Origin of the sequence: Pseudomonas sp. AAC (genome assembly GCF_000725445.1) — a bacterium.
Taxonomy (GTDB): domain Bacteria; phylum Pseudomonadota; class Gammaproteobacteria; order Pseudomonadales; family Pseudomonadaceae; genus Pseudomonas; species Pseudomonas citronellolis.
In genome coordinates, this window is the sequence record NZ_KL647099.1 from 219817 (window position 1) to 277360 (window position 57544).

46 protein-coding genes, 1 pseudogene and 1 riboswitch (1 of these 48 cut by a window edge) are annotated in these 57544 nt (G+C 68.8%); of the genes and pseudogenes, 29 read left to right on the plus strand and 18 right to left on the minus strand.

Annotation, left to right across the window (positions count from 1 at the left end; translation table 11 throughout):
* The first annotated feature begins 93 nt into the window (after positions 1–93).
* Positions 94–717, plus strand: a complete 624-nt coding sequence (locus FG99_RS22315; protein ID WP_043272381.1) for a glutathione S-transferase family protein — start codon at positions 94–96, stop codon at positions 715–717.
* Positions 718–745: 28 nt separating this feature from the next.
* On the plus strand, positions 746–1696 hold the full coding sequence (locus FG99_RS22320) for a Nudix family hydrolase (protein ID WP_043272382.1): 951 nt from the start codon (positions 746–748) through the stop codon (positions 1694–1696).
* Positions 1697–2613: 917 nt separating this feature from the next.
* Here FG99_RS22320 and FG99_RS22325 read toward each other — a convergent pair.
* From FG99_RS22325 to FG99_RS22340, 4 genes are read right to left on the minus strand one after another with little or no spacing between them, the layout of a single operon-like run.
* Entirely contained in the window at positions 2614–3186 is a 573-nt protein-coding gene (locus tag FG99_RS22325; protein WP_043272383.1) for a cob(I)yrinic acid a,c-diamide adenosyltransferase, read from the minus strand.
* A 3-nt stretch (positions 3187–3189) separates the two neighbouring features.
* Positions 3190–5235: a sensor histidine kinase gene (locus FG99_RS22330; RefSeq protein ID WP_024128173.1), complete on the minus strand. Its 2046-nt coding sequence runs from the start codon at positions 5233–5235 to the stop codon at positions 3190–3192.
* Positions 5236–5292: 57 nt separating this feature from the next.
* Positions 5293–6207, minus strand: a complete 915-nt coding sequence (locus FG99_RS22335) for a putative 2-dehydropantoate 2-reductase (RefSeq protein ID WP_043272384.1) — start codon at positions 6205–6207, stop codon at positions 5293–5295.
* A 36-nt stretch (positions 6208–6243) separates the two neighbouring features.
* The gene (locus FG99_RS22340) at positions 6244–7209 is read right to left on the minus strand and encodes a response regulator (RefSeq protein WP_043272385.1); all 966 of its coding nucleotides are present in this window, start codon (positions 7207–7209) and stop codon (positions 6244–6246) included.
* Between the two features lie 150 nt (positions 7210–7359).
* On the opposite strand from FG99_RS22340, the gene FG99_RS22345 reads away from it, so the two are divergent.
* Positions 7360–7839, plus strand: a complete 480-nt coding sequence (locus FG99_RS22345; protein ID WP_043272386.1) for a YajQ family cyclic di-GMP-binding protein — start codon at positions 7360–7362, stop codon at positions 7837–7839.
* A gap of 119 nt (positions 7840–7958) precedes the next feature.
* Entirely contained in the window at positions 7959–8807 is an 849-nt protein-coding gene (locus FG99_RS22350; protein WP_009617952.1) for a mechanosensitive ion channel family protein, read from the plus strand.
* Positions 8808–9067: 260 nt separating this feature from the next.
* Here the strand turns inward: FG99_RS22350 and ampG are convergent, their stop codons facing one another.
* Positions 9068–10882: an MFS transporter AmpG gene (gene ampG, locus FG99_RS22355; protein WP_043272387.1), complete on the minus strand. Its 1815-nt coding sequence runs from the start codon at positions 10880–10882 to the stop codon at positions 9068–9070.
* 39 nt (positions 10883–10921) lie between these two features.
* Positions 10922–11302 carry an MGMT family protein gene (locus tag FG99_RS22360; protein ID WP_009617955.1) on the minus strand — a complete coding sequence of 127 codons (381 nt, stop codon included), beginning with the start codon at positions 11300–11302 and terminating at the stop codon, positions 10922–10924.
* A 192-nt stretch (positions 11303–11494) separates the two neighbouring features.
* On the opposite strand from FG99_RS22360, the gene FG99_RS22365 reads away from it, so the two are divergent.
* Positions 11495–12499, plus strand: coding sequence for a DUF481 domain-containing protein (locus FG99_RS22365; protein WP_043272388.1), 1005 nt, complete (start codon positions 11495–11497; stop codon positions 12497–12499).
* Between the two features lie 140 nt (positions 12500–12639).
* On the opposite strand, the gene FG99_RS22370 is transcribed toward FG99_RS22365, so the two are convergent.
* Positions 12640–13398 carry an SDR family oxidoreductase gene (locus FG99_RS22370; protein ID WP_009617962.1) on the minus strand — a complete coding sequence of 253 codons (759 nt, stop codon included), beginning with the start codon at positions 13396–13398 and terminating at the stop codon, positions 12640–12642.
* A 106-nt stretch (positions 13399–13504) separates the two neighbouring features.
* Between FG99_RS22370 and FG99_RS22375 the strand changes: the two genes are divergently transcribed.
* From FG99_RS22375 to FG99_RS22430, 12 genes are all read left to right on the plus strand, one after another.
* A complete protein-coding gene (locus FG99_RS22375; RefSeq protein ID WP_043272389.1) occupies positions 13505–14242 on the plus strand; it encodes a HugZ family pyridoxamine 5'-phosphate oxidase in 738 nt (245 codons plus the stop codon).
* A 64-nt stretch (positions 14243–14306) separates the two neighbouring features.
* The gene (locus FG99_RS22380; RefSeq protein WP_043272390.1) at positions 14307–14774 is read left to right on the plus strand and encodes an FxsA family protein; all 468 of its coding nucleotides are present in this window, start codon (positions 14307–14309) and stop codon (positions 14772–14774) included.
* A gap of 192 nt (positions 14775–14966) precedes the next feature.
* The gene (locus tag FG99_RS22385; protein ID WP_009617968.1) at positions 14967–15260 is read left to right on the plus strand and encodes a co-chaperone GroES; all 294 of its coding nucleotides are present in this window, start codon (positions 14967–14969) and stop codon (positions 15258–15260) included.
* Positions 15261–15306: 46 nt separating this feature from the next.
* Positions 15307–16947 carry a chaperonin GroEL gene (gene groL, locus FG99_RS22390; RefSeq protein WP_009617969.1) on the plus strand — a complete coding sequence of 547 codons (1641 nt, stop codon included), beginning with the start codon at positions 15307–15309 and terminating at the stop codon, positions 16945–16947.
* Positions 16948–17022: 75 nt separating this feature from the next.
* Positions 17023–17085: riboswitch (Fluoride riboswitch) on the plus strand.
* 63 nt (positions 17086–17148) lie between these two features.
* Positions 17149–17532, plus strand: coding sequence for a fluoride efflux transporter CrcB (gene crcB, locus FG99_RS22395; protein ID WP_009617970.1), 384 nt, complete (start codon positions 17149–17151; stop codon positions 17530–17532).
* A 172-nt stretch (positions 17533–17704) separates the two neighbouring features.
* On the plus strand, positions 17705–18388 hold the full coding sequence (locus FG99_RS22400; protein WP_009617976.1) for a response regulator transcription factor: 684 nt from the start codon (positions 17705–17707) through the stop codon (positions 18386–18388).
* Positions 18378–19655: a sensor histidine kinase gene (locus tag FG99_RS22405; protein ID WP_043272391.1), complete on the plus strand. Its 1278-nt coding sequence runs from the start codon at positions 18378–18380 to the stop codon at positions 19653–19655. Before FG99_RS22400 ends, FG99_RS22405 begins: the two co-directional genes overlap by 11 nt.
* A 79-nt stretch (positions 19656–19734) precedes the next feature.
* Positions 19735–20406 carry a class I SAM-dependent methyltransferase gene (locus FG99_RS22410; RefSeq protein WP_009617980.1) on the plus strand — a complete coding sequence of 224 codons (672 nt, stop codon included), beginning with the start codon at positions 19735–19737 and terminating at the stop codon, positions 20404–20406.
* Positions 20407–20408: 2 nt separating this feature from the next.
* Positions 20409–21113 (plus strand): lipopolysaccharide kinase InaA family protein, encoded by a 705-nt coding sequence (locus FG99_RS22415; RefSeq protein ID WP_009617981.1) that lies wholly within the window; start codon positions 20409–20411, stop codon positions 21111–21113.
* Entirely contained in the window at positions 21110–21340 is a 231-nt protein-coding gene (locus FG99_RS22420) for a hypothetical protein (protein ID WP_009617982.1), read from the plus strand. The genes FG99_RS22415 and FG99_RS22420 overlap by 4 nt, the downstream gene beginning before the upstream one ends.
* A 344-nt stretch (positions 21341–21684) precedes the next feature.
* A complete protein-coding gene (gene pncB, locus FG99_RS22425; protein ID WP_043272392.1) occupies positions 21685–22893 on the plus strand; it encodes a nicotinate phosphoribosyltransferase in 1209 nt (402 codons plus the stop codon).
* A gap of 81 nt (positions 22894–22974) precedes the next feature.
* Positions 22975–24450, plus strand: coding sequence for a helicase HerA-like domain-containing protein (locus tag FG99_RS22430; protein ID WP_043272393.1), 1476 nt, complete (start codon positions 22975–22977; stop codon positions 24448–24450).
* 345 nt (positions 24451–24795) lie between these two features.
* On the opposite strand, the gene FG99_RS22435 is transcribed toward FG99_RS22430, so the two are convergent.
* From FG99_RS22435 to FG99_RS22455, 6 genes and pseudogenes are all read right to left on the minus strand, one after another.
* Positions 24796–26685, minus strand: a complete 1890-nt coding sequence (locus FG99_RS22435) for a methyl-accepting chemotaxis protein (protein WP_043272394.1) — start codon at positions 26683–26685, stop codon at positions 24796–24798.
* 564 nt (positions 26686–27249) lie between these two features.
* Entirely contained in the window at positions 27250–28014 is a 765-nt protein-coding gene (locus FG99_RS33340; protein WP_371263883.1) for a methyl-accepting chemotaxis protein, read from the minus strand.
* Between the two features lie 90 nt (positions 28015–28104).
* Positions 28105–29145: pseudogene (locus FG99_RS33345) on the minus strand (cache domain-containing protein); the annotation flags it as partial.
* 121 nt (positions 29146–29266) lie between these two features.
* Positions 29267–29743, minus strand: coding sequence for a prepilin peptidase (locus tag FG99_RS22445; protein ID WP_043272396.1), 477 nt, complete (start codon positions 29741–29743; stop codon positions 29267–29269).
* Between the two features lie 73 nt (positions 29744–29816).
* Positions 29817–31286 carry an inorganic phosphate transporter gene (locus FG99_RS22450; RefSeq protein WP_009617996.1) on the minus strand — a complete coding sequence of 490 codons (1470 nt, stop codon included), beginning with the start codon at positions 31284–31286 and terminating at the stop codon, positions 29817–29819.
* Positions 31287–31449: 163 nt separating this feature from the next.
* Positions 31450–31674 (minus strand): hypothetical protein, encoded by a 225-nt coding sequence (locus FG99_RS22455; protein WP_009617998.1) that lies wholly within the window; start codon positions 31672–31674, stop codon positions 31450–31452.
* Between the two features lie 174 nt (positions 31675–31848).
* Between FG99_RS22455 and FG99_RS22460 the strand changes: the two genes are divergently transcribed.
* On the plus strand, positions 31849–32151 hold the full coding sequence (locus FG99_RS22460) for a PsiF family protein (protein ID WP_009618000.1): 303 nt from the start codon (positions 31849–31851) through the stop codon (positions 32149–32151).
* Positions 32152–32520: 369 nt separating this feature from the next.
* Here FG99_RS22460 and FG99_RS32950 read toward each other — a convergent pair whose 3' ends face one another.
* From FG99_RS32950 to FG99_RS22470, 3 genes are all read right to left on the minus strand, one after another.
* The gene (locus FG99_RS32950; RefSeq protein ID WP_009618002.1) at positions 32521–32655 is read right to left on the minus strand and encodes a hypothetical protein; all 135 of its coding nucleotides are present in this window, start codon (positions 32653–32655) and stop codon (positions 32521–32523) included.
* Between the two features lie 117 nt (positions 32656–32772).
* On the minus strand, positions 32773–33672 hold the full coding sequence (locus FG99_RS22465; protein WP_043272397.1) for a pseudouridine synthase: 900 nt from the start codon (positions 33670–33672) through the stop codon (positions 32773–32775).
* A 70-nt stretch (positions 33673–33742) separates the two neighbouring features.
* A complete protein-coding gene (locus FG99_RS22470) occupies positions 33743–33973 on the minus strand; it encodes a DUF2789 domain-containing protein (RefSeq protein ID WP_009618004.1) in 231 nt (76 codons plus the stop codon).
* Between the two features lie 149 nt (positions 33974–34122).
* Between FG99_RS22470 and FG99_RS22475 the strand changes: the two genes are divergently transcribed.
* Both FG99_RS22475 and FG99_RS22480 read left to right on the plus strand, forming a co-directional pair.
* A complete protein-coding gene (locus FG99_RS22475; RefSeq protein WP_043272398.1) occupies positions 34123–35325 on the plus strand; it encodes an MFS transporter in 1203 nt (400 codons plus the stop codon).
* A gap of 31 nt (positions 35326–35356) precedes the next feature.
* Positions 35357–36220: a LysR family transcriptional regulator gene (locus FG99_RS22480; protein WP_043272399.1), complete on the plus strand. Its 864-nt coding sequence runs from the start codon at positions 35357–35359 to the stop codon at positions 36218–36220.
* On the opposite strand, the gene FG99_RS22485 is transcribed toward FG99_RS22480, so the two are convergent.
* Together FG99_RS22485 and FG99_RS22490 are read right to left on the minus strand one after the other, a co-directional pair.
* Positions 36217–37356 carry an HPP family protein gene (locus FG99_RS22485; protein ID WP_009618007.1) on the minus strand — a complete coding sequence of 380 codons (1140 nt, stop codon included), beginning with the start codon at positions 37354–37356 and terminating at the stop codon, positions 36217–36219. The two genes, FG99_RS22480 and FG99_RS22485, sit on opposite strands and share 4 nt — an antisense overlap.
* Before the next feature lie 245 nt (positions 37357–37601).
* Entirely contained in the window at positions 37602–38204 is a 603-nt protein-coding gene (locus tag FG99_RS22490; RefSeq protein WP_043272400.1) for a glutathione S-transferase family protein, read from the minus strand.
* A gap of 139 nt (positions 38205–38343) precedes the next feature.
* Here FG99_RS22490 and FG99_RS22495 point away from each other — a divergent pair, with 139 nt between their 5' ends.
* The 9 genes from FG99_RS22495 to FG99_RS30870 form a co-directional block, all read left to right on the plus strand.
* A complete protein-coding gene (locus FG99_RS22495) occupies positions 38344–39246 on the plus strand; it encodes a LysR substrate-binding domain-containing protein (protein WP_043272401.1) in 903 nt (300 codons plus the stop codon).
* A 669-nt stretch (positions 39247–39915) separates the two neighbouring features.
* On the plus strand, positions 39916–43404 hold the full coding sequence (gene recC / locus FG99_RS22500; RefSeq protein ID WP_043272402.1) for an exodeoxyribonuclease V subunit gamma: 3489 nt from the start codon (positions 39916–39918) through the stop codon (positions 43402–43404).
* A complete protein-coding gene (gene recB / locus FG99_RS22505; protein ID WP_043272403.1) occupies positions 43401–47081 on the plus strand; it encodes an exodeoxyribonuclease V subunit beta in 3681 nt (1226 codons plus the stop codon). Before recC ends, recB begins: the two co-directional genes overlap by 4 nt.
* Positions 47078–49120: an exodeoxyribonuclease V subunit alpha gene (gene recD, locus FG99_RS22510; protein ID WP_043272404.1), complete on the plus strand. Its 2043-nt coding sequence runs from the start codon at positions 47078–47080 to the stop codon at positions 49118–49120. Before recB ends, recD begins: the two co-directional genes overlap by 4 nt.
* Before the next feature lie 76 nt (positions 49121–49196).
* Positions 49197–51995 carry an ATP-binding protein gene (locus FG99_RS22515; protein WP_043272405.1) on the plus strand — a complete coding sequence of 933 codons (2799 nt, stop codon included), beginning with the start codon at positions 49197–49199 and terminating at the stop codon, positions 51993–51995.
* Positions 51992–53191: a response regulator cyclic di-GMP phosphodiesterase PvrR gene (locus FG99_RS22520; RefSeq protein ID WP_043272406.1), complete on the plus strand. Its 1200-nt coding sequence runs from the start codon at positions 51992–51994 to the stop codon at positions 53189–53191. The genes FG99_RS22515 and FG99_RS22520 overlap by 4 nt, the downstream gene beginning before the upstream one ends.
* 107 nt (positions 53192–53298) lie before the next feature.
* Positions 53299–56502 (plus strand): hybrid sensor histidine kinase/response regulator, encoded by a 3204-nt coding sequence (locus FG99_RS22525; RefSeq protein WP_043272407.1) that lies wholly within the window; start codon positions 53299–53301, stop codon positions 56500–56502.
* A gap of 63 nt (positions 56503–56565) precedes the next feature.
* The gene (locus FG99_RS22530) at positions 56566–57216 is read left to right on the plus strand and encodes a response regulator (RefSeq protein ID WP_043272408.1); all 651 of its coding nucleotides are present in this window, start codon (positions 56566–56568) and stop codon (positions 57214–57216) included.
* A 238-nt stretch (positions 57217–57454) separates the two neighbouring features.
* A protein-coding gene (locus FG99_RS30870) for a fimbrial protein (protein WP_051879123.1) crosses the window boundary here: on the plus strand, positions 57455–57544 show its 5' portion. It continues 459 nt past the right edge of the window; only the first 90 of its 549 coding nucleotides appear in the window; its start codon is at positions 57455–57457; its stop codon lies off the right edge, out of view.

Consider the following 57544-nt stretch of genomic DNA (forward strand, 5'->3'; position numbering starts at 1 on the left):
GCTTCTAGCTTCTAGCTTCTAGCTTCTAGCTTCTAGCTTCTAGCTTCTAGCTTCTAGCTTCTAGCTTCTAGCTTCGTAGCGGAGAAACGAGCGATGAAACTGGTCATTGGCAGCAAGAACCTGTCGTCCTGGTCGTTGCGCGGCTGGCTGGCCATGCAACTGACCGGCGCGGAACTCGAAGAGGTGCTGATCCCGCTGGGCGGTGTCGACACTGCGCGGCGCATCCGCGAGCACTCGCCCACCGGCAAGGTGCCGGTGCTCAAGTGCGAGGACGGGGTGATCTGGGATTCCCTGGCGATCGCCGAATACCTGGCCGAACGCTTCCCCGAGGCGCACCTGTGGCCGCGCGGCGAGGCGGCCCGGGCGCTGGCGCGGTCGATCTGCGCGGAGATGCACAGCGGCTTCCTCGCCCTGCGCTCGCACATGCCCATGGACCTGCAGCGGCACAAGCCGCTGGCCAAGGTGCCGCCCGAAGTGGAAACCGACATCGCCCGCGTCGTCGAGCTGTGGACCCTGTGCCGCCAGGGCTTCGGCCAGGACGGGCCGTTCCTGTTCGGCCACGCCAGCATCGCCGACGCCTTCTACGCGCCGGTGGCCACGCGCCTGCGCAGCTACGCCGTGGAGCTGCCGCCGCTGGCCAAGGCCTACGTGGACACTATCTACCAGTGGGCGGCCTTCCAGCCCTGGCTGCAGGCCGCGCTGGCCGAGCGCCCCTGAGCGCCGGCAACCGACGAGGAGTAATGCTGTGAAACGAGTACATGTCGCCGCCGCCGTGATCCGTGGCGTCGATGGCCGCGTGCTGATCGCCCGGCGCCCGGACGACAAGCACCAGGGCGGCCTGTGGGAGTTCCCCGGCGGCAAGGTGGAGGAGGGCGAGCCGGTGCAGGTCGCGCTGGCCCGCGAGCTGGAAGAGGAGCTGGGCATTCGCGTCGAGCGCGCCCGGCCGCTGATCCGCGTGGCCCACGACTACCCGGACAAGCAGGTGCTGCTGGACGTCTGGGAGGTCTCGACGTTCTCCGGCGAACCCCATGGCGCCGAGGGCCAGCCGCTGGCCTGGGTGGCCCCGCGGGAGCTGCCCGACTACGAGTTCCCCGCCGCCAACCGGCCCATCGTGCAGGCCGCGCGGCTGCCCGAACGCTACCTGATCACCCCCGACGGGCTGGAGCCGCAGGAAGTCCTGCAGGGTATCCGCGCCGCCGTGGCCGGGGGCGTGCGCCTGATCCAGCTGCGCGCGCCGAACATGTACAGCCCGGAGTACCGCGACATGGCGGTGGATGCCGTCGGGCTGTGTGCCGGCAAGGCGCAACTGATGCTCAAGGGCCCATTGGAATGGCTGGGCGACTTCCCCGCCGCCGGCTGGCACCTGACCGCCGAGCAACTGCGCAAGTACGCCCCCAACGGCCGCCCGTTCCCCCAGGAGCGCCTGCTGGCGGCGTCCTGCCACGGCGCCGAAGAACTGGCGCTGGCCAGCGCGATGGGCGTGGACTTCGTCACCCTGTCGCCGGTGCAGCCGACCGAGAGCCATCCGGGCGAACCGGCAATGGGTTGGGACGTGGCGCAGCAACTGGTGGAAGGCTTCAACCAGCCGGTATTCCTGCTCGGCGGCCTGGGCCCGCAGGACCTGGAACGCGCCTGGCAGATAGGCGCCCAGGGCGTGGCGGGCATCCGCGCGCTCTGGCCGAAGGCCGGGGCATAGGCCGTCGTAGGTGCCGCTTTCTTTCCGGCTGCACCGGGGTGCTCTTCGTAGGATGGGTTGAGCGAAGCGATACCCATCCTACGGGGCTTCAGGGAAACACGTTCGTAGGAGCGGACCTTGTCCGCGATAGCCGGACGTATCGGCGCGATTCGCGGATGAGATCCGCTCCTACGCTGCTCCACCCACGCCATTCCCATTGTAGGAGCGCGCCCTGCGCGCGATTCGCGGGCAGGGCCCGCTCCTACAGTTTCGCCGTGAGGCATGGCGTTTCCCCGTAGCGGACCTTGTCCGCGATAGCCGGACGTATCGGCACGATTCTCGGATAAGATCCGCTCCTACAACCGCTCCCGTGCCATTCCCATTGTAGGAGCGCGCCCTGCGCGCGATTCGCGGGCAGGGCCCGCTCCTACAGTTTCGCCGTGAGGCATGGCGTTTCCCCGTAGGAGCGGACCTTGTCCGCGATAGCCGGGCGTATCGGCGCGATTCGCGGATGAGATCCTACAACCGCCCCCACGCCATTCCCATTGTAGGAGCGGGCCCTGCGCGCGAATCGCGGGCAGGGCCCGCTCCTACAGTTTTGGCGTGAGGCATGGCGTTTCCCCGTAGGAGCGGACCTTGTCCGCGATAGCCGGACGTATCGGCGCGGATCGCGGATGAGATCCGCTCCTACGCTGCTCCACCCATGCCATTCCCATTGTAGGAGCGCGCCCTGCGCGCGAATCGCGGGCAGGGCCCGCTCCTACAGTTTTGCCGTGAGGCATGGCGTTTCCCCGTAGGAGCGGACCTTGTCCGCGATAGCCAGGCGTATCGGCGCGATTCGCGGATGAGATTCGCTCCTACGCTGCCCCACCCATGCCATTCCCATCGTAGGAGCGCGCCCTGCGCGCGAATCGCGGGCAGGGCCCGCTCCTACCCATCTACGCGGGCTTTTCCGCCGCCTTCCACAGCACTTCGGCGACGCCCTGGCGCTTGGCGGCTATGCGGGCTGCCACGAACAGCAGGTCCGACAGCCGGTTCAGGTAGCGCAGCCCGGCGCCTTCCAGTGGCTCTTCGGCGTTGAGCTGCTGGCAGCGGCGCTCGGCCTTGCGCGCCAGGGCGCGGCATACGTGGATCTGCGCCACCAGCCGGGAGCCGCCGGGGAGGATGAAGTCCTTCAGCGGCTCCAGCTCTTCGTTCCAGGTATCGATGGCCTGCTCCAGGCGCGCCACCTCGTGGTCGTCCAGGGCGCGGTATTCCGGCATCGCCAGTTCGCCGCCGAGGTCGAACAGGCGGTGCTGCACCGGCGCCAGCACCGTCAGCAACTGGTCCAGCGCGGCGCTGCGGGCTTCCTGCAGGTCGGCCAGCAGCAGCCCCAGCTGGCTGTTCAGCTCGTCCACGCAGCCGATGGCTTCGATCCGCGGGTGGTGTTTCGGCACCCGGCTGCCGTCGGCCAGGCCGGTCTCGCCGGCGTCGCCCGTGCGGGTGTAGATCTTCGACAGGCGATAGCCCATGCCTCAGAGCTCCTTGTTCTGCGGGGGCGGCAGCGCCACCGGCGCCACGGGCTCGTCGCCCAGCGGCAGGCGCAGGGTGAAGCAGGTGCCCTGGCCGAGTTCCGATTGCACTTCCATCTGCCCCTTGTGGTTGTTGGTGATGATGAAATACGACACCGACAGGCCCAGGCCGGTGCCCTGGCCCACTTCCTTGGTGGTGAAGAAGGGCTCGAAGATGCGCTTGCGCACCGTTTCCGGCATGCCGCAGCCGTTGTCTTCCACCTGCACTTCCGCCCACGGCGGGTTGAGCCGCGTGCGCAGGACGATGCGGCCATGTTCGCCTTCCTCCTCGTCGTCGCGCAGGTGGATGGCCTGGGCGGCGTTCTTCAGCAGGTTGAGCAGCACCTGCTCGAACTCGTTGGCGATCACCGGCACCGGGCCCAGGCGCGGGTCGAACTCGTGGACGATCTCCAGCGACTTGAAGTCGAAGCCGCCGGCCAGGTCGAAGTCGTTGCCGGCGATCTCCACCGCCTGCTCGATCAGCGAGGGCAGTTCGCAGGGCGCCATCTGCCGGTGGCTGCGGCGGCTGAAGGCGAGCATGTGGGTGACGATCTTGGCGGCGCGCGAGCCGGCGTACTGGATGCCGTCCATCAGCTTGGGAATCTCCCGCGCCTCCAGGTAGTGGTTGAGGTCGTCCAGGGCGACGCCCACCTCGGCCGCCACTTCCAGGTTCTTCGGCAGTTCCGGCGACAGCCGCCGGCGGATGTTCTGCACGTTGTGCAGGATGGCCCCCAGCGGGTTGTTGATCTCATGCGCCATGCCGGCGGCCAGGCCGCCCACCGAGAGCATCTTCTCCGACTGCACCATCAGTTCTTCCATGCCCAGGCGCTCGGTGATGTCGTCGATGCGGATCACCGCGCCGCGGCCGGTGCCGCCCATCAGCGGGTAGAAGGTCAGGGCATAGTGCCGGGGCGAGTCGATCAATGCCCAGGTGACGCGCTCCACGCGCTCCACCTTGTGCTGCTCGGCGGCGCGGGTCAGTTGCAGGAGGAAGGGCTTGAGCGAGGGGAAGGCGAGAAACACCGGCTGGTTCACCGCGTCGTCCAGGCTGGTGCCGGAAAGTCGGCTGGCCTCCTGGTTCCATTGGGTGACGTAGAGCTGCTCGTCCACCGCGATCAGCGCCGAGGGCATGGAGTCGATGATGCTGTTGAGGTAGTGCTGGAAGCCGGTGAGCTTCTTCTCGATCTTGCTGCGCACCTGCACTTCCAGCTCCAGCTTGCGGTTGGAGCGGCGGGTTTCCTCGGCCAGGTCCTGGGCCTGGGCCATGGCGTCCTGGGCGTCGTCGCGGGCGCGCTTGAGCTGCTGCTCGCGAGCCTCGATGCGCGTGAGCATGGTGTTGAAGGCGTCGGACAGGCGGCCGATCTCGTCGGCATTGCCGCGTTCGGCGCGCAGCGAGTAGTTCTCCTCGCGGGTGACCTGGCGCGACAGCTCTTCCAGGCTGCGGATCGGCCGGGTGATCAGGCGGCGGATCTGCCGGGCGATGAGCATCCACAGCAGCACGCTCACGGCCAGGATCGCCAGGCTGGCGGTCAGCGTGCCGGTGTAGAAGGCGCCGGGCAGCTCGCTGCTGGCCACCAGCAGCAGGTAGCCGTTGCGCCCGCCGGGCTGCGGCAGTTCGAACAGGGCGTTGAGGCGGTATTCGTGGGCGCGCCAGCGTTCCAGGTCCTCCAGGTGCCTGGGCAGCGAGCCTTCCCGGGGCGACTGGGCGATGCGCGTGCCGTTGGCGTCGTAGAGCGCGGCGGCGCGCAGCGGCTGGTAGTCGTCGAGCTGGTGCAGCAGGGTGTCGGCCTGCTCCGGGGAACTCAGCGCCGGGTAGCTGAGCGCCGGGTTGGCGATCAGCCGGCCGATGGTCTGCAGGGCCTGGGGCGCCACGCTGTCCTGGGAGATCCAGTAGGCCGCGCTGATGAACGCCAGGTTGGCCGCCAGCAAAACAGTGGCCAGCAGCACCAGCAGGGCGGCGAGAATCTTCTGGCCGACCGGCAGGTTTTCCAGGCGCTGGCGCAGGTTGATGAAGGACAGCATAGGGGCTCGGCGATCGAAAGCGTGGCGGGCAGGTTAGCCCGCCGCTCAGGCCTCGGGCAATCCGCGTTGGCGCAGCGCGTCGCGCAGGCGCCGGTGCAGGGCGTTCAGCCCGGGCAGCGCCAGGTGGCGGCGCTGGCCCTCGGCGCAGGCATGGCCGAGCAGGTAGGCGATTTCGGTGCGCCGACCGTTGGCCACGTCCTGGTACATGGAGGAATAGTTGGCCGCGGTGGCGGCGATCACCCGTTCCACTTCGCCCTGCAGCTCCCGCGCCGCCGTGTCGTAGCCGCAGGCGTGGAGCAGTTGGCCGAGTTCGTCGCACAGGCCGGCGACTTCCTCGGCATGGCTGGCCAGTTCGCCGTTGCGGCAGTGGTGCAGTACGCTCAGCGGGTTGATCGCGCAGTTCAGCGCCAGCTTGCGCCACAGCCGTTCGAGGATGTCGCCGCTCCACTGCACGGGGATTTCGGCGCGGGCCAGGTCGTCCAGCCAGGCCGGCGCCGGGCCGCCGCGCTCGTCGCCGAGCCAGGTCTGCCCGCGGCCGGCGAAGACCACGCGGAAATCGCCGTCGCGGAACGCCCCTTCGGTGCTGGAGGCGTACAGGCAGCGCGCCCGCGGCAGGTGCGCGGCCACCGCCTGCTGGCTGCCCAGGCCGTTCTGCAGGAGGATGATCTCGGCGCCGGGCGCCAGGTGCGCGGCCACGCTGGCGGCGGCTTCCTCGGCGTCGTAGGCCTTGCTGGCCAGGAGCAGGCGCTGGATGGGCGCGTTCAGGTGCCCGGCGGTCTCCGCGGGGATCGGGTAGAGGCTCTCGCGGCCGTCCTCGCAGAGGGTGAGGCCGCCGCGGGCGCGGTACGCCGTCAGGCGCTGGCGGTCACGCAGCAGCAGCTGCACGGGCAGGCCGGCGCGGGCCAGGCGGGCGGCCCAGAGGCTGCCGAGGCTGCCTGCGCCGAGGATGGTCCAGTTCATGGTGGGCTTCGCGTGTCGATGGGCGTACAGCGAAGTCTAGCGCACCCCGGGCAGCCGGCTGGCGTTGATTCGCCCGCTGGCATAGGCGTCGGGCAGCAACTGGCGGGCCTGTTCCATCACCTCTTCGGCCTGCAGCGGCAGGGACTTGGCGTCCAGCCCCACCAGGCCGATGCCGGCCTTCAGGCTGACGAAGCCGCGGCTGGTCTTGAAGGCCTTGAGGTTGAGCCCTTCGTGCAGGCGGCGGAAGCTGCTCGGCGAGCATTCCTGGAGGTCGTCGATCAGGGTGATGAGGCCGAAGTGCTGTTCGTCGATGCGCGTCAGCACGTCCAGCGGCCGCACCAGTTGCTGCAGGCGCCGGCCGATGCCGTGCAGCAGCTCCTGGTGGAAGCCGGGGAAATGCTGGCCGTCCTGCTCCAGCAGGACGGGAATGCCGATCAGCAGGTAGCACACCGCGCCGCCGCGGGATTCCACCTGGCGGATGCTGTCGGCGAGCTTCTGCCGCAGGTAGCGCAGGTTGCCCAGGCCGGTGGCGGCGTCCACCAGGTTGCGCTCTTCCAGGCGGTTGATGTTCTCGGTGAGCAGGCGGTTCTCCACCAGCAGGCGCTGCAGGGTGTTGCACAGGCGGTCGGCGGCCAGCACCCGCGGCACCAGTTGCTCGCTCATCGCCGTCTTGCTGACGAAGTCGTCCACGCCGCGGTCGAAGGCCTCGGCCAGGGCGTTGTCGCCCTCCTTGCCGGTGAGCAGCATGATGTAGGTGTAGTGGTCGCCGCTTTCGTCCAGCTGGCGTACCCGCGCGGTGAGCTCCAGGCCGTCCATCTCCGGCATCAGCCAGTCGGCCAGGAGCACGCTCACCGGTTCCCGTTCCAGCAGTTGCAGGGCCTCGCTGGCGCTGCTGGCGAAGCGCACGTTCTGGTAGCCGGCCTGGCTCAGCGCCCGGCCGATCATGGCGCTGGAGAATTTCGCGTCGTCGACCACCAGGATGCTCAGATGGTTGGTTGGCATGGGGCAGGGGACTCGGAGGAGGCGGGGATTCGCCGGTTCTGGGCCGGGCGCGTGCTTGTGGCTCAGTTATAATGAGCGCGCATTTTTACCGTCAAGCCAGGCGCGTGCCCGAGTGTGAACCGGATCGCGCCGTCCATCTGGAGAGATGACATGCCTTCGTTCGACATGGTGTCCGAACTGGACAAGCACGAACTGACCAACGCCCTGGACAACGCCGGCAAGGAGCTCGAGCGCCGCTTCGACCTCAAGGGCAAGTGCAGCTTCGAGCCCAAGGACAAGTCGGTTACCCTGACCGCCGAGGCCGATTTCATGCTGGAGCAGATGCTCGACATCCTGCGCAGCAACCTGATCAAGCGCAAGATCGACATCCAGTGCATGGAGCTCAAGGATGCCTACCCCTCGGGCAAGGTGGTCAAGCAGGAAGTGAACTTCCGCGAGGGCATCGACAAGGACCTGGCGAAGAAGATCGTCGGCCTGATCAAGGACCGCAAGATGAAGGTCCAGGCCGCCATCCAGGGCGAGCAGGTGCGCGTCACCGGCAAGAAGCGCGACGACCTGCAGGAAGTGATCGCCATGCTGCGCGGCGAGTCCCTGGGCATGCCGGTGCAGTTCAACAACTTCCGCGATTGAGCGGAACCTCGTTGTCCGGGCGGCGTCGCAAATAGAGCGCCGCTCGGCGAATACCGATCGCCATGGTTCGCCATGGCGTTCGTATTTCTAATAATCGAAAACCAAGGGGGCCCCATTCCATGGACATGAATTACGACCAGCTAGTACGGAGCGCAGAGGCCTGGATGCCGGTGGTGCTGACTTACCTGGGCAACGCCGTGCTGGCGCTGATCACCCTGCTGATCGGCTGGTGGCTGATCAACCTGCTGACCCGCCGGGTGGGCGGGCTGATGGCCAGCCAGCGGGTGGACAAGACTCTCCAGGGCTTCATCGGCAGCCTGGTGAACGTGGCGCTGAAGATCCTCCTGGTGGTCAGCGTGGCCTCGATGATCGGCATCCAGACCACCAGCTTCGTCGCCGCCATCGGCGCCGCCGGTCTGGCCATCGGCCTGGCCCTGCAGGGCAGCCTGTCGAACTTCGCCGGCGGCGTGCTGATCCTGCTGTTCCGTCCGTTCAAGGTCGGCGATGCCATCGAGGCGCAGGGCGTTTCCGGCACCGTGGACAGCATCCAGATCTTCCACACCGTGCTGCGCACCGGCGACAACCGCACGGTCATCATGCCCAACGGCGCGCTGTCCAACGGCATCATCACCAACGTCTCGAGCCAGGCCACGCGCCAGGTGATCTTCGACATCAAGCTGGCCTTCGACGCCGACCTGGACGCGGCCCGCGGCATCCTCCTGGAACTGGCCCAGGACCCGCGCGTGCTCAAGAACCCGGCGCCGGTGGTGGTGGTCTCGGCCCTGGGCGAGAACTCGGTGACCCTGTCGCTGCGCCTGTGGACCGCCAACGCCGACTTCGGCGCGGTGACCTTCATGCTCAACGAGCAGGTGCGCCTGTGCCTGCGCGACCGCGGCATCGACCTGGCCCTGCCGAGCCGGGTGGTGCGGGTGGTCAGGGGCTCCGAGGAAGAAGCCTTCGCCGAGTGAGGGCGAGCCCATGGAAAAGGCCGGCGATATCAGGCTGTGTGAAAACCTCCGGATCGGTCCAGCTGGTTAAAAAACAACCTGGATTTCGCGTTTCTACGCGGATTCTGGGTTGGCTGAATAGCCAAGCCTTTTCAGATTTCACGTAGGAACGCACTCTTCGAAGAGCCGCTCGGGTTTTCACACAGCCTGGATATGCCGGCCTTTTCGTTTCTGCGCCGGCCTTGCCGGCGCAATCGCGGGCAGGGCCCGCCCAAGGCAGCTCAGCCGCTGCGCTCGGCGCTGTGCCGCGTGGCTACCGGCTCTTCCGGCTCGCTCGGCACGCCGTCGGGCATGCCCTTGTCGCGGCGCAGCCACAGCCAGCCGATCAGCAGCAGGGTGGGGATGCCGAGCACGGCGGTGACGAAGAAGAAGTGCTCGTAGCCCATGTGCTCGACCATCTTGCCCGAGTAGCCGCCGATGAAGCGCGGCAGCAGCAGCATGGTGGAGCTGAGCATGGCGTATTGGGTGGCGGAGAACTTCAGGTTGGTCAGGCTCGACAGGTAGGCGACGAAGGCCGAGGCGGCCAGGCCGCCGCTGAAGTTGTCGAGCATGATGGTCAGCACGAACATGCTGACGTGGGGCTCGAATTCGAGCAGCAGGGTGAAGACGTCTTCGCTGATCACGCTCGGGTCGGTGATCGGCCCCATGTGCGCCAGCATGGCGAACAGCAGGTTGGTGCCGGCCGAGGCGGCGCCGGCGAGGAGCAGGATCGGCAGGATGCTGAAGCGGGCGATGAGCAGGCCGCCGGCCGCCGCGCCGACCAGGGTCATGATCACCCCGAACAGCTTGCTGACGGTGGCGATCACTTCCTTGGAGAAGCCCATGTCGATGTAGAACACCCCGGCCATCACCCCCATCACGGTGTCGGAGAGCCGGTAGGTGGAGATCAGCCCGAGCAGCAGCAGCGCCTGCCAGCGGTAGCGGCGGATGAACTCGGTGATGGGCGTGAGCACCGGAGCCATCAGCAACCGGCCGGGGGCCGACAGGCAACTCAGGGCGATCAGCAGGTAGAGGCTGGCCAGCCACCATTTGCCGGCGCCCGCGGAGTTGGTCATGGCGGTGCCGGTCACCAGCAGGATGATCAGCACTATCACCGACACCGCCTGGTGGACGAAGTCGAACTGCGGCACGCCCTTGCCGTGGGCGGCGATCAGCAGCGGCCGGCGCACCCGCGAGAGCAGCTCGCGCACCGGGCGGATCTGCTTGCGCCCGCGCGGGCTCAGGCAGAGGACGATGAACAGGGCGTAGAGCGCCGCCCGCGGCCAGGCCTGGTTGGTCAGCGCGGTGAGCATGGCCGGCACCGAGATCAGCAGCACCAGCAGCTGCAGCACCGAGAGCAGCTGGTGGTTGAAGGCGTAGGCGGAGTTGCCCACCGCCTGCGGCTGGACGTTCACCTCGGGCTCGCGGATCAGCAGGCTGGTGACCAGCCCGGGGAGGATCAGCAGGGCGAACAGCGCATAGGTCAGGCCCCAGGCCGCCTGGCTGTAGTGCAGGCTGCTGGAGCCCAGCCATTCGGCGAGGAACAGCGCGCCCGCGCTGGCCAGCAGCACGGCGCCGCGGTAGCCGGTCATGTAGCAGGCGGCCAGGGCGGCCTGGCGGGTGTTCTCGGCGATCTCCAGGCGGTAGGCGTCGATGGCGATGTCCTGGGTGGCCGAGGCGAAGGCCACCACCAGGGCCAGGCCGATCAGCCACGGCAGGTGGCTCTGCGGGTTGCACAGGGCCATGCCGAGCAGGCCGATGGCGATCAGCGCCTGGGAGAACACCAGCCACGAGCGGCGCCGGCCGAGCCGGCCGACGACGGGCAGGCGCCACTGGTCGAGCATCGGCGACCACACCCACTTGAACGCGTAGACCAGCCCCAGCCAGCTGGCGAAGCCGATGGTTTCCCGCGCCACGCCGGCTTCCCGCAGCCACACCGAGAGGGTGGTGAAGACCAGCATCGTCGGCAGCCCGGCGGCGAAGCCGAGCAGCAACAGCGCGAGACTGGCGGGAGACTTGTAGGCAACCAGTGCCTCTCGCCAGGAGTGCTTCTTCATGAAAGGTTTCCAGCACGCAAAAAATTATCGCGAACTCTACTAGCAGAGCCCGGCGTGAAGCCAGCCATGCCGACGTATGTCCACCCGATCGTTGTGGATTCGGACTCCCTCGGCGCGCAATCGTGCCCGTTGTTCGTCGCCGCCCGGGCTGCCCAGCGGCAGGCTGATGCGCCCGCCGGCGGCGATCACCCGGTGCCAGGGCAGGCGCGAGCCCTCCGGCAACTGGCTGAGCACGCGGCCCACCAGGCGCGCAGCGCGGCCCAGGCCGGCCATGCGGGCCAGCTCGCCGTAGCTCACCACGTAACCTTCGGGCACCTGGGACAGCGCCAGGTAGATGGCTTCGCGACGCACCTGCAGGCTTTCCAGGCCGAGGTCGGCGACATTTTCAGGGGCGGGGGCGGGCGGTTTTCTCGAAGGCATGGGGCGGCTTTCCGATGGCTGCGGGCCAGGTCGACAGCATATCGCCGGGCACCGTCGGGGCAATGATGCAGGAGGTACCCTTCATCCATCCAGTTGAACTCCCTGCATGGGGCCCGGTCAGTCGTTGCTCTGGTGTCGGGTATGCGGATAATGCCCGGCTTTTTTTCCAGCCATCCGAATTGAATGCCGCTCATGCTGTCGAGAACCCTGCTGTGCCTTGCCGTCGCCGCCGCTCCCCTGACCTCCCTGGCCGATACCGTCTGGTTGAAGAACGGTGACCGGCTGACCGGCAAGATCAAGCTCTACGATGGGGGCCGCCTGGTGCTGGCCACCGACTATGCCGGCGAGGTCACCCTGACCGGCGACAAGATCGCCACCCTGCAGACCGAGCAGAACCTGCTGGTCAAGCACGACGAGGACGCCACCGGCGAGCACTCCAAGGGCCTGAAGGCCGCCGAGCCGGGCAAGGTCACCCTGGTCAACGGCGCCGAGGAGACGGTGCCGCTGGCCAGCATCGAGCAGATAGTGCCGCCGCGCCCGCTGCTGCAGGACTGGGTGTGGAAGGGCCAGGTGGACTTCTCCGTCGACCACACCATGGCCGAGAACGACGTCGAGGACTACGACGTCGACTTCAAGACCAACGCCCGCCACGGCATGTGGCGGCACAACCTGCAGGGCGAGTACAACCGCGAGAAGAAGGACGACTCGGTCAGCGTCAACAACTATTCCGCCGAATACGCCCTGGACCGCTTCCTGGACGAGCACTGGTTCTGGCAGGGCAAGGTGGAATACAAGCGCGACTGGGTCGAGGACCTGGAGAAGAAGCGCACCGTCGGTACCGGCCCCGGCTACCAGTTCTGGGACAACGAACTGGGCGCCTTCTCCCTGGCCACCCTGGTCAACCGCAACGACTACGACTTCGTCGATGGCGAGAAGGACCACTTCTATTCGGCGAGCGTGAAATGGGACTACAACCGCTACCTGTTCGCCAAGCAGTTCGAGATCTTCACCAACGGCGAGGTGGGCAAGCCGCTGTCGTCGAAGGTGGACTACGAAGTGGAGAGCGAGGCGGGCGTCCGCTACAAGCTGACCTCCTGGGCGGCGCTGAGCCTGAAGGGCGAATGGGACCGCCTGAGCGCCGAGGATGGCGGGGTGAACCAGCGGCGCTACACGCTGGGGATCGGGGTGGGGTGGTAAGTAAATTAGCTAGAAGCTAGAAGCTAGAAGCTAGAAGCTAGAAGCTAGAAGCTAGAAGCTAGAAGCTGGAGGCGGGAGGGCGCTTCCAGCTTCCAGCTTCCAGCTTCCAGCTTCGGGCTTCGGGCTTCGGGCTTCGGGCTTTACAATCTCAACCCGCCATCCAGTTCCAGCACGCGGCCGGTGTAGTAGTCGTTCTCGAGGATGTAGGCCACCGAGTGGGCGATCTCGTCCGGGCGGCCCAGGCGCTTGAGCGGGATGCCGCTGGTCATCTTCTCCAGGGCCTCGGGCTTCATGCTGGCGACCATGTCGGTCTCGATGAAGCCCGGCGCCACGCCGGCCACGCGGATGCCGTAGCGCGCCAGTTCCTTGGCCCAGACCACGGTGTCGGCGGCGACGCCGGCCTTGGCCGCGGAATAGTTGGCCTGGCCCATGTTGCCGGCGCGGGAGATGCTGGAGATGTTGACGATCGCGCCCTGGTTGTCCAGCTCGATCATCTTCGCCGCCACTTCGCGGGTGCAGAGGAACACGCCGGTCAGGTTGACGTCGATCACCGCCTGCCACTGGGCCAGGCTCATCTTGCTCAGCTGGCCGTCCTTGACCTTGATGGTCAGGCCGTCGCGCAGGATGCCGGCGTTGTTCACCAGGCCGTTGATGGCGCCGAAGTCGCTGGCCACCTGGGCCACCATGTGGCTAACCTGTTCCTCGTTGGCCACGTTGCACAGGTAGGCGCGGGCGTCGCCGCCGGCGGCCTTGCAGGCGGCGACGGCCTCGTCCAGTTTCTCCTGGTTCAGGTCGACCAGCGCCAGTTTCGCTCCCTTGGCGGCGAGGAACTCGCCCATGGCGCGGCCCAGGCCCTGGCCGCCGCCGGTGATGATGATGACCTTGTCTTGCAATTGCATGGTTGGAATCCCCACGGCAATGTCGAGTGATTGGCCTCGCCGGCAACGGTGAACGAATTTTCTGTGCCCGTCCGTTTGCGACGGATTCTTAGCGAGGAGTCATAAGGTGAGCGTGAAAGCTGCCAAGAATGCCCGAGAATTGCTGCTCAAGGAATACCGGGCAGTGCTTTCCACCCAGTCGAAGAAGTGGCCGGGCTACCCCTTCGGCTCGGTGGTTCCATACTGCCTGGACGGCGCCGGCCGGCCGCTGATCCTGATCAGCCGGATCGCCCAGCACACCCACAACCTGCAGGCCGACGCCAAGTGCTCGCTGCTGGTCGGCGAGCGCGGCGCCGATGACATCCAGGCCGCCGGCCGCCTGACCCTGCTGGCCGAGGCCCGGCAACTGGAGGACGTCGAGGAGATCGAGGCCGCGGCGGAGCGCTACTACCGTTTCTTCCCCGGCTCGCGCGACTACCATACGGCCCACGACTTCGACTTCTGGGTGCTGCAGCCGGTGCAGTGGCGCTTCATCGGCGGCTTCGGCGACATCCACTGGCTGGGCGCCGACAGCGTGCCGCTGGCCAACCCCTTCGTCGGCGAGGTGGAGCGGGGCATGGTCGGGCACATGAACCAGGACCACGCCAACGCCATCGTGCATTACCTGGAGCTGGCCGGCCTGCCGGTGGGCGAGGCCCCGGAGCTGGCGGGAATCGATACGGAAGGTTTCCACCTGCGCGTCGGCTCCATACTCCACTGGCTGCCGTTCCCGGCGCCCTGCGCCAACCCCGGCGAGGTTCGCCAGGCGCTGGTGCAACTGGCGCGGGCGCAGGCCTGGCCGGGCAACGAGGTGATCCAGGCTTGAAATAGGCGGGTGTCGGCGCCAACTACTGAATATCCGGGCCGACGCCCCGCCAAGGACCCCTGAAATGCGAGTTACCCTGTTCTTCCTGCTGCTCTTCCCGCTGATCGAACTGGCCGTGCTGATCAAGGTCGGCAGCGTCATCGGCGTGGGCTGGACCCTCCTGCTGCTGGTCGCCGGCGCCTTCCTCGGCGCGGCGCTGCTGCGCGTGGCCGGCCTGGCCACCCTGTGGCGCGCCCGCGAGCGCCTGGCCCGCGGCGAGATGCCCGAGCAGGAAATGCTCGAGGGCCTGCTGATCGCCGTCGGCGGCGCCCTGCTGATGCTGCCGGGCTTCATCAGCGACATCTTCGGCCTGCTCTGCCTGCTGCCGTTCACCCGCAGCCTGCTGCTGGGCGGCCTGCGCCGACGCATGCGCGAGCAGGAAGAGCGGCGCCGCGCCTTCGCTGGCGACCCGTCGGCGCAATCCCGCGGCCCGCATGGGCCGAACGTGATCGAGGGCGAGTTCGAACGCCGCGACAACGATCGCCTGCGCTGAAAATTTTTTCTTCACGGCCTTGAAATGCCCCACGACGACCTCATGTAGCAGGCACCGCAAGGTCCCTGTCATTCGGACAGGCTGTCTTACGCGGCTCGCCCGTCGGGCCGCAAACCGGCGAAGCCGGCTTCAACAAAACCTGCCGGACACTGATCCGGCCGTTGTAAACCACTGTTTGGGAGAGTTACGACTATGAAGCTTCGTCCTCTGCATGATCGCGTCGTCATCCGTCGCAGCGAGGAAGAAACCAAGACCGCAGGCGGCATCGTGCTGCCGGGTTCCGCCGCCGAGAAGCCGAACCGTGGCGAAGTCGTCGCCGTCGGTGCCGGCCGCGTGCTGGACAACGGCGAAGTTCGCGCTCTGGCAGTGAAAGTGGGTGACAAGGTGGTGTTCGGCCCCTACTCGGGCAGCAACGCCATCAAGGTCGACGGCGAAGAACTGCTGGTGATGGGCGAGTCCGAGATCCTCGCCGTCCTGGAAGACTGATCAGTCCGCCCCAACCCCACTGAATTCGATTTAGAGGAAACAGAACATGGCTGCTAAAGAAGTCAAATTCGGCGATTCCGCTCGCAAGAAAATGCTGGTCGGCGTGAACGTCCTGGCCGATGCCGTCAAGGCCACCCTCGGCCCGAAAGGCCGTAACGTGGTGCTGGACAAGTCCTTCGGCGCACCGACCATCACCAAGGATGGCGTGTCCGTCGCCAAGGAAATCGAACTGAAGGACAAGTTCGAGAACATGGGCGCCCAACTGGTGAAAGACGTTGCCTCCAAGGCCAACGACGCCGCCGGTGACGGCACCACCACCGCCACCGTCCTGGCCCAGGCCATCGTCAACGAAGGCCTGAAGGCCGTTGCCGCCGGCATGAACCCGATGGACCTGAAGCGCGGCATCGACAAGGCCACCATCGCCATCGTCGCCCAGCTGAAGGACCTGGCCAAGCCGTGCGCCGACTCCAAGGCCATCGCCCAGGTTGGCACCATCTCCGCCAACTCCGACGAATCCATCGGCCAGATCATCGCCGAAGCCATGGACAAGGTCGGTAAAGAAGGCGTCATCACCGTAGAAGAAGGCTCGGGCCTGGAAAACGAACTGTCCGTCGTCGAAGGCATGCAGTTCGACCGCGGCTACCTGTCGCCCTACTTCATCAACAAGCCGGACACCATGGTGGCCGAGCTGGAAAACCCGCTGCTGCTGCTGGTCGACAAGAAGATCTCCAACATCCGCGAAATGCTGCCGGTGCTGGAAGCTGTCGCCAAGGCCGGCCGTCCGCTGCTGATCGTCGCCGAGGACGTCGAGGGCGAAGCCCTGGCCACCCTGGTGGTCAATAACATGCGCGGCATCGTCAAGGTCGCCGCCGTCAAGGCCCCGGGCTTCGGCGATCGCCGCAAGGCCATGCTGCAGGACATCGCCGTCCTGACCGGCGGTACCGTCATCTCCGAAGAAGTCGGTCTGAGCCTGGAAGGCGCCACCCTGGAGCACCTGGGTAACGCCAAGCGCGTGACCATCAACAAGGAAAACACCACCATCATCGACGGCGCCGGCGCCCAGGCCGACATCGAGGCCCGCGTCGCCCAGATCCGCAAGCAGGTCGAAGAGACCTCCTCGGACTATGACCGCGAGAAGCTGCAAGAGCGCCTGGCCAAGCTGGCCGGCGGTGTTGCCGTGATCAAGGTCGGCGCTGCCACCGAAGTCGAGATGAAAGAGAAGAAAGCCCGCGTCGAAGACGCCCTGCACGCTACCCGCGCTGCGGTGGAAGAGGGCGTGGTCCCCGGCGGTGGCGTTGCCCTGGTGCGCGCACTGCAGGCCATCGAAGGCCTGAAGGGCGACAACGAAGACCAGAACGTCGGCATCGCCCTGCTGCGCCGCGCCGTCGAATCCCCGCTGCGCCAGATCGTCGCCAACGCCGGCGACGAGCCGAGCGTGGTGGTCGACAAGGTCAAGCAAGGCTCCGGCAACTTCGGCTTCAACGCCGCTACCGGTGTCTACGGCGACATGATCGAGATGGGCATCCTGGACCCGGCCAAGGTCACCCGTTCGGCCCTGCAGGCTGCTGCCTCCATCGGCGGCCTGATGATCACCACCGAGGCCATGGTTGCCGAAGTGGTGGACGACAAGGCCGCTCCGGCCATGCCGGACATGGGCGGCATGGGTGGCATGGGCGGCATGATGTAAGCCTCCCGGCCCCTGGCTGAGAAAAAGCCCCGCTTCGGCGGGGCTTTTTCGTTTCCGGCCCTTTGTGCCAAGATGTGCCGCGCAGGAGATGGCATTCCTCCTTCAACCGCCCCCGTGGCTGATGATGCCTACGCATTCACCTGGACCAGGCGCGTAGGCGTTCGCCTGCGGCCTGTCCGAAAGCCCCTCAAGGACAGGATCATGTGGAAACCCGTTCTCGCCATCGCCCTCGGCGCCGCCATCGGCGCGTTGCTGCGCTGGTACCTCGGCCTCAAGCTGAACAGCCTGATGCCCAACGTCCCTCCCGGCACCCTGGCCGCCAACCTGATCGGCGGCTACATCATCGGCGTCGCCGTCGCCTACTTCGCCAGCGCCCAGGGCATCGCCCCGGAGTGGCGGCTGCTGATCATCACCGGCTTCTGCGGCGGCCTGACCACCTTCTCGACCTTCTCCGCCGAGGTCGTCACCCTGTTGCAGGAAGGCCGCCTGGCCTGGGCCATGGGCGCGGTCGCCGTGCACGTCGGCGGCTCCCTGGCGATGACCCTGCTCGGCCTGTTCACCGGCAACTGGCTGATGGGCAGATGAACCGCCGCGGGGGCGCTGCGAGTTCGCCCCCGCGACTCTTCGCGACACCTCTCCCGCGATCCCCTTGACGCCCCGGCTGGCGCGGCCTGGAGCTTTGTGAAAAAAACGTCAAAGACGCTTAAGTTCCAATTAAGCGAGCTAGTCTAGGGTGCCCTGCAAAGCGGAGAGGAACATGCGGATTCTGTTGGTGGAAGACAATCGGGACATCCTGGCCAACATGGCGGATTACCTGGGGCTCAAGGGTTACACGGTGGATTGCGCGCAGGACGGCCTGTCCGGCCTGCACCTGGCGGCCACCGCGCACTACGACCTGATCGTCCTGGACGTGATGCTGCCCGGCCTGGACGGTTTCACCCTGTGCCGGCGCCTGCGCGAAGACGCGCGGCGCGACACCCCGGTGATCATGCTGACCGCCCGCGACCAACTGGATGACCGCCTGCAAGGCTTCCGCTCCGGCGCCGACGACTACCTGCTCAAGCCCTTCGCCCTGTCGGAGCTGGCCGCGCGCATCGAGGCGGTGCTGCGCCGGACCCAGGGCGGCGGCCGCCGCGAGCTGCAGGTGGCGGACCTGAGCTACAACCTCGACACCCTGGAAGTGAACCGCGCCGGCAAGGCGCTCAAGCTCAACCCCATCGGCCTCAAGCTGCTGGCCGTGCTGATGCAGAAGAGCCCCCACGTGGTGCGCCGCGACGTGCTCGAGGAAGCCGTCTGGGGCGACGATTGCCCGGACAGCGACAGCCTGCGCAGCCACGTGCACCAACTGCGCCAGGTGATCGACAAGCCTTTCGCCCTGCCGTTGCTGCACACCGTCCACGGTGTCGGCTACCGCCTGGCGGAGGAAACGAATGGAGTATAGGCAGAGCCTTTCCCGCCGGATCGTCTTTGCCTTCGTGTTCATGACCGCGCTGGTCGGCGGTCTGTTTTCCCTGAGCATCGTCGGCGTGGTGCACGTGGTCGAGGAACGCCTGATCTCCCGTGACCTGGGCGGCGAACTGGACCGCATCATCAACGAGGACCTACACAGCGGCAGGGGCCCGCGGCTGGACCCCGGCATGCGCTTCTTCGTCAGCGACGGCGTCGGCATCTATGCCATGCCGCCGGCGCTGCGGCGCCTGGAGTCGGGCTTCCACGAAGTGTTCGACGGCGAGCTGTCGTTCCACGCGCTGGTGCGCGACACCGACGGCCGCCGCTACGTGCTGCTGCAGGACCAGAGCGATTTCGAGGCGCGCGAGCAGGTGCTGTACGCCGCCGTGGTGACCGGCTACGTGCTCAGCCTGGCGCTGGCCGGCCTGCTCGGCTGGCTGCTCTCGCGCAAGGTGATGGAGCCGGTGGTGCGCCTGGCGCGCCAGGTGCGCCACCGCGACCAGTTGCTGGACCTGGCGCCGCCGCTGGCGCCGGACTACGCCCACGACGAGGTCGGCGAACTGGCCGAGGCCTTCGACTATGCGATCGGCCAACTGCATCAGGTGCTGACCCGCGAGAAGCTGTTCACCAGCGACGTCAGCCACGAACTGCGCACGCCGCTGATGGTGATCGCCACCAGCAGCGAGCTGCTTGCCGAGGAACCGGGCCTGAGCCCGAAGGCACGCACCCAGCTGGCGCGGATCGCCAGCGCCAGCGAGGAAATGCGCGACCTGGTACAGACCTTCCTGATGCTGGCGCGCTCGCGCACCAAGGAACTGGACATCGCCCCGCGGGCCGGCCTGCAGCGCATCGCCGACGACCTGGCCGGGCAATGGCGCGGGCCCATCGAGGCCAAGGGGCTGCAGCTGATCTACGAGGTGCAGGCAGTGCCGCCGGAGGAATACAACGCGGCCTTCCTGCGCTCGGTGATGAGCAACCTGTTGCGCAACGCCATGCACTACACGGACGCCGGACATATCCGCTTGCAATTGACCGACAGCGGTTTCGTCGTCGAGGACAGCGGCCAGGGCATTCCTGAGGAGCAGCGCGAGCGCATGTTCCAGCCCTTCGTCCGCGGCCCGCAACAGCGCGGCGAGGGCCTTGGCCTGGGCCTTTCGCTGGTGAAGCGGATCTGCGCGGCGGAAGGCTGGGAAGTCGACCTGACGCCGGCACAGCCCCACGGCTGCCGTTTCGAGGTTCGCCTGGTGGGCGAGCCTTGACGAATTTTTCACATGCGCATGACCGCATGGATACAGAATCACCCTTAGTTTCGTATAAAAAATGAGCAGGAACCCCATCATGAGCGACAAGCCCGTCGAGCTTGAGTTTTCCCAGAAGTACGACCGTCAGCATGCCGAGCGCTACCTGCGCAAGCATCGCAGTGGGCTGTCCCGGAAACTTTCCCATTGGCGCGATGTCCAGATCGCCCGCCAGGCACTCAAGCTGGCCGGCCAGCCGAACCTGGTGCTGGACCTGCCGTGCGGCGCCGGGCGCTTCTGGCCGATGCTGGCCGAGAAGGACAACCGGGTGATCATCGGCGCGGACAATTCCGCCGACATGATCGCCGTGGCCTGCGCCGGCCAGCCGGAGGAGGTTGTCAAACGCGTGCGACCTTTGCAGACTTCGGCGTTCGCCATCGATCTGCCGGACAACGCCGTCGACAGCATCTTCAGCATGCGCCTGATGCACCACATCGGTGAGCCGAGCGACCGCATGACCATGCTGCGCGAGTTCCACCGCGTGACCCGCGACAGCGTGATCCTCTCGCTGTGGGTCGACGGCAACTTCAAGGCCTGGAAACGCCGTCGCGCCGAGGAAGGGCGCAAGAAGCACGCGTACCAGAACCGCTTCGTGATTCCTGCCCGCAGCATCGAGGAGGAGTTCCGCCAGGCCGGTTTCTCGGTGCAGGACCATATCGATTTCGTCCCGCTGGTGCACATGTGGCGGGTCTACATTCTGCGTAAGGAGTAATGATGGGCGCTGATTTGGCAGCTCTGCAGCGAATTTCCGGTGAAGATGCCATCGATCGCTGGTTGCAGATTCCCGGCAAATGGGTAGAGGAGCCGAATCGGCGGCGGGGCGGCGAAAGCGGGGTCCAGCGCGTGCTGACCGACGATGGCCGCCTGCTCTATCGCAAGCAGCAGGTCGGGCATATCTACCGCGACCTGCTGCACCCCTTCGGCTACCCGACCGCCATCCGCGAGCGCGATGCGCTGCAGGCCGCCGCGAGCCTGGGCGTCAAGGTGCCGACCCTGGTCTACGCCGGCTGCCGCAAGGTGGACGGCGAATGGCAGGCGCTGCTGGTCACCGAGTCGCTGGACGGCTATTCGAGCCTGGAAGACTGCTACGCCCGCGGCGACCACGAGCGCTGGGGCGAGGCCGTGCACCAGCGCATCCTGCAGCAGTACGGCAAGACCCTCGCCAGGCTCAACCTGGGCCGCTGGCAGCATGGCTGCCTGTACCTCAAGCATGTCTTCGTCAAGGTCGAGGGCGAGCAGATCGACGTCGCCTTGATCGACCTGGAAAAAGCCCGCCAGCGCTTCAGCGCCCGCCGCGCGGCCCGCCACGACCTGCGCCAGGTGAAGCGCCGTTCGTCGTGGACGGAAGCGCAATGGCAAGCCTTTGTCTATGGTTACGAGGCGGCGTTTGGCAGCGCCATCAAAGGGTTGCAGGCATGAAACTAGAAATCACACGAAGTTTGCTCCTCGTTGGCGCCCTGGGCGTGGCAACGCTGGCGGCGGCTGCCTGGCATGAGCCGGGTCCCGAGGTGATCGGCTCCCATGGCGAGCAGGCCAGCTGCCGTGTGCCGGCGAACGTGCAGGCCAAACAGGCGGCGCGGCCGGACCACGATCTGCTGCTGTTCCTCTTTGGCATGTCGCAGGGTGGTGTCAGCGCGCCACGTTGAGCAGGGTCCGCCTCGGCGGTGAAGAAAAGAATGCCGTTTCTCCCTATGGGGGAAACGGCATTTTTCATGATGCGCCGGGGCCCGGCGTGGCCGGTGAATCCAATCGCGGACAAAGTCCGCCCGTGCCTCCCTGAACTCGTAGGAGCAACTGTCTTGCCGGCTGCGCCAAGGCGCGCCTCAACGGATGGGTTGAGCCTTGGCGAAACCCATGCGGTCGTGGTGATGGGTATCGCTCCGCTCAACGCCATCCTACGGGTCTTGTGTTTGCCGGAGGGCTACGGATTTTCTGCGCCTGCCGAACACATCCCGTTAGACTGCAAGCTGACGACAAGCGAGAGGCGAGCATGGCTGAGTCCGCATTCACCCCCTTCGGCGTGCAGAACCTGCTGGATACCGACTTCTACAAGCTGAGCATGATGCAGGCGGTGCTGCACAACTATCCCAACGTCGAGGTGGAGTGGGAGTTCCGTTGCCGCAACCGCGAGGACCTGCGCCCCTACCTGGCGCGCATCCGCGAGCGCATCGAGGCGCTGGCCGGGTTGAGCTTCAGCAGCGAGCAACTGGCCTTCCTCGAACGCATTCCCTTCTTCAAACCGGACTTCATCCGCTTCCTCGGCCTGTTCCGCTTCAACATGCGCTACGTGCAGACCGGCATCGAGAACGACGAGTTCTTCCTGCGCCTGAAAGGCCCCTGGCTGCACGTGATCCTCTTCGAGGTGCCGGTGCTGGCCAGCATCAGCGAGGCGCACAACCTGCAGCGTTATCCACAGGTGACCCTCGACCTGGTGCGCGAGCGCCTGCGCGACAAGCTCGACTGGCTGCGCCGCGAGGCCAGCGCCGAGGAACTGGCCGGCTTCAAGATGGCCGACTTCGGCACCCGCCGGCGCTTCTCCTATGCCGTGCAGGAATGCGTGGTGCGCGAGCTGAAGGCGAGCTTCCCCGGGCGCTTCGTCGGCACCAGCAACGTGCACCTGGCGCGCAAGCTCGACCTCAAGCCGCTGGGCACCATGGCCCACGAATGGCTGATGGCCCACCAGCAGCTCGGCCCGCGGCTGATCGACAGCCAGGCCGCCGCGCTGGACGCCTGGGTCCGCGAATACCGCGGCCAGCTGGGCATCGCCCTGACCGACGTGATCACCATGGACGCCTTCCTACGCGACTTCGACCTGTACTTCGCCAAGCTCTTCGACGGCCTGCGCCACGACTCCGGCGACCCGCTGGTCTGGGCGGAGAAGGCCATCGCCCACTACGAGAGCCTCGGCATCGACCCGCGCAGCAAGACCCTGGTGTTCTCCGACGGCCTCGACCTGCCGCGGGCGCTGCACATCTACCGCTCGCTGCGCGGGCGCATCGACGTCAGCTTCGGCATCGGCACCCATTTCACCTGCGACATCCCCGGCGTCGAGCCGATGAACATCGTGCTGAAGATGACCGCCTGCAACGGCCAGCCGGTGGCAAAAATCTCCGATACCCCGGGCAAGATGCAATGCAACGACGAGAATTTCGGCCGCTACCTCAAGCACGTCTTCCGCGTCGACGAGGCCCGCGGCTGAAAAGCGCTGCGGCGCCGTTGCGCTCGGGCGCGCGAAGCGCCAGTCTTGCCGGGTGACCTTCCGTTCACCAGGGGAGCAAGGATGTCAGCAAGCAACCAACTCATCATCGGCGCCGGTCCCGATGGCCAGCCCGTCAGCCAGCCGTGGAAGCTGGCCAACCGCCACGGCCTGATCGCCGGCGCCACCGGCACCGGCAAGACGGTGACCCTGCAGCACCTGGCCGAGAGCTTCAGCGATGCCGGCATCGCGGTGTTCGCCGCCGACATCAAGGGCGACCTCTGCGGCCTGGGCGCGGCGGGTAACCCGCAGGGCAAGGTGGCCGAGCGCATCGCCTCCATGCCCTGGTTGGGCTACCAGGCCAAGGCCTACCCGGTGAGCCTGTGGGACGTCGCCGGCCACAGCGGCCACCCGCTGCGCACCACCCTCAGCGAGATGGGCCCGCTGCTGCTGGGCAACCTGCTGGAGCTGACCGACAGCCAGCAGGCCGCGCTCTTCGCCGCCTTCAAGGTGGCCGACCAGCAGGGTCTGCTGCTGCTCGACCTGAAGGACCTCAAGGCGTTGCTCAATTACCTCAAGGACCACCCGGAAGTGCTCGGCGACGACCGCGCGCTGTTCACCGGCGCCTCGTCCCAGGCGCTGCTGCGGCGCCTGGCGACCCTCGAGCAGCAGGGCGCCGAGGCCTTCTTCGGCGAACCGGCGCTGCAGCTGGAAGACATCCTGCGCCCGGATTCCGACGGCCGCGGGCGCATCCACCTGCTCGACGCCAGCAAGCTGGTGCACGAGGCGCCCAAGGTCTACGCCACCTTCCTGCTCTGGCTGCTGTCGGAGCTGTTCGAGCAGCTGCCCGAGCGCGGCGATGCCGACAAGCCGGTGCTGGCGCTGTTCTTCGACGAGGCGCACCTGCTGTTCAACGGCACGCCCAAGGCCCTGCACGACCGCCTGGAGCAGGTGGTGCGGCTGATCCGCTCCAAGGGCGTGGGCGTGTACTTCGTCACCCAGTCGCCCAGCGACCTGCCGGACGACGTCCTGGCCCAGCTCGGCCTGCGCATTCAGCACGGCCTGCGCGCCTTCACCGCGAAGGAGCAGAAATCCCTGCGCGCGGTGGCCGACGGCTTCCGCCCGAACCCGGCGTTCGACACCCTGAAGGTGCTCACCGAACTGGGCATCGGCGAAGCGCTGGTGGGCACCCTGGAAGAGAAGGGCACCCCGGCCATGGTCCAGCGCGTGGCCATCGCCCCGCCGCAGTCGCGCATCGGCCCGCTGACCGACGCCGAGCGCGCGCAGATCATCCGCACTTCGCCCCTGGCCGGGCGCTACGACAAGCCGATCGACCGCGAATCGGCCTACGAGCGCCTGACCGGCCGCACCGACGAGAAGATGGCGCCCAGCGAAACCAAGGCCGACGCCGGCAGCAGCCTGGGCAGCATGGCCGGGGAAATCCTCGGCAACCTGGCCAGCCAGACCATGAAGACGGTGGTGCGCCAGGCCGCCAACCAGATCGGCCGCGAGCTGGTGCGCGGGCTGATGGGCTCGCTGCTGGGCGGCAAGCGGCGGTAGGTGGGCATATCGCTTACAGCCGGCGCCGCGATGCTCTTCGTAGGATGGGTTGAGCTTGCGAAACCCATGCGGTTGCGGTGATGGGTATCGCTTCGCTCAACGCCATCCTACGAAAAGCCGTGCTTCCTGGAACCGTAGGAGCGGACTCCGTCCGCGATGGGCTGGGCATGAGATCGGTGTATCGGCGAATAACCGCGAACGGTTATTCGCCCTACGGGTGCCCATGCCCCGCACCCTTGTAGGAGCGCGCCCTGCGCGCGATTCGCGGGCAAGGCCCGCTCCTGCAGGTGGCCTCTTGCGAACATGAAAAAGGCGCCCGCAGGCGCCTTGTTCATGGATGGCGGTTCAGATACGGAAGCTGTCCACCAACTGCCGCAGCCGCCCGGCCTGGGTCTCCAGGTCGGCGCAGGCGCGCAGGGTGGCCTTGAGGTTCTCCACGCCCTCCTGGTTGAGGGTGTTGATCTCGGTGATGTCCATGTTCAGCGAGTCGACCACCGCGGTCTGTTCCTCGGTGGCGGTGGCTACCGACTGGTTCATCGCATCGATCTCGCTGATCCGCCCGGTCACGCTGGCCAGGCGCTGGCCGGCGCGGTTGGCGATCTCCACGCTCTCCAGGCTGTAGCGCTGGCTTTCGCCCATGGTGGTGACCGCCTCGCGGGCGCCCACCTGCAGTTCCTCGATCATGCCCTGGATCTGCTGCGCGGCCTCCTGGGCGCGGTGCGCCAGGTTGCGCACCTCGTCGGCCACCACGGCGAAGCCGCGGCCCGCCTCGCCGGCGCGGGCGGCTTCGATGGCGGCGTTGAGCGCCAGCAGGTTGGTCTGTTCGGAGATGCCCTTGATCACTTCGAGAATCTGCCCGATGTTCACCGTGCGGCTATTCAGCGACTCGATGTGGGTGCTGGCGTAGCTGATCTTCTCCGACAGCTGGTTCATCGCGCTGATGGTCTGCTCCACCACCTGGCGGCCGTCGCCGGCCTGGTGGCTGGCGTCGCTGGCGTGGTGCGAGGCATCGGCGGCGTTGCGGGCGATCTCCTGGGCGGCGGCGCCCAGCTCGTTGATCGCCGCGGCCACGCTGTTGGTGCGGTTGGCCTGCTCGTCGGAGTTAGCCATGGACGAGTTGGAGGCGTTGACCACCAGTTGCGACACGTCATGCAGCTGGCGCGCGGTGCCGGCCACCTCGCGGATGGACTCGTGGATACGCTCGACGAAGCGGTTGAAGGCTTCGGCCAGGGCGCCGAACTCGTCGCGGCTGTGCACCGCCAGGCGCTTGGTCAGGTCGCCTTCGCCCTGGGCGATGTCCTGCATGGCGCGGCCCATGGCGGTGAGCGGCTGCATCAGCACGCGGATCAGCATGCCCAGCAGCAGAAGGATCGCGACTATGGCGACCAGCGCGGCTATCACCGCCGAGGTGCGGAAGTCGCTGAGCATGGCGTAGGCCTTGTCCTTGTCGATGGACAGGCCGATGTACCAGTTCACCGAAGGCAGGCCCTTGACCGGGGCGAAGGCGAGGATGCGGGTAGAGCCGTTGAGCTCGCTCTCGCTGAAGCCGCTGCCGATCCGCGGGGTGTTCTGCGGGTAGATTTCGCTGAGGTTCTTCATCACCTGCTGCTTGTCCGGGGCGACCAGCACCTTGCCGTCGCCGCTGACCAGGAAGGCGTAGCCCATGCCGCTGAAGTCCAGCGAGTTGATGATTTGCACGATGGCCTGCAGGTTGAGGTCGCCGCCGACCACGCCCACCGTCTTGCCGGCGGCTTGGGCCGGCGTGGCGATGGTGATGATCAGCTGGCCGGTGGCGGCATCGACGTAGGGTTCGGTCAGGGTGGTGCCGCCGGCGGCCAGGGCGTCCTTGTACCAGGGGCGGGTGCGCGGGTCGTAGCCGTCGGGCATCTTGTCGTCCGGGCGCATGGTGAAGGTGCCGTCGGCCTGGCCGAGGTAGGTGAAGCTGAAGGTCGAGGTCAGCGCCTTCTGCTCCAGCAGGCCGCCGAGGCTGGCCGGCGCGCTGTCGCGGCCGATGCTCTGGGCGGTGTGTTCCACCAGCAGGATGCGCCCGCTGAGCCAGTTCTGGATGTTGCTGGCGGTGACTTCACCCATTTCCTGCAGGTAGGACTCCAGGTCCGCGCGGATGGCGTTGCGCTGCAGGGAGTCGTTGTACAGGGTGAAGAGCGCGAATGCGGCGAAAACCACCAGAGAAGCGGCCAGCAGTATTTTGTGGCTGAACTTCAGGTTCTTCATCATCTTGTTTTTGCATCCAGGGATGGGGCCAGTGATTTGGGGGCCTCGGCGATGGTTCCGAGCCCCCGGACTACAGACCGCGCGCCGGGTGGGGCGGCGGTGGGGCCGCCCGCGGGTGACGTGCGGCCGGTGGCACTCCTGTGCCGGGAAGCCCTTGCCTGGGGCTGAAGCGCCGGCTGATGCGGCTTTCAGACAAGAAGTCGGCATTTTCCGTAGGAAGCTTTAGCGAGGCGGACGAACGGTAGCGGCCGGAGGGTGAAAGGCAGAGAAGTGTGTAGGGCGTATAACGCTCCGCGTTATACGCCGCTTGGCCTTGGTTCCAGGCCCTTGCATGGTGGAGCCCGAACCTCTGTTTCCGCGCATTCCGGGCTCGGCCAGGAGATGGCCTGTGGATGAGGTGTATCGGCGTATAACCGCGAACGGTTATACGCCCTACGGGTGCCCATGCCTCGCACCCTTGTAGGAGCGCGCCCTGCGCGCGATTCGCGGGCAGGGCCCGCTCACTACAGATGGCATCTTGCGAGCATGAAAAAGGCGCCCGCAGGCGCCTTGTTCATGGATGGCGGATCAGATACGGAAACTGTCCACCAGATGCCGCAGGCGTCCGGCCTGGGTTTCCAGGTCGGCGCAGGCGCGCAGGGTGGCCTGGAGGTTTTCCACGCCTTCCTGGTTGAGGGTGTTGATCTCGGTGATGTCCATGTTCAGCGAATCGACCACCGCGGTCTGCTCCTCGGTGGCGGTGGCCACCGACTGGTTCATCGCGTCGATCTCGCTGATCCGTCCGGTCACGCTGGCCAGGCGCTGGCCGGCGCGGTTGGCGATTTCCACGCTCTCCAGGCTGTAGCGCTGGCTTTCGCCCATGGTGTTGACCGCCTCGCGGGCGCCGACCTGCAGTTCCTCGATCATGCCCTGGATCTGCTGCGCCGATTCCTGGGCGCGGTGCGCCAGGTTGCGCACCTCGTCGGCCACCACGGCGAAGCCGCGGCCCGCCTCGCCGGCGCGGGCGGCTTCGATGGCGGCGTTGAGCGCCAGCAGGTTGGTCTGCTCGGAGATGCCCTTGATCACTTCGAGGATCTGCCCGATGTTCACCGTGCGGCTGTTCAGCGCCTCGATGTGGGTGCTGGCGTAGCTGATCTTCTCCGACAGCTGGTTCATCGCGGCGATGGTCTGCTCCACTACTTGACGGCCGTCGCCGGCCTGGTGGCTGGCGTCGCTGGCGTGGTGCGAGGCATCGGCGGCGTTGCGGGCGATTTCCTGGGCGGCGGCGCCCAGCTCGTTGATCGCCGCGGCCACGCTGTTGGTGCGGGTGGCCTGCTCGTCGGAGTTGGCCATGGACGAGTTGGAGGCGTTGACCACCAGCTGCGACACGTCATGCAGCTGGCGCGCGGTGCCGGCCACTTCGCGGATGGATTCGTGGATGCGCGCGACGAAGCGGTTGAAGGCCTCGGCCAGCAGGCCGAACTCGTCGCGGCTGTCGACCTTCAGGCGCTTGGTCAGGTCGCCCTCGCCCTGGGCGATGTCCTGCATGGCGCGGCCCATGTCGGTGAGCGGCTGCATCAGCACGCGGATCAGCATGCCCAGCAGGAAGATGATCGCGACGATGGCGACCAGGGTGGCGATCACCGCCGAGGTGCGGAAGTCGCTGAGCATGGCGTAGGCGGCGCTCTTGTCCAGCACCAGGGCGACGTACCAGGACACCCCCGGCAGGCCCTCGACGCGGGTCATGGAGACCAGTTGCGTATGGCCGTCGACTTCCACTTCCTGCACGCCGGGGCGGACCTGCGGCGCGCCGTGCGGGTAGACCTCGGCGAGGTTCTTGAACACCTTCGCGTCGTCCGGGTGCAGGAGGATCTTGCCGGCGTCGCTGACCAGGAAGGCATAGCCGTCGCCGTCGAACTTCAGCGAGTTGAGGATGGCGGTGATGGTCTGCAGCTTCATGTCGCCGGCGGCCACGCCGACCAGTTGGCCGTTGCGCATGACCGGCATGGACATGGCGAGGATCTGCTCCTTGGTGCCGGCGTCGAGGAAGGGCTCGGTGACGATCAGCCGGCCGGCGGCCGCGGCGTCCTTGTACCAGCCGCGCTGGCGCGGGTCGTAGCCGTCGGGCATGGGCGAGTAGGGGCGCATGGTGAAGACGCCGCTGGCGGCCTCGCCCAGGTACACCGATTCGAAGTTCCGTTGCAGCACCTGCTGCTCCAGCACGTGCTGGATGCGCTCGGCGGTGGGCTCGCCATCGGCCAGTTGCGCGGCTTCCATCTCCACCAGGTGGATGCGGCCTTCCAGCCAGCTCTGGATATTGCTGGCGGTGAGGCTGCCGATCTCGCGCAGGTAGGAGTCGGTGTCCTCCTGGATGGCGCGGCTCTGGCGGAAGTCGTTGAAGAAGATGAAGCAGGCGAAGGCGAAGATCACCACGAGGGAGGCCGCCAGAAGGATCTTCTTGGCGAAGGACAGCGAGCGAAGCATGGGTAGAGCATCCTGCGGGAACGACGGTGTGGGCAGGTTGTATCGGCCGTCTTCTGTAGGACTTTAGCTTTGTGATGGGAAAATGACGTCAGAAAAGAATGACGGATCCCGCGGGCATCGTTCAGGTGAACGTCAGTTGCAGCAGATAGCCGGCAAAGATCGAGAAAACGAAGGGAAATGACTTGGAACGGCTGGCATCGAAGGATTTCAGCCGCGCCACGACGGGCTGCGGAAGCCTGTTCGAGTCGATCGAAAGCCTGCTGCCCAGCATCAGCAGCAGCGTCGCCAGGCAGGCCAGGCCCAGGCTGTAGAGCAGGGTGTCGGGGTCGCTGGCCAGGCCCAGCGCGGCCAGCAGCTTGACGTCCGCCGCGCCCAGCTTGCCGAGCCAGTAGCCGGGCAGGCTCAGCGCGAGGCCCAGGGCCGCCGCGGCAAGGGCGGCCGCCACGGAATGCTGGGTCAGGCTGTGGCCGTGCAGGTACAGGTAGGCGGCGGCCGCGGCCAGGCCGCCGAAGGTCAGCAGGTTGTCCACCTTGCGGCGGTGCAGGTCCTGGTAGGCACAGGCGGCCAGCCAACCGAGCAGCATCCATGTCGCCAGCATTCGCTCGTGTCCTGCTCAGGTCAGGCCCGGATGGCCAGGCGACGCCTGCGCGGGGCAGGCGTCGGCGGGGCCGTCAGTAGAAGCGCGAGGCCAGCCAGAACAGGCCGGCGGCCAGGGCCATGGAGGTGGGCAGGGTGAGGATCCAGGCCATCAGGATGTTGCGCACGGTGCCGCCCTGCAGGCCGCTGCGGTTGGCGACCATGGTGCCGGCCACGCCCGAGGACAGCACGTGGGTGGTGGACACCGGCAGGCTGTAGAGGTTGGCCATGCCGATCGCCGCGGTGGCGGTGAGCTGGGCGCTGATGCCCTGGGCGTAGGTCATGCCCTGCTTGCCGATCTTCTCGCCGACGGTGAGCACCACGCGCTTCCAGCCGACCATGGTGCCCACGCCCAGGGCCAGGGCCACCGCGATGATCACCCAGAAGGGCGCGTATTCGGTGGTGCTGGTCAGGTCCTTGCGCAGCTTCTCCAGGTCGGCCTTCTCGCGCGCCGGCAGGCTGTCGAGCTTGCCGACCTTCTTCGCGGTGTCGTCCAGGCACAGCAGGTAGCGGCGCACCTGCACGCGGCTGTCGGCGGACAGCTCGTTGTAGCTGGAGATGCCCTTGATGTCGCTCAGCAGGCCCTTGAGGGTGGATTCGGTCTGCTTCGCTTCGCAGCGGTACAGCTCGGGCATCTCGCCGTCGGCGCCCTTGCCCAGGGCGAGCATGTCGCCGAGCACGTCGGTGTGGCGCTGGTAGAACTGGCTGAGGTGGATGGCGGCGTCGCGGGTGCGTTCGATCTGGTAGGTGGTGCTGTTGAGGTCGAGGACGAACTTGGCGGGGACGATGCCGATCAGCACCAGCATGATCAGGCCGATGCCCTTCTGGCCGTCGTTGGAGCCGTGGACGAAGCTCACGGTCATGGCCGAGAGCACCAGCACCAGGCGGTTCCAGAACGGCGGGTGCTTCTTCTCGTCGACTTCGCGGCGGGTTTCCGGGGTCTTGTGCATCTTCGACAGCGGGTACATCCACTTCAGGCCGATCAGCACCAGGGCCGCGACGATGAAGCCGGCCAGCGGCGAGAAGATCAGCGACATGGCGATGTCGATCGCCTTCTGCCAGTTCACCCCGTCGGCCAGCGGCACACCGGTGATGACTGCGTTGGCCAGGCCCACGCCGAGGATCGAGCCGATCAGGGTGTGCGAACTGGAGGCGGGGATGCCGAAGTACCAGGTGCCCAGGTTCCAGGCGATGGCCGCGGCCAGCAGCGAGAACACCATGGCCAGGCCGTGGCCGCTGTTGACGTTGATCAGCAGTTCCACCGGTAGCAGGTGCACGATGGCATAGGCCACGCCGACGCCACCGAGCAGCACGCCGAGGAAGTTGAAGATGCCGGAGAGGATGACCGCGCGGTAGGGCGACATGGCCTTGGTGTAGATCACCGTGGCCACCGCGTTGGCGGTGTCATGGAAGCCGTTGATGAACTCGAAGGCCAGGACGAAGCCCAGCGCCAGCACCAGGCTGATGCCTACCCAGAGGTCGAGTCCGCTGAAGAGATCGAACATGAAGTTTCTGTGACCGGTCGGTGACGGGGCGGCGATTATGCCAGAAGCGATAGGATGTCGTCTGAAACCTGAAGCGATTCTCGGAATCCAGCGACACCCGGTCGCACGGGGCTTGCAGCGCTGCGGGCAATGCGCTGCAACGTTTTCGGGGGGCCGTCGCGGCTCAGTTCGCGTCCTGTTCGGCCTGGCGTTGCTGGGCCTTCTGCAGGTCGGTCTGCATCTTCTCCAGTTCCCGGTCGAAGGCCTTGTCCTGCACGGTCGGGCGCTTGCGCCAGGGCTTCTTGTCGGGGTCGGGCTGGGCGGCGTAGAGGGTGACCTCGCCGCCATAGACATCCTTGTAACGCTGTTCCTGGCGCTCCAGTTCGGCGCGCAGTTCGTCTTTCGTCACCTGTGTTCCTGATGGCGTGTGGCTGATGGGGGGATATGCGGGGAAAGCATAGCAGGCGCGATTATAACCGCTGGCGGGGCGCTGTCAGCCGTGACCGGGGCACGCGGGTGGGCTCGCACAAATGTAACAGCAGGCTACGCTCAGGAAGCGATCAACATTCGAGGAGACCGCTCCATGATCAAGCTCCGCCTTCCCCTGCTGCTGTGCGCGCTGTTGTTCTCGGTGCAGGGTTTCGCCGCCAACACCGCCCAGCAGGAAAAGATGAAGACCTGCAACGCCGACGCCACCGCCAAGTCGCTGAAGGGTGATGAGCGCAAGACCTTCATGAGCAGCTGCCTGAAAGCCGGCGGCGGCGATACCGGCAAGAAGCTGACGCCGCAGCAGGAGAAGATGGCCCAGTGCAACAAGGACGCCGCGGCCAAGGCGCTGAAGGGCGATGAGCGCAAGACGTTCATGAGTGGGTGCCTGAAGAAATAGCGGGGGCGGGGCGCAGGTGTGGCCGGGGCGTCCGGCGTGGCCGGTGAATCCGATCGCGCTTCCCTGGGGCCGTAGAAGCAACTGGCGCTCTTCGTAGGATGGGTTGAGCCTTGGCGAAACCCATGCGGTCGTGGTGATGGGTATCGCTTCGCTCAACACCATCCTACGGGGCATTGCGTTTGTCGGAGGGATAGGACTCTGTCCGCGGTGGAGCCGCGTTCCGCGTTCGTGGGAATAGCGAGGTGGACGGTGCGAGAGGACAAGGCCCGCTCGCTCAAACTCCCGAGCACAATAACCAGGCCACCGCCAGCAGATAGAACAACACCGACCCATCTTCGCTCAACGGCGACTGGACGTAATGACGTGCGTTCATGCCTTCACCTCCGCCGACCAGTAACCCTGGGCGTTGCGGAAGGGCTGCCGGGCCATCTGCTCCGGGCGGGTGATGCCGTTGGCGCGCAGGGCGTTGACCAGCGCCGAGAAGGACTTCGCGGTATAGCTCATGGCGGGCTCCTTGCGTTCCGTCAGTGGGGGACGGAGCTATGAAAACGCAACGGCCACCATCAACGGAAATGGAACTTCCTGCTTTCGACTATTGATGAAATCGATGAAAGACCCGGCTCACCAGTCCAGCTGCAACTGGCTGTCGAACTGCCGCGGCCGGCCCGTCAGCGGGTCGTCGAAGGCCAGGTGCCGGGCCAGCAGCTGCAGCGGGCGGGAATAGTCGTCGCTGCGCCGCTGCTCTTCCGGCAGCAGCTGTGGATAAAGCGGATCGTTGCGCAGCGCCGCACCCAGGGCGGCCATGTGCACGCGCAACTGGTGGCGCTTGCCGCTCACCGGATAGAGCGCGTAGCGCCACCAGTGCTCGCGGCGCTCCAGCACCTCGATGCGGGTTTCGCTGTTGATCGCGCCCTCGGCCTCGCGCATGAGGATGAAGGGCTCGCCGTCCACCAGGCGGCTGCGCCGCACGTGGGGGAAGTCCAGCTGCGGCAGCGGCGGGGCGATGGCCTCGTAGCGCTTGTGCATGCGCCGCTCGCGGAACAGCGCCTGGTAGGCCGCGCGGCTGGCCGGGTTGGCCGAGAACAGCACCAGCCCGGCGGTGGGCCGGTCGATGCGGTGCAGCGGCACCAGCAGCGGGTTGTCCAGGCGCCGGGCCAGGCGCGCCAGCAATGTCTGTTCGACGTACTGCCCTGACGGCGTCACCGGCAGGAAGTGCGGCTTGTCGGCCACCACCAGGTGCTCGTCGACGTGCAGGATGCGTTCTTCGAAGGGGATAGGCGTTTCCGCCTCCACCTCGCGGAAGTAGTGCACGCGCAGGCCCTCGCGGTGCGGTGTGCTGGCGTCCAGCGGCTTGCCCTCGGCGTCCAGCACGCGGCCGCGGGCCAGGCGCAGCAGCCAGGTCTCGCGGGGGATCGCCGGGAAGCGCGCGCACAGGCAGTCGAGCACCGTCGACCAGGGCCCGGCCGGCAGGTGCAGGGTGCTGGCGCGGTGCTGGGCGGCGGAAAACGGCTTCTCGGACATGGGCGGCGGTGGCGGTCGGGGGCGTGCATTAGGCCGCAGATGGGAGTCGCCGTCAAAGGCCGCCCGGCGCTCAGTGGGACAGCCGCGCGGCCAGTTCGTCGACTTCCTCGGCCCAGTCCGAGTCCTCTTCCAGGGCCTCGCGGATGAAGGCCGCCTGGGCCTCGTTCCAGAAGGGCGCGTCGGCCAGGGCCTGGTCCGCGGGCAGGCGGTGCGCGGCGAGGAAGGCGTCGATCTCCTGGCGGCCGCTGGGCAGGCCCAGTTGCTTGAACAGTTCGGCGAAGGTGTGGGGTGTGGTGTCCATGGCGGGCCTCCTGTGGTCGGTCGTGCATCAACTATAGGCGTTCGGCGCGGGCCGGTCGGCCGCGGAATCGATAGGTGGCTTTCAATTTTCCCGGCATCGGGCAATGATGGCGCAGTCCCTGACATCCCCTCGCGCCAGGCCCGTTCTTCATGAGCTCTCCCGAGCAGCGTCCGCACGCCGTCACCCTGCAGATCGTCTCGATCGTCGGTTTCACCTTCCTGCTGTTCCTGTGCATCGGCTTCCTGCTGCCGGTGCTGCCCGGCTTCGTCCACCATGACCTGGGCTTCGACGCCACCACCGCGGGCCTGGTGATCGGCGCGCAGTACCTGGCGACCCTCGCCTCGCGGCCGCTGGCCGGGCGCCTGACCGACACCCTGGGGGCCAAGCGCGCGGTGATCTACGGCCTGTTCAGCCTGGCCGGCGGCGGGGCGCTGGTGCTGCTGGCCACCAGCCTGCAGGCGCTGGCCTGGACGAGCCTGGCGCTGCTGCTGGGCAGCCGCCTGCTGATCGGCTTCGCCCAGGGCCTGATGGGCATCGGCACGGCGAGCTGGGGCATCGCCCGGGTCGGCGCGCAGAACACCGCGCGGGTGATCTCCTGGAACGGCATCGTCTGCTACGGCGGCATCGCCCTGGGCGCGCCGCTGGGCGTGGGCATGGCCGCGCAGCTGGGGCTGTGGAGCCTGGGCGCCGGCATCCTGGCGCTGGCCGGCCTCGGCCTGCTGCTGGCTCGCGGCAAGGCGCCGGCGCCGATCATCGCCGGCACGCGCATGGCCTTCTTCGCCGTGCTCGGCCGGGTGCTGCCCTACGGTATGTGCGTGGCCCTGGGCTCCATCGGCTTCGGCAGCCTGGCCACCTTCATCACCCTCTACTACGGCAGCCGCGGCTGGGCCGACCCGGCCTGGTGCCTGAGCCTGTTCGGCATCAGCTTCGTCGGCGCGCGGCTGCTGCTGTCCTGGACCATCAACCGTTTCGGCGGCTTCAACGTGGCGGTGCTCTGCCTGCTGGTGGAAAGCGCCGGCCTGCTGCTGTTGTGGCAGGCGCCGAGCCCGGCCTTCGCCCTGCTCGGCACGGCGCTGACCGGCGCCGGGCTGTCGCTGGTGTACCCGGCGCTGGGCGTCGAGGCGGTGCTGCGCATTCCCGCCGCCAGCCGCAGTTCGGCGCTGGGCGCCTACGCGCTGTTCTTCGACCTGGCCCTGGGCCTGGCCGGCCCGCTGATGGGCGCGGTGGCCGCGCACTCGGACTACGCCAGCATCTTCCTGGTGGCCGCGCTGCTGGCCGCCTGCGGCTTCCTCATCTGCCTCTGGCTGCTGCGCTTCACCCGCCAGCGCCACGAGGAACTGGACTTCGACTAGACTGCGGCATCCCCCGCCGTGACCGCTTCCCATGGACATCGAACTGGCGCGCACCTTCCTGGAAATCGCCCGTGGCGGCAGCTTCGTCGCCGCCGCGCAGCGCCTGCACGTGACCCAGACCACGGTCACCGCGCGGGTGCACAACCTCGAGACGCAACTGGGCTGCCGGCTGTTCCAGCGCAGCCGCGCCGGCGCCCGGCTGACCGATGACGGCGAGCGCTTCCTCGGCTACGCCAACCAGCTGGTGCAGACCTGGGACGCGGCGCGCCGCGACCTGCCGCTGCCGGCGGGCTACCGCGAGGTGCTCAACATCGGCGGCGAGCTGAGCCTGAGCAACCCGCTGATGCTCGCCTGGACGGTGCGCCTGCGCCAGCGCATGCCGGCCCTGGCCCTGCACGCCGAGATCGGCAGCGGCGAGCGCCTGCAGAAGCAGCTGGAGCTGGGTGTGCTCGACGCCGCGCTGGTCTACCGCCCGGACTACTGGCCGGGCATGCAGGTGGAGCAGTTGCTGGAGGAGAAGCTGATCCTGGTGCGCTCGACGCAGCAGCCGGAGCCCTACATCTACATCGACTGGGGCGAGGAATTCCGCCGCCAGCACGACGCCGCGCTGCCCGACCGGGCCCACGCCGCCACCAGCTTCAGCCTCGGCCCGCTGGCCCTGCAGCACCTGCTGCAATGCGGCGGCAGCGGCTACTTCCGCACGCGGGTGGTGCACAGCTACCTGCAGGCCGGGGTGCTGGAGCGGGTACCGCTGGCGCCGGAATTCATCTACCCGACCTACCTGGTGTATTCCCGCGAGAAGGATTCACCGGCGCTGCAGAACGCCCTGGCCATCCTCCGCGAGGTGGTGGCCGGGGACATCGACTGGTCGCAGCGCTGGGACTACGAGGCCTAGACCGCCACCTGCAGGGCGCGCTCGGCCTGCACCTGCGGCTGCAGCCAGAGGTGGCGGAAGGCGGCGATCAGGTCGGTCTGGCTGAGCATGCCGACCAGCCGGCCGGCGCCGTCGACCACCGGCAGGCAGTGGCGGCCCTGGTCGGAGAGCAGCTGGATCAGCTCCGGCAGCTGGGCGTCCTCGCGCAGCGATTGCACGCGGTGCGTCATCAGGTTGCCGACGCGCTGGCCGAAAGGCGAGCGCAGGCGGCGCTGGCCGCGGAACAGGTCGCTCAAGGTGAGGATGCCCACCAAGTGGCCGCGGTCGAGCACCGGCAGGGCCTTGAGGTGGTGCTTGTCGAGCAGGCCCCAGGCTTCCTCGATGCGCGCGTCCGGGCTGACCGAGCGGATGTCGCGGGACATGATGTCGCGCGCGCGGATGCCGCCCAGCAGGCGTTCGCTGGCGTGCTTCTCGGCGGCTAGCAGCAGGCGTTCGAGGTCCTCGGGGGTGACGTCGACGAAGCCGCCGGCGCTGGCCAGGGCGCTTTCCAGGTCGTCGGCATGCAGGCCCAGGCGCTCGCCGGGCAGCGGGTCGGCGGTCAGGTGCGGGTTGCTGGCCGGGACGGCGAGCTTGCGCGGGTAGGGCGCGCGGGTGAGGTTGTTGTAGACCAGGGCCACGCCGATCAGCGCCAGCGAGGCCACGCCCACCGGCAGCAGCAGGTGCAGCAGATGCTGGTCCACTAGCGGCCCGCCCACGGCCAGGCTGAAGGCCATGGCCGTGCTCGGCGGATGCAGACAGCGCAGGCCGAGCATCAGCAGCACCGCCACCACCATGGACAGCGATGCCTGCGGCCAACTGTGGCCGAGCCAGTGGCCGAGCAGCAGGCCCACCAGCGCCGCCACCAGGTTGCCGCCCAGCAGCGACCAGGGCTGCGCCAGCGGGCTGGACGGCACGGCGATGGCCAGCAGGGCCGAGGCGGCCAGCGGCGGGCCGATGCGCAGCATGGTGTCGACGCCGAACAGCCAGGCGCACAAGGGCATGCACAGGCCCAGGGCGAACCCGCAGCCGAGCACGGCGCGCAGCCAGTCGCGGTTGGACGAGGGGCCGGCGCAGGGCGCCAGGCGGTGCAGCCAGGAACCGAAGGCAGCGGCTTTCATCGCGGCACCTCGCGGGAGGCGCCGGGAAGGGGGGCAGTCAATGGATGCATGTCACGCAGGCACCGCGCATCACGATTCCGGCCTGGGGCCGGTCGGGCGGGCGCTTCCTTATGGTTGGTCGAGCGGCGTTCTGTCGCAGGGGCGAGGCCGACGGCCATCCTAGACAGCGTGACGATCCATATCCAATGAATGTTATTGCTGTTTGAGTGCAGTATCGGTGAAGTGTGGGCTCGCCCGCGCGGGCCTCACACCGGCGGGAAGGCCTTGAACGCCGCCAGTGTCTCGGCATGGGCGGTCCAGTCGCGCAGGGCCGGGTAATCGTCGGCGGCCACGCGCTCGGCATGCACCAGTTGGATGAAGGTCCAGGCCACGGCGGCGCTCAGGCCGGCCTGGTCGAGGCGGCCGTCGCGCGGCAGCGGCTGCGTCAGCAGCTCCAGTTCCAGGCCGGCGCAGGCGGCGCGCAGCTGCTGGTCCACCCGGGCGTACCAGGCGGCGTCGCGGCGGGCCTCGTCGCGCTGCAGCTCGTAGTACAGCTGCACGGCCTTCTCGCAGGCCGCCAGGGCCAGGCCCAGCAGGCGCGTGGCGCGCACCCGCTCGGCCGGCTCGGCGGGCATCAGGCTGCGCCCGGCCTGGTGTTCGGCCAGGTCGATGATCAGGCTCGAATCCATCAGCACCTGGCCGTCGTCCAGCACCAGGCTGGGCGCCTTGACCACCGGGTTGATGGCGCGGAACTCCTCGACGTGGCGGAACACCGAGAGCGAGCGGTGGCTGAAGTCGACGTCCAGCAGGCGCAGGCTGATGGCCACGCGGCGGACGTAGGGCGAGTCGAGCATTCCGATCAGTTGCATGGAGGCATCCTGTTATTGGAGATTACATGGGGTAGCCGGCCGTGAGGGCCGCATGGCAGCGCTGCTGTCGCTAAATCTAGCGGCTGGAAAGGCCGGAAAAAATCGACGATTTATAACTGCAAGGGTTAGCAGAACTTACATGAGCGCCTATCCACCCCTGTCCGCGCTGCGCAGCTTCGAGGCCGTGGCCCGGCTCGGCAGCGTGACCCAGGCCGCCGCCGAGCTGCACGTCACCCACTCGGCGGTCAGCCAGCAGGTGCGCCAGCTGGAGGAACTGCTCGGCGTCACCCTGCTGCAGCGCGAGGGCCGCGGCCTGCGCCTGAGCGAGGAGGGCCGCCTCTACGCCTTGCAGGTGCGCCGCGCCCTGCGCGACATAGCCGAAGCCACGCGCCTGGCGCGGGCGCGGCCCAGCGAGGGGGAACTGGTGGTGGCGGTGCTGCCGTCCTTCGCCCAGCAATGGCTGCTGCCGCGCCTGCCGGCGTTCCGCGAACGCCATCCCGAATACCGCCTGCGCCTGCTGGCCAGCCTGGAAGTGATCGATCTGCGCCAGGGCCTGGCCGACGTGGCCATCCGCATCGGTCAGGGGCACTGGGAGGGCCTGGCCCAGCAACGCCTGTTCGACGACGAACTGCTGGCGGTCTGCGCCCCGCACTTCAACGGCGGGCGCCTGCCGCGCACGCCGCAGCAGATCCTCGCCGGCCCGCTGATCCACGGCTTCGAGTCCTGGCTGCCCTGGTGCCAGGCGGCGGGCGTGGCGCTGCCCGAAGGCGACGGCCTGTTCACCGTCAACGACTCCAACCTGGTGGTGGAAGCCCTGCGCCTGGGCCTGGGCATAAGCGTCGAACGCCGCAGCCTGGTGGCCGGCGCCCTGGCCCGCGGCGAACTGGTGCAACTGGGCGAGGTCAGCGCGCCCTACGCCTACCCCTACTGGCTGGTGTGGCCACAGCGGGAGGAGACGCGGACCAAGGTGGCGGTGTTTGCCCAGTGGTTGGCGGAGGAGGTGGAAGAGTACCTGGGGCGGGGTGATTCGCGTCCATCGTAGGGCGGATAACCGTTTGCGGTTATCCGCCGTTTCACCCAGCTCATGCCCGGCTTCGCGGTCGAGCTCGGAGTGCCTGGAAGCAAGTGCTCCGTGGCCCAACCCGAAGCGCCTGGGGTCGAGGTCAAACGGCGGATAACGCCGTAGGCGTTATGCGCCCTACACCTGGCCTAGCCTTGGCGTAGGGCGAATAACCGTTCGCGGTTATCCGCCGTTTCACCCAGCACATGCCCGGCTTCGCGGTCGAGCCCAGAGTGCCCGGAAGCAGGTGCTCCGTGGCCCAATCCGAAGCGCGCCTGGGATCGAGGTCAAACGGCGGATAACGCCGTAGGCGTTATGCGCCCTACGCCTGGCCCAGCCTTGGCGTAGGGCGAATAACCGTTCGCGGTTATCCGCCGTTTCACCCAGCTCATGCCCGGCTTCGCGGTCGAGTTCGGAGTGCCCGGAAGCAGGTGATCCGTGGCCCGACCCGAAGCGCGCCTGGGATCGAGGTCAAACGGCGGATAACGCCATAGGCGTTATGCGCCCTACACCTGGCCCAGCCAAAGCATGCGCTTCGCGACACAGAACGTCGCCCCACCCCGATACAATCCCCCACCTTGGGAAAAACCCTCCCACCCCACCCCGGCTTCTGCTCAAATTGCCGGGCCCCCCGGCAAACCTGGAGAAACGATGAGCGAAGCCCTGAGCCCCGGCCTGATGGTCATCCACGGCAACCACCCCGAGGCGCTGCGCGACCTGCTGGTGGCCTGGATGGCGCGCTACCCGCTGGCGCCGCTGGAAAGCGAAACCATCCTGGTGCAGAGCAACGGCATCGCCCAGTGGCTGAAACTGGCCCTGGGCCGCGACGTCGCCGACGGCGGCTGCGGCATCACTGCGGCGCTGGACGTGCAGCTGCCTGCGCAGTTCCTCTGGCGCGCCTACCGCGGCGCGCTGGGCAAGGACCAGGTGCCGGAAGTCTCGGTGCTGGACAAGGCGCCGCTCACCTGGCGCCTGATGCGCCTGCTGCCGACCCTCCTGGCGCGCGAGGAATTCCAGGCCCTGCGCCGCTTCCTCGCCGACGACGCCGACCTGCGCAAGCGCTACCAGCTGGCCGAGCGCCTGGCCGACCTGTTCGACCAGTACCAGGTGTACCGCGCCGACTGGCTGGAGGACTGGAGCGAGCACCGCGACCAGTTGCGCACCGCCGGCGGCAACCTTCGCCCGCTGAACGACGACGAACGCTGGCAGGCCGAGCTGTGGCGCGCCCTGCTGGCGGAGGTGGGCGAGGACGGCCTGGCCGGCAGCCGCGCCGGCGTGCACCGGCGCTTCCTCGAACGCCTGCGCGAAGGCGCGCCGCCCAAGGGCCTGCCGCGCCGGGTGGTGGTGTTCGGCATCTCCGCCATGCCGGCGCAGACGGTGGAAGCCCTGGCCGCGCTGGCGCAGGTGGCCCAGGTGCTGCTGTGCGTGCACAACCCCTGCCGCCACCACTGGGCCGACATCGTCGCCGACAAGGACCTGCTGCGCCACGAATACCGCCGCCAGCAGCGCCGCCCCGGCGTGCCGCTGCAACTGGACGACGACCTCCAGCACCAGTATGCCCAGCCGCTGCTGGCCGCCTGGGGCAAGCAGGGCCGCGACTACATCAACCTGCTCGACCAGTACGACAACCCCGAGAGCTACCGCAGCCGCTTCGGCGAGGTCAGCGGCGGGCGCATCGATCTGTTCAGCGAGGAGTCGCCGGCGCACCTGCTCGGCCAGTTGCAGGACGACATCCTCGAACTGCGCCCGCTGGCCGAGACCCGCGCGCAATGGCCGGCCCTGGAGCCGGCGCGGGACCGCTCCATCCGCTTCCACCTGGCCCACAGCGCCCAGCGCGAGGTGGAGGTGCTGCACGACCAACTGCTGGCGCGCTTCGACGCCGACCCTACGCTGCGCCCGCGCGACGTCATCGTCATGGTCCCCGACATCGACGCCTACGCGCCGCACATCCAGGCGGTGTTCGGCCAGCTCGGGCGCGACGACCGGCGCTTCATCCCCTTCACCCTGGCCGACCAGGGCCAGCGCGGCCGCGAGCCGCTGCTGGTGGCCCTGGAGCATCTGCTGCAGCTGCCCGACAGCCGCTTCGCGGTGAGCGAAATCCTCGACCTGCTGGACGTCGGCGCCCTGCGCGCGCGCTTCGGCATCGGCGAGGCCGACCTGCCGCTGCTGCAACGCTGGATCGACGGCGCCGGGGTGCGCTGGGGCCTGGATGGCGAGCAGCGCGAAGACCTCGGCTTGCCCGCCGCCGAAGAGGCCAACACCTGGCGCTTCGGCCTGCGGCGCATGCTGCTGGGCTTCGCGGTGGGCGAGGGCGAAGCCTTCCAGGGCATCCAGCCCTACGCCGAGATCGGCGGCCTGGACGCCGCCGTGCTCGGCCCCCTGGCCGGCCTGCTGCAGCGCCTGGCCGAGGCCTGCGAGCGCCTGGCCGAGCCGGCGCCGCCGGAGGTCTGGCGCGAGCGCCTGCGCCAGCTGCTCGACGATTTCTTCCTGACCCGCGACGAGCACGACGAACTGCTGCGCCAGCAACTGCTGCAACTGCTCGAACGCTGGCTGGAAACCTGCGGGCGCGCCGCCTTCGGCGAACCGCTGCCGCTGTCGGTGGTGCGCGAGGCCTGGCTCGGCGGCCTCGACGCCGGCGGCCTGAACCAGCGCTTCCTGGCCGGCGCGGTGAGCTTCTGCACGCTGATGCCGATGCGCGCCATTCCCTTCCGCGTGGTCTGCCTGCTGGGCATGAACGACGGCGACTACCCGCGCCAGCAGCCGCCGCTGGACTTCGACCTGATGCGCAACGACTACCGCCCGGGCGACCGCTCGCGGCGCGAGGACGACCGCTACCTGCTGCTCGAAGCCGTGCTCTCGGCGCGCGACCAGCTCTACGTCAGCTGGGTGGGCCGCAGCATCCGCGACAACAGCGAGCGCCCGCCGTCGGTGCTGATCGGCCAGCTGCGCGACCACCTGGCGGCCGGCTGGTCGCTGGCCGGCCAGCCCGGCGACGGCAAGGCGCTGCTCCACGCGCTGACCACCGAACACCCGCTGCAACCCTTCAGCCGCCGCTACTTCGAAGGCCGGGGCGAGGGCGTCGACGGCTTCTACACCTACGCCCGCGAATGGCGCGAGGTGCACCGCGACGACGAGCCGGCGGAACAGGCCGAGGCGCCGCTGCCCGAACTGCTGCCGGACGCGCCCATCGGCCTGCGCGTGCTCGCCGACTTCCTCGCCAGCCCGGTCAACGCCTTCTTCCAGCAGCGCCTGAAGGTGCGCTTCGCCGAGGAAGACCTGACCGGCCACGACGAGGAAACCTTCGCCCTCGACGGCCTGCAGGTCTGGCAGCTGCAGTTCGAACTGTGCGAGCGCCTGCGCCCGTGGATCGAGCAACACTGGGCCGACGGCGAACTGCCCGGCCGCATCGAGGGGCAACTGGCGCGCCTGCGCGGCGAGGGGCGCCTGCCGCTGGCGGCCTTCGGCGCCTTCAGCGCCCGCGAGCTGAGCGCGCCGCTGGGCGAACTGCTGACGCGCTACCGCGAGGAACTGGAGCACTGGAGCGAGGCCGAGGAAGGCCAGCGCGAGCTTATCCACAGCCACGCGGCCAGCGGCGTGGAGCTGGGCGACTGGCTCGGCGGCCTGCGGCGCAACGCCGAGGGCCAGTGGGCCAGCGTGCAGCTGGTCAGCGGCAAGCTGCACGAAGGCCGCGGCTACAAGTGGCACAGCCTGGTGCGCCACTGGGTGCGCCACCTGGGCCTGCAACTGTGCGGCGCGCCGGTGCGCAGCCTGCTGGTCAGCCAGACCGGCACCCTGGAACTGCCGCCGCTGACCGCGGAGATCGCCCGCGGCCACCTGGACGCGCTGATCACCGCCTGGCTCGAAGGCCTGCGCCGGCCGCTGCCGGTGGCCTGCAAGGCGGCCTTCGCCTGGCTGGGCGCCGCCGGTGACGAAGCCCGCGCCGCCAGCGAGGCGGCCAAGCGCTATGACGGCGGCTTCGGCAGCAGCGGCGAGGCGGCTTCCTCGCCGGCCCTGGCGCGGGTCTACCCGGACTTCGCCAGCCTCAACGCCAGCGGCGAATTCGCCACCTGGGCCGAGAACCTCTACGGCCCGCTGTACCAGCTGTTGCAACGCCGCGACGACGAGGAGCAAGGCCAATGAGCCGCGAACTGCGCGCCCTGGAATTCCCCCTGCACGGCAGCCGCCTGATCGAGGCCAGCGCCGGCACCGGCAAGACCTTCACCATCGCCCTGCTGTACCTGCGCCTGGTGCTCGACCACGGCGGCGAACTGGCTTTCGGCCGGCCGCTGAGCCCGCCGGAAATCCTCGTGGTGACCTTCACCGACGCCGCCACCCAGGAACTGCGCGAACGCATCCGCGCGCGCCTGGGCGAGGCTGCCGCCTGCTTCGCCGAGCCGGCGCTGCAGCACGACGCGCTGCTGGTGGAGCTGCGCGCCAGCTACCCGGAGCAGCGCTGGCCCGGCTGCGCGCGCCTGCTGCGCCTGGCCGCCGAATGGATGGACGAGGCCGCCGTGTCGACCATCCACAGCTGGTGCTACCGCATGCTCCGCGAGCACGCCTTCGACAGCGGCAGCCTGTTCACCCAGGACCTGATCACCGACCAGAGCGAACTGCTCGCCGAAGTGGTGCGCGACTACTGGCGGCGCAACTTCTACCCGCTGCCGGCGCCGGCGGCGAAGGTGGTCGGCGACATCTACAAGGGCGGCCCCGAAGCCCTGGCGCGCCTGCTGCAGCCCTTGCTGGCGCAACAGGAGGCCGGCTTCCGCTATGCCGACCAGCCGCTGAGCGCGCCCGGCTCGCTGCGCGAGCTGCTGGAGGAGACCGGCGCCTTCTACGCCCGCCTGGACGAACTGGCGCAGCAGGCCCGCGCCGCCTGGGCCGCCGACGCCCAGGGCCTGCGCCAACTGCTGATCGACCTGCGCCCGCAGCTCAACGGCAACAGCTACCGCAACAAGGACGACGACGCCGTCTTCGAAGGCTGGCTGCAGGCACTGGAAGCCTGGAGCCTGGGCGGCGCGGCGCCGGAAAACCTCCACCGCTTCGGCCAGACGCGGATCAAGGTGAAGGCCAAGACCCTGGTGCCCGAGCACGCCGCGTTCCAGGCCATCGATGCCTGGCTGGAGGCCGCCGAGCAGCAGCCGGACATCGCCCCGCAACTGCTGCTGCACGCACTGGGCGAAGTCAGCCGCGCCCTGGAGGCGGAGAAGCAGCGCCGCGCCGAACTGGGCTTCGACGACCTGCTGGCGCGCCTGGACCGCGCCCTGGCCGGCCCCGGCGGCGAGCACCTGGCCGAGCGCATCCGCCAGCAGTTCCCGGTGGCGCTGATCGACGAATTCCAGGACACCGACCCGCTGCAGTACCGCATCTTCGAGCGCATCTACCGCATCGCCGACAACCCCAGGGATTGCGGCCTGTTCATGATCGGCGACCCCAAGCAGGCGATCTACGCCTTCCGCGGCGCCGACATCCACACCTACCTGCGCGCCCGCGCCGCCACCGCCGGGCGCCACTACACCCTGGGCACCAACTACCGCTCGACCCTCGCCGTGGTGGAGGCGGTGAACCACTGCTTCGCCTTCGCCGAGGGCCACGAGCGCGGCGCCTTCCGCTTCGCCGCGCAGGGCGACAACCCGGTGCCGTTCCAGGCAGTGGCCGCCAAGGGCCGCGACGAGCGCCTGCTGATCGACGGCGAGGAAGCCGCGGCGCTGACCCTCTGGCAGCTGGAGAACGACGGCCAGGTGGTCGGCAGCCGGCTCTACCGCGAGCAGATGGCCGCCGGCGCCGCCAGCGCCATCCGCCACTGGCTGAGCCTGGCCCAGCAGGGCCGCGCCGGGCTGTACAAGGCCGACGGCACGGGCCGCGCGCTGCGCCCGGCGGACATCGCCATCCTGGTACGTGGGCGCAGCGAGGCCGAGGCGGTGCGCGCGGAACTGGCGGCGCGGCGCCTGGCCAGCGTCTACCTGTCCGACCGCGACTCGGTGTTCGACAGCCCCGAGGCCGGCGACCTGCTGCACTGGCTGCGCGCCTGCGCCGAGCCGGGCAACGACGCCCTGCTGCGCAGCGCCCTGGCCACCCGCACCCTGGGCCTGGGCTGGCAGACTCTGGAGCGGCTGAACCAGGACGAACAGTTCTGGGAAGGCATGCTCATGCGCTTCCGCGACTACCGCAGCCAGTGGCAGCAGCAGGGCGTGCTGTCCATGCTGCGCCGGCTGCTGGCCGACTTCGAACTGCCGGCGCGGCTGCTGCGCCGCGCCGACGGCGAGCGCAGCCTGACCAACCTGCTGCACCTGGCCGAATGGCTGCAGCGCGAGGCCGCCGAGCTGGACGGCGAGCACGCCCTGCTGCGGGTGCTGGCCGAGCAGCTGGCCAGCCCGTCGAGCGAGGAAATCCTCCGCCTGGAAAGCGACGCCGACCTGATCAAGGTGGTGACCATCCACAAGTCCAAGGGCCTGGAATACCCGCTGGTGCTGCTGCCGTTCATCTGCAGCTGGAAGGAGCTGGACGGCAAGAGCCAGACGCCGCCCAGCTTCCAGGGCGAGGACGGCAAGGTGATCGAGCTGGCGCGCGGCAAGGACCTGGCCGAGGCGGCCTACCGCCTGGCCAACGACGAACGCCTGGGCGAGGACATGCGCCTGCTCTACGTGGCCCTGACCCGCGCCCGCCACGCCCTGTGGCTGGGCGTGGCGCCGCTGGTGGCGGGCAACGCGAAGAACCCCGAGCTGCACAAGGGCGCCTTCGGCTACCTGCTCGGCGGCGGCGCGGCCATCGCCCTGGACGGCTTCGCCGGCTGCCTGCAGGCCCTGGGCGGCGGCTGCCCCGGCATCCGCATCGAACCGGTTCCGGCGGTGGACGCCACGGCCTACGACGAGGCCCGCGCCGGCCAGCTCGGCCAGGCCCGCGAGCCGCAGCGGCGGGTGGCGGAGAAATGGTGGATCGCCAGCTATTCCGCGCTGGCCACCCTGGACGCCGAAGGCGACGCCCCGGCACCGGCCAGCGAACCCATCAGCGCCGAGGAAGCCACCCTGCGCGAAGGCGACGCCGACAGCGCCGCGGCCGAACTGGCCCAGGCCGCGCCGGCCGCCGGCAGCCTGCACGCCTTCCCGCGCGGGCCCAACCCCGGCAGCTTCCTCCACGGCCTGCTGGAATGGGCCGCCGACGAGGGCTTCGCCGCCGTGGCGGAGCAACCCGAGGCGCTGCGCGACCTGATCGCCCGGCGCTGCCAGCTGCGCGGCTGGGAAGCCTGGATCGAGCCCCTGGCGCAGTGGCTGCCGGCCTTCCTCCAGGCCGAACTGGCGGTGCCCGGCGCGGCGCCGGTGCAACTGGCGGCGCTGGCCAGCTACCAGAAGGAAATGGAGTTCTGGTTCGCCGTGAAACCCACCGACAGCACCCGCCTCGACGCCGCCGTGCGCGCCCACGTGCTGCCCGGCGAGACGCGCCCGGCGCTGCAGCCGACGCAGCTGGGCGGCATGCTCAAGGGCTTCATCGACCTGGTCTTCGAACACGAGGGGCGCTACTACGTGGCCGACTACAAATCCAACTGGCTCGGCCCCGACGCCGCCGCCTACACCGCGCCGGCGCTGCGCGCGGCGGTGCTGGAGCACCGCTACGACCTGCAGTACGCGCTCTACCTGTTCGCCCTGCACCGCCTGCTCAAGGCGCGCCTGGCGGACTACGACTACGATCGCCACATCGGCGGCGCGCTCTACCTGTTCCTGCGCGGCGGCGAGCACGGCGTGTTCCACGAACGCCCGCCGAAGGCGCTGATGGAGGCGCTGGAAGCGCTGTTCAGCCAACACGCCGAGGAGGTGCCGGCATGACCCGCGAGCAACTGCTGGAACTGCTCGGCCAATGGGCCGGACGCGGCTGGCTGCGCGAGCTGGACCGCGCCTTCGCGGCCTTCCTGGTGGAACAGGCGCCCGACGCCGAGCCGCTGCTGATCCTCGCCGCCGCCCTGGCCAGCCACCAGCTGGGCCGCGGCCACGTGTGCCTGGAGCTGGCCGCGACCCTCGCCGACAGCCGCTTCGCCCTGTCGCTGCCGCCGGACGGCGAACTGGAAGGCACGCCGCTGACGCTGCCCGGCGAACTGCTCGACGGCCTCGACCTGGCTGCCTGGCAGGCCGCCCTGGCCGACCCGCGCCTGGTGGGCGAGGGCCCCGGCGCCACGCCGCTGGTGCTGGCCGGCTCGCGCCTGTACCTGCGTCGCTACTGGCAGTACGAACGCGAGGTGCGCGCCGGCATCGATCAGCGCCTGGCCCGCGGCGAGGCCCTGCGCGCGGCGTTGCCGACCGACGCCCTGCGCCAGGCCCTGGACGCGCTCTTCCCGAAACAGGCGAATGCCCCGGCGGACTGGCAGAAACTGGCCTGCGCCCTGGCCGCCGGCAACGCCTTCGGCATCGTCACCGGCGGCCCCGGCACCGGCAAGACCACCACAGTGGTGCGCCTGCTGGCGCTGCTGCAGAGCCTGGCCCTGGGCGGCGAGGGCGGCCGGCCGCTGCGCATCCGCCTGGCCGCGCCCACCGGCAAGGCGGCGGCGCGGCTCAACGAATCCATCGCCAACGCCGTGGACCGCCTGGACCTCGGCGCTTTCGCCAACGGCGAGCAGATACGCCAGCAGGTGCCCAAGGAAGTCACCACCCTGCACCGCCTGCTCGGCAGCCGCCCGGACAGCCGCCAGTTCCGCCACCACCCCGGCAACCCGCTGGCGCTGGACCTGCTGGTGGTGGACGAAGCTTCCATGGTCGACCTGGAAATGATGGCCGCGCTGCTCGGCGCGCTGCCGGACAAGGCGCGGCTGATCCTGCTCGGCGACAAGGACCAGCTGGCCTCGGTGGAAGCCGGCGCGGTGCTCGGCGAACTGTGCAGCCGCGCCCGCGAGGGCCACTACCGCGCGGCGACCCGCGACTGGCTGCAGGCGGTCAGCGGCGAGCAGGTCGACGATGATCTGCTCGACGCCCACGGCCAGCCCCTCGACCAGGCCGTGGCCATGCTCCGCCACAGCCACCGCTTCAGTTCCGCCAGCGGCATCGGCCAGCTCGCCGAGGCGGTCAACGCCGGCGACGTGGCGGCCATGCGTGCGGTCTGGGAACGGGGCTACGCCGACTTGGCGCGCCTGGCCCTGGACGCCCGCGACAACCAGGACCTGCGCGAACTGGTGGTGGAAGGCGGCGGCCGTTATTTCCTCGACGCCGCCGCCCGCACGGGCGTGGCCCCGCCCCAGGGCTACCGCCACTACCTGCAGGTGCTGCGCGACACCCGCCCGGCGCCGGACGCCGCCCAGGCCGAGTTCGACGCCTGGGCCGGGCGCGTGCTCGCCGCCCACGGCCAGTTCCAGGTGCTCTGCGCCCTGCGCCGCGGCCCCTGGGGCGTGGACGGGCTGAACCTGCGCATCGCCGACCTGCTGCAGGACGAGGGGCTGATCCAGCCCCACAGCGGCGCCTGGTACCTCGGCCGCCCGCTGCTGGTCACGCGCAACGACTACGGCCTGGGCCTGATGAACGGCGACATCGGCATCACCCTGGCGCTGCCGCGGGAGGAGGGCGGCGAGCGCAAATGGCCGCTGCGGGTGGCCTTCGCCGACGGCCGCGGCGGCATCAAGTGGGTGCTGCCCAGCCGCCTGCAGGCGGTGGAAACGGTGTTCGCCATGACCGTGCACAAGTCCCAGGGCTCGGAATTCACCCACGCCGCCCTGGTGCTGCCCGACGCGCTCAACCCCATCCTCACCCGCGAACTGGTCTACACCGGCATCACCCGCGCGCGCAGCTGGTTCAGCCTGGCCAGCGCCGGACGCGGCCAGTGGGTGCTGGAGGCGGCGATCGAGCGGCGGGTGCAGCGGGCCAGCGGGTTGCTGGAAGCTTGAGGGGCAAAATTGCGATAGGCATCACAATTAGAATTGTCTGATGTCAGATTGAGGTCATTGCCTACAAGCTGGCGGAATGAAGTTAGGACAATTCCTTCGTCCGCTGGACGCCTCCTTTTCCACTCCCAGCGCCGCCCGCAAACTGCTGCGCCTGCTCAGCGGCGCGCTGCTGCTGTGCCTGCTGTGCAGCCTGGCGTTCGCCCTGAGCATGGCGTTCAACCATGAGGTGTCGATCCGCCGCCGCGACATGAACGCGGCCATGTACGAGGCGCAGCTGTACTTCAGCCAGCGCGAGTCGCTGCTCGACTACCTCGGCCGCGGCCATGTGCCGCTGGCCACGCCCGTCACCGCGGCCACGCGGCTACCCGCCTGGCCCGGCGAAGGGCCGGCGCCGTTGCTGCTGCCGCTGCCCGGCGCCGTGCGGGCGCTGCTGCTGTTCCCCGGCGACCTGGCTGAGCTGCGCGACAAGCGCCTGGGGCTGATCCACGTGGCGTCCGGCGCTACGCCGCAGGTCAGCCGGCTCAACGAGGCGGGCCACCCCGACGCCGCGCTGCCGGCCGGCGTGCTCGCCGCCCTGGCGGGCAGCTCCGGGGCGGGGCCGGGCACGCGCTGGCTGGCCGACCCCGGCGACCCGCTGGGGCGGCTGTTTCTGTTCAAGCGCCTGGATGACGGCTGGTTGGGTCTGGAAATCCGCGGCGACGACCTCGACGCGGCGCTGCAGCGGCCCGAGGCCGGCGACTACCTGCTGCTGGACCGCCGGCACCGGGTGGTGTTCTCCAGTCCCGCCGAAAGCCCCGACGGTGAAGTGTTCCGCAACCTGTGGAATGGCGACTGCTTCGACTTCGTCGGCCTGGGGCCGATTCCCCAGCAGGTGGCCCTGCTCAAGCACCTGGGCGCCTCGAACTGGGCGCTGGTCTACCACCAGGGCGTCGGCCAACTGCTGGTTGCCCTCTGGTTGCCGATCCTGCTGGCCAGCGGCCTGGCGCTGGCCGCCGGCCTGCTGCTGCAGCGCCTGGGGCAGCGCATCGACCAGCGCCTGATCCGCCCGGCGCAGCAGCGCCTGGAGGCGCTCAAGGAAAGCGAAGCCTTCTCCCGCGCGGTCATCCGCGCCGCCCCCGTGGCGCTGTGCGTGCTGCGCCGCGCCGATGCCGCGGTGGTGCTGGAGAACCCCCAGGCCGAGCAATGGCTGGACGGCGGCCAGGTGATCCCCCGCGATGGCGCGCGCTGGATCGCCCAGGCCTTCGCCAGTGACGGCGGCGCGGCCTGCGAGGAACTGGCGGTGGGCGGCGGGCGCCACCTGTACCTGAGCTACACGCCGACGCGCTACAACGGCGAGGACGTGTTGTTCTGCGCCTTCAGCGACATCAGCGCGCGCAAGCAGGCCGAGGCCGAGCTGTCCCGCGCCAAACAGCTGGCCGACGCCGCCAACCAGGCCAAGACGCTGTTCCTGGCCACCATGAGCCACGAGATCCGCACGCCGCTGTACGGCGTGCTGGGCACCCTGGAACTGCTCGGCCGCACCCGCCTGGACCTGCAGCAGACCGGCTACCTGCAGGCCATCCAGCGTTCCTCGTCGACCCTGCTGCAGCTGATCAGCGACGTGCTCGACGTGTCCAAGATCGAGGCCGGGCAACTGGTGCTGGAGCCGGAGGAATTCTCGCCCCTGGAGCTGACCGAGGAAGTGGTCCAGTCCTTCGCCGGCGCGGCGCGGGCCAAGGGCCTGCAACTGTTCAGCTGCATCGACGCGCAGCTGCCCCTGCGCCTGTCCGGCGACGCCACGCGCATCCGCCAGATCCTGGGCAACCTGCTGAGCAACGCGCTGAAGTTCACCGACAGCGGCCGCGTGCTGGTGCGCGTGCGCCAGCGCGGCGAGGAGGGCGGCAAGGCGATCCTGGACTGGCAGGTGATCGACAGCGGCTGCGGCATCGCCGCCGAGGAGCAGGTGCGGCTGTTCGAGCCCTTCTACCAGGTTGGCGGCAGCGCCCGCCAGGTGGGCGGCACCGGCCTGGGCCTGTCGATCTGCAAGCGCCTCACCCGCCTGATGCACGGCCGCCTGCGGGTGGTCAGCGACCTCGGCCTGGGCAGCAGCTTCACCCTGAGCCTGCCGCTGGAGCCGGTCGAGGCCGCGGCGCCGCAACCGATTCTGGAGGACGGCCCGGTGCTGGTGCTCTCGCCCATGCGCGAGCTGGGCGAGGCGCTGTGCGGCTGGATCGCCCGCTGGGGCGCGCGGGCGCGGATGGCCACGCCGCAACTGCTGGCCGAGGCCGACGACCAGTCGGTGCTGGTGGAGGTCCGCCTGCACGGCCCGGCGGCGCCGCCGCTGGAGGGCTGGCCGGGCTGCCGCGTGGTGCTCAGCGCCGAGGGGCACCTGCAGCCGGCGCGCCTGGGCTGCGACTGGCTGGTCGGCCTGCACAGCCTGGGCGCCCTGGGCCGGGCCATCGGGCTGGCCCAGGGCTGCCTCAGCGGCGGCGCCCAGCGCGAACGCCCGGCGGGCGCCGCACGCGACCTGCAGGGGCTGCGCGTGCTGGTGGTGGAGGACAACCAGATCAACCAGCTGATCCTGCGTGACCAGCTGAACGCCCTGGGCTGCCGCGTGGAACTGGCCGGCAACGGCCAGGAAGCCCTGCAGCGCGGGCGCGCCGAAGACATCGACGTGGTCCTCACCGACCTCAACATGCCACGCATGGACGGCTACCAACTGGCCAGCGAACTGCGCCAGCGCGGCTGGCAGCAGCCGATCATCGGGGCCACCGCCAATGCCATGCGCGAGGAGCGCGAGCGCTGCCTCGCCGCCGGCATGGATGACTGCCTGCTCAAGCCGGTGGACCTGGAGACGTTGTACCGCTGCCTGGCGGCAGCGAAGGAGATTTCATGAACCCCCTGCCTTACCGGGTGCTGGTCGTCGAAGACCAGGCCTTCCAGCGCGAGTACCTGCTGGAGCAACTGCGCACCCAGGGCGTGTGCTACCTCGAGGCGGCCGCCGACGGCGCCGAGGCCATCGAGCGCCTGGAGCGCCAGCGCTTCGACCTGGTGCTCAGCGACCTGCTGATGCCGGGGATGGACGGCGTGCAGCTGATCCAGCACCTGTCCACCCTGGAGTGGCGCCCGCAGTTGGCACTGATGAGCTCGGCGCCGCAGCGGGTGCTCGGCGGCGCCTGCCAGGCGGCCCGGGCGCTGGGCCTGACGGTGCTCGACCTGATCGCCAAGCCGGCGCCGCCGGCGGCCATCGCGCGGCTGCTGGAGCGCCTCGGCCAGCGCCAGGGCGCCGCGCGCGAACCGGGCCGGCAGGCGACCTGCTTCAGCCGCTCGCAACTGCTGCTGGCCCTGGCGCGGGGCGAGCTGCAGGCCTGGTTCCAGCCGAAGAAGTCGCTGCGCGACGGGCGCATTGTCGCCGCCGAGGCCCTGGTGCGCTGGCTGCACCCGGAGCACGGCCTGCTGCTGCCCGGCGCCTTCATCGACGACCTGGCCCGCCACGGCCTGGAGCAGGTGTTGCTGTGGACCATGATCGAGCAGTCGCTGCGCGCCCAGGCCGGCTGGCGCCAGCAGGGCTACCGCATACCGGTGTCGGTGAACCTGCCGACGCACCTGCTGGACGACCCCGGCCTGCCCGACCGCCTGGCCGACTTCGTCGTGCTGCAGGGCGGCGAGCCGGCCTCGCTGTGCTTCGAGTTGACCGAAAGCAGCACCACGCGCCGGCCCGGCAACTACCATGCCGGGGCCTGCCGCCTGCGCATGAAGGGCTTCGGCCTGGCCCAGGACGACTTCGGCCAGGGCTACAGCTCGCTGTACAACCTGGTGTCGACGCCCTTCACCGAACTGAAGATCGACCGCGCCCTGGTGCACGGCAGCGTCGAGGACGAATCCCTCGCCGCGGCCCTGGAGAGCACCGTGGCCCTGGGCCACCGGCTGGGCCTGGAAGTGGTCGCCGAAGGCGTGGAGAGCACCGCCGAGCTGAGCCTGCTGCGGCGCCTGGCCTGCGACCGGGTACAGGGCTTCCTGATCTCCGAGGCGGTGTGCGCCGAGGCCTTCGACCGCCTGCTGCACGAAGACGGGCCGGCGGGGGCTCCCTGAGCCTCGTCCGGCGCCGCGCCGGCGGCGCAGCCTCGCGGGCTCGCCCGGGGCCATCTACAGTCAGCGAATCATATTCTGCATGTTTCATGCGCGGAGCCCATTGCACCTTGGAACACAACGAAGGCTCGATCGGCAAGCTGGCCCGCAGCTCGCAGCGCCTGAACTTCTGGCTGTTCGGTCTGCTGGCGCTCAGCCTCGGGCTGGTGGGCGTGAGCTTCTGGGCGATCAAGCGCGTGCTGCAGGAGGAGTACGACAAGATCGACTTCCACTTCTCCCGGCTGATGGGCGACATCCGCGAGCACGAGGCGTTCCTGCTGCGCATCGCCCAGCAGAGCGACGAGGCCACCCGCAAGCGCGACCAGGACGTAGTGCCGCTGCAGCTCTCGCTGCAATGGCGCGAGGGGCCGATGGAGGTCTACGAGGGCCGCGAGTTCTCCTTCGCCATGCCCTTCACCCTGGCCGCCCGCGACCATGCGCCGGCGGACGGCGTCTCCACCGGGCCGTTCTCCCTCGGGGTGATGCTGGCGAACTTCTACTCCAGCGTCTGGAGCACTTCCAGCTACCCGGCGCCGCAGGCGCTGCTGTTCGACCTGGACGGCACCACCAGCATCGCGGTGCCGGCCCTGGCCAGCTCCCCGGGGCGCGGCGGGCTGGCCCGCGACACCTTCCTCGAAGTGGCCGCGCGGGTCGCCGCCGGCGTGCGCGAGCGCCCGCCCCCCGCGCACGACTACCAGGTGCACTGGGGCCGCGCCGACACCTACCACGGCGACAGCCGCGCGCTGCTCGGCTACGTCACCGTCGACCTGCCGGACAGCCTGTGGTGGGAAGGCGAGCGCGAGCGCCAGGTGATCGCCGCCAGCCTGCTCGACCTGGACCGCATCAACGACTACGAGCAGACCCTCCTGCGCCCGCTGTTCGGCCAGCTGACCCTGCTGGCGCCGGACGGCCGCCAGCTGATGGGCCCACCGCGTCCGGCGGAGCTGGACGACGGCCTGAGCCTGGGCAGCCGCGGCATGCTGTTCAAGCTGCGCAGCCAGCCCCACGGCGGCTGGGTGGCCGTCTACGGGGTGGACTACACGCTGTTCTTCCGCAACCTGGAGTGGCTGTTGCTGAGCCTGCCGGCGCTGGTGCTGACGGGCGTGGGCATCGGCCTGTACAGCGTGCGCTGGTACGCGCGGCGGGTGGTGGGGCCGGCCAGCGCGGCGCACCTGCGGGTGGTGGAGAGCGACGCCTTCAGCCGCACGGTGATCGACACCGCGCCGGTGGCCCTGTGCGTGCTGGGCCGCCACGGCCAGCAACTGATCATCCACAACCAGTTGGCCGCGCAGTGGCTGGGCAGCGAGGCCGACATCCTCGCCCTGGCCCGCGACTGGCGGCTGTTCGACGGCGGCTGGCAGCACGGCGAGCTGTGCATCCGCAACGACGGCCTGTACCTGCAGGCGGCCTTCGCCGCCACCCGCTACCACGGCGAGGAAGCGCTGCTCTGCGTGTTCCGCGACATCACCGCCTACCACCAGGCTCAGGGCGCGCTGGCCGAGGCCAAGCGCGCGGCGGACTCGGCCAACGCCGCCAAGACGCTGTTCCTGGCCAACATGAGCCATGAGATCCGCACGCCGCTGTACGGCGTGCTGGGCACCCTGGAACTGCTCGCCCTCACCAGCCTGGACGTGCAGCAGCGCGGTTACCTGCAGGCCATCCAGGGCTCCTCGACGACCTTGCTGCAACTGATCAGCGACATCCTCGACGTGTCCAAGATCGAGGCCGGGCAGATGCTCCTCACGGAGGAAGACTTCAGCCCCCTGGACCTGGCCGAGGAAGTGATGCGCGGCTTCGCCGTCGGCGCCGCCGCCAAGCACCTGCAGTGGTACGCCTGCATCGACGCCGAGGTTCCGGCGCGCCTGCACGGCGACGCGGCGCGCCTGCGCCAGGTGCTGAACAACCTGCTGAGCAACGCGCTGAAGTTCACCGACGTCGGCCGCGTGGTGCTGCGCCTGAAGGTGCTCGGCCACGATGGGCCGCGGGTGCGCCTGCAATGGCAGGTCACCGACACCGGCATCGGCATTCCCGAGCACCTGCAGCCGCGCCTGTTCGAACCCTTCTTCCAGGTCACCGAGGGCCACGGTAGCCTGGGCGGCACCGGCCTGGGCCTGGCCATCTGCTCGCGGCTCACGCAACTGATGGGCGGCGAGCTGCGCCTGGTCAGCGAGCCGGGCCTGGGCAGCAGCTTCTCGCTGTTCCTCGACCTGCCCGAAAGCGGCGAGGGCGGCAGCGCCCTGGCCGAGGTGCAGCTGCAATCCGGGCCGGTGTACCTGCGCGGCGCCGTGCGCGAGCTGGCCGGCTGCCTGGAGGCCTGGCTGCAGCGCTGGGGCTGCCTGGTGCTGCCCGGCGAGCCGCCGCCCGGCAGCGAGGCGACGACGGTGCTGCTGGAGCTGTTTCCCGATGCCCTGGAGCGCTGCGACTGGTCGGGGCCGCGGGTGCGCGTCCTGGCCGAGGCCGCCGGCCAGCCGCAGTTCGAGCGCGGCGCCTGGTGCGTCAGCCCGCTCAGCCTGCGCGGCATCGCCCGGACCCTGGCGCTGGCGCAGAACGGCGAGGAGCAGCTGCCGGCGGTGGCCGAGCCGCCGCGCTTCGGCAAGCTCGGCCTGCGGGTGCTGGTGGCCGAGGACAACCCGGTCAACCAGGTGCTGCTGCGCGAGCAGCTGGAGGAGCTGGGCTGCCAGGTGCGCCTGGCCGGCGACGGCCGCGAGGCGTTGCGGCAGTTCGAGGGCGAGACCTTCGACGTGCTGCTCACCGACGTCAACATGCCGCACTGCAACGGCTACCAACTGACCCGCGAATTGCGCGAGCGCGGCCTGGCGCTGCCGATCATCGGCGTGACCGCCAACGCCATGCGCGAGGAGGGCGAGCGCTGCCGGGCGGTGGGGATGAACGCCTGGCTGGTCAAGCCGCTGAGCCTGCAGGTGCTGCACGACACCCTGCGCGCGCTGGCGGCGCCCGGCGCGGTGGCTGGCACTGCGCAGGCGCCGCAGGCCGCGGCGGGGCTGCAGGTGCCGGCGCACATGCTGCGGCTGTTCGTCGACACCATGCGCCAGGACCTGGAAAGCGCCGCCCAGGCCCGTCAGGCGGGCGACGCGGCAGCGCTGTGCCAGGCCCTGCACCGCATGGCCGGGGCCCTGGCGGTGGTGCGCGGGCAGGCCCTGGTGCGCAGCTGCCGGCTGCTGGAGGAGGGCCTCGGGGAAGGCCGCGTGGACTGCGACGATCCGCGGGTGGAGCGCCTGCTGGCGCGGATCGACGAGGCTCTGCGCAGCCTCTGAGGGCTAAGCTGAGAAGGACGGCCCGTCGCTGCGGCGGGCAACAGGCATGACCAAGAGACCGTTATGGAAAAACTCAGAATCGTGGTGGCCGATGATCATTCGATCGTACGGATGGGCGTGCGCGAAGTGGTGCAGGGGGACCCGCGCTTCTCCATCGTCGGCATGGCCGCCAACTCCAGCGAACTGGTGCGCCTGTACGGCGAGCTGGCGCCGGACATCGTCATCGCCGACTACAACATGCCCGGCGACGAGCAGTACGGCGACGGCCTCAAGCTGGTCGGCTACCTGCTGCGGCAGTTCCCGGGCACCCGCGTGCTGATCTACACCATGCTCAGCAACAACCTGATCTTCTCCAGCCTCTACGACCTGGGCGTGGCCGGGGTGGTGCCCAAGAGCAGCGACCCGGAGGAAATCCTCGCGGCGCTCGACGCCATCGCCGGCGGGCGCATCTACCGCGGCGCCTGCATGCAGGACCCGAACAGCGTGCTGCCCGGCGGCGACGACATCGAGGGGCGCATCGCCAGCCTCTCGACCAAGGAGTACGAAGTGCTGCGCCACTTCGTCTCGGGCCTGAGCGTGCGCGACATCGCCCGGGTGCTCAACCGCAGCGTGAAGACCGTCAGCGCGCAGAAGATCGCCGCCATGCGCAAGCTGGAGGTGGACAGCGACCAGGCGCTGCTGACCTTCTGCATCAAGGCCGAACTCTTCCAGTAAGAGCATGTAGGAATCTTCTCATTACATACATAGGAATAGTTGGAAATTTCTTTGAGATTCGTCTGATTAAAGCATTCTCGAGCACTCCCTAAAGTATGCGGCGTCGAGGCTGCCGGCCCTCCATCGCCACTGCGCTGGAAGGCGGTGGCGAGGAACCTTCGAGTGGCTCGGGTTCCTCGGGCGGGCCATTGCCGCTCGGCAGGCAGCCAGCGCAACCGCATTCAATTGGAGTTCGATCATGCACAAGAACCTGCTCGCCGCCCTGATCGTGGCCGGCGCCGGCCTGTCGCTAAACGCCCAGGCGGCCCAGACCGGGCAGATCCAGATC

Excerpts from the sequence above, each read along its gene's own strand:
- recD (WP_043272404.1), top strand. The coding sequence starts at position 47,078 with ATGACCCGCGAGCAACTGCTGGAACTGCTCGGCCAATGGGCCGGACGC.
- FG99_RS22470 (WP_009618004.1), bottom strand. The coding sequence starts at position 33,973 with ATGGACACCACACCCCACACCTTCGCCGAACTGTTCAAGCAACTGGGC.
- FG99_RS22420 (WP_009617982.1), top strand. The coding sequence starts at position 21,110 with ATGAAACTAGAAATCACACGAAGTTTGCTCCTCGTTGGCGCCCTGGGC.
- FG99_RS22480 (WP_043272399.1), top strand. The coding sequence starts at position 35,357 with ATGGACATCGAACTGGCGCGCACCTTCCTGGAAATCGCCCGTGGCGGC.
- FG99_RS22410 (WP_009617980.1), top strand. The coding sequence starts at position 19,735 with ATGAGCGACAAGCCCGTCGAGCTTGAGTTTTCCCAGAAGTACGACCGT.
- groL (WP_009617969.1), top strand. The coding sequence starts at position 15,307 with ATGGCTGCTAAAGAAGTCAAATTCGGCGATTCCGCTCGCAAGAAAATG.
- FG99_RS22335 (WP_043272384.1), bottom strand. The coding sequence starts at position 6,207 with ATGAACTGGACCATCCTCGGCGCAGGCAGCCTCGGCAGCCTCTGGGCC.
- FG99_RS22485 (WP_009618007.1), bottom strand. The coding sequence starts at position 37,356 with ATGAAAGCCGCTGCCTTCGGTTCCTGGCTGCACCGCCTGGCGCCCTGC.
- ampG (WP_043272387.1), bottom strand. The coding sequence starts at position 10,882 with ATGAAGAAGCACTCCTGGCGAGAGGCACTGGTTGCCTACAAGTCTCCC.
- FG99_RS22445 (WP_043272396.1), bottom strand. The coding sequence starts at position 29,743 with ATGCTGGCGACATGGATGCTGCTCGGTTGGCTGGCCGCCTGTGCCTAC.
- FG99_RS22340 (WP_043272385.1), bottom strand. The coding sequence starts at position 7,209 with ATGCCAACCAACCATCTGAGCATCCTGGTGGTCGACGACGCGAAATTC.
- FG99_RS22475 (WP_043272398.1), top strand. The coding sequence starts at position 34,123 with ATGAGCTCTCCCGAGCAGCGTCCGCACGCCGTCACCCTGCAGATCGTC.
- FG99_RS22490 (WP_043272400.1), bottom strand. The coding sequence starts at position 38,204 with ATGCAACTGATCGGAATGCTCGACTCGCCCTACGTCCGCCGCGTGGCC.
- FG99_RS32950 (WP_009618002.1), bottom strand. The coding sequence starts at position 32,655 with ATGAGCTATACCGCGAAGTCCTTCTCGGCGCTGGTCAACGCCCTGCGC.
- FG99_RS22315 (WP_043272381.1), top strand. The coding sequence starts at position 94 with ATGAAACTGGTCATTGGCAGCAAGAACCTGTCGTCCTGGTCGTTGCGC.
- crcB (WP_009617970.1), top strand. The coding sequence starts at position 17,149 with ATGTGGAAACCCGTTCTCGCCATCGCCCTCGGCGCCGCCATCGGCGCG.
- FG99_RS22385 (WP_009617968.1), top strand. The coding sequence starts at position 14,967 with ATGAAGCTTCGTCCTCTGCATGATCGCGTCGTCATCCGTCGCAGCGAG.
- FG99_RS22325 (WP_043272383.1), bottom strand. The coding sequence starts at position 3,186 with ATGGGCTATCGCCTGTCGAAGATCTACACCCGCACGGGCGACGCCGGC.
- FG99_RS22515 (WP_043272405.1), top strand. The coding sequence starts at position 49,197 with ATGAAGTTAGGACAATTCCTTCGTCCGCTGGACGCCTCCTTTTCCACT.
- FG99_RS22415 (WP_009617981.1), top strand. The coding sequence starts at position 20,409 with ATGGGCGCTGATTTGGCAGCTCTGCAGCGAATTTCCGGTGAAGATGCC.
- FG99_RS22435 (WP_043272394.1), bottom strand. The coding sequence starts at position 26,685 with ATGATGAAGAACCTGAAGTTCAGCCACAAAATACTGCTGGCCGCTTCT.
- FG99_RS22405 (WP_043272391.1), top strand. The coding sequence starts at position 18,378 with ATGGAGTATAGGCAGAGCCTTTCCCGCCGGATCGTCTTTGCCTTCGTG.
- pncB (WP_043272392.1), top strand. The coding sequence starts at position 21,685 with ATGGCTGAGTCCGCATTCACCCCCTTCGGCGTGCAGAACCTGCTGGAT.
- FG99_RS22465 (WP_043272397.1), bottom strand. The coding sequence starts at position 33,672 with ATGTCCGAGAAGCCGTTTTCCGCCGCCCAGCACCGCGCCAGCACCCTG.
- FG99_RS22350 (WP_009617952.1), top strand. The coding sequence starts at position 7,959 with ATGGACATGAATTACGACCAGCTAGTACGGAGCGCAGAGGCCTGGATG.
- FG99_RS22495 (WP_043272401.1), top strand. The coding sequence starts at position 38,344 with ATGAGCGCCTATCCACCCCTGTCCGCGCTGCGCAGCTTCGAGGCCGTG.
- recB (WP_043272403.1), top strand. The coding sequence starts at position 43,401 with ATGAGCCGCGAACTGCGCGCCCTGGAATTCCCCCTGCACGGCAGCCGC.
- FG99_RS22360 (WP_009617955.1), bottom strand. The coding sequence starts at position 11,302 with ATGCCTTCGAGAAAACCGCCCGCCCCCGCCCCTGAAAATGTCGCCGAC.
- FG99_RS22450 (WP_009617996.1), bottom strand. The coding sequence starts at position 31,286 with ATGTTCGATCTCTTCAGCGGACTCGACCTCTGGGTAGGCATCAGCCTG.
- FG99_RS22380 (WP_043272390.1), top strand. The coding sequence starts at position 14,307 with ATGCGAGTTACCCTGTTCTTCCTGCTGCTCTTCCCGCTGATCGAACTG.
- FG99_RS22520 (WP_043272406.1), top strand. The coding sequence starts at position 51,992 with ATGAACCCCCTGCCTTACCGGGTGCTGGTCGTCGAAGACCAGGCCTTC.
- FG99_RS33340 (WP_371263883.1), bottom strand. The coding sequence starts at position 28,014 with ATGGCCAACTCCGACGAGCAGGCCACCCGCACCAACAGCGTGGCCGCG.
- FG99_RS22530 (WP_043272408.1), top strand. The coding sequence starts at position 56,566 with ATGGAAAAACTCAGAATCGTGGTGGCCGATGATCATTCGATCGTACGG.
- FG99_RS22460 (WP_009618000.1), top strand. The coding sequence starts at position 31,849 with ATGATCAAGCTCCGCCTTCCCCTGCTGCTGTGCGCGCTGTTGTTCTCG.
- recC (WP_043272402.1), top strand. The coding sequence starts at position 39,916 with ATGAGCGAAGCCCTGAGCCCCGGCCTGATGGTCATCCACGGCAACCAC.
- FG99_RS22370 (WP_009617962.1), bottom strand. The coding sequence starts at position 13,398 with ATGCAATTGCAAGACAAGGTCATCATCATCACCGGCGGCGGCCAGGGC.
- FG99_RS22365 (WP_043272388.1), top strand. The coding sequence starts at position 11,495 with ATGCTGTCGAGAACCCTGCTGTGCCTTGCCGTCGCCGCCGCTCCCCTG.
- FG99_RS22345 (WP_043272386.1), top strand. The coding sequence starts at position 7,360 with ATGCCTTCGTTCGACATGGTGTCCGAACTGGACAAGCACGAACTGACC.
- FG99_RS22430 (WP_043272393.1), top strand. The coding sequence starts at position 22,975 with ATGTCAGCAAGCAACCAACTCATCATCGGCGCCGGTCCCGATGGCCAG.
- FG99_RS22400 (WP_009617976.1), top strand. The coding sequence starts at position 17,705 with ATGCGGATTCTGTTGGTGGAAGACAATCGGGACATCCTGGCCAACATG.